This is a genomic window from Micromonospora sp. WMMA1976, assembly GCF_027497335.1.
In the GTDB taxonomy this organism is placed as follows: Bacteria; Actinomycetota; Actinomycetes; order Mycobacteriales; family Micromonosporaceae; genus Micromonospora; species Micromonospora aurantiaca.
Map to the genome: position 1 here is coordinate 2,617,243 of NZ_CP114912.1, position 52,855 is coordinate 2,670,097.

68 protein-coding genes and 1 pseudogene (2 of these 69 running past the window's edge) are annotated in these 52,855 nt (G+C 73.3%); 26 read left to right on the forward strand and 43 right to left on the reverse strand.

Going from position 1 to position 52,855, the window contains the following annotated elements; genetic code table 11:
* Nucleotides 1-545 carry the 3' portion of an AEC family transporter gene (locus O7546_RS12005; RefSeq protein WP_194801782.1) on the forward strand. The gene continues 379 nt to the left of window position 1, outside the view, so only the last 545 of its 924 coding nucleotides appear in the window; the start codon falls outside the window, past its left edge; the stop codon is at nt 543-545.
* 69 nt (nt 546-614) lie between these two features.
* Here the strand turns inward: O7546_RS12005 and O7546_RS12010 are convergent, their stop codons facing one another.
* Nucleotides 615-977: a nuclear transport factor 2 family protein gene (locus tag O7546_RS12010; RefSeq protein WP_194801781.1), complete on the reverse strand. Its 363-nt coding sequence runs from the start codon at nt 975-977 to the stop codon at nt 615-617.
* Between the two features lie 48 nt (nt 978-1,025).
* Nucleotides 1,026-1,217 carry a hypothetical protein gene (locus tag O7546_RS12015; protein ID WP_194801780.1) on the reverse strand — a complete coding sequence of 64 codons (192 nt, stop codon included), beginning with the start codon at nt 1,215-1,217 and terminating at the stop codon, nt 1,026-1,028.
* Nucleotides 1,218-1,347: 130 nt separating this feature from the next.
* On the opposite strand from O7546_RS12015, the gene O7546_RS12020 reads away from it, so the two are divergent.
* The 3 genes from O7546_RS12020 (at nt 1,348) to O7546_RS12030 (ending at nt 3,468) form a co-directional block, all read left to right on the forward strand.
* Complete coding sequence (locus O7546_RS12020; RefSeq protein ID WP_269696804.1) at nt 1,348-2,187, forward strand: helix-turn-helix domain-containing protein; 840 nt, start codon at nt 1,348-1,350, stop codon at nt 2,185-2,187.
* Between the two features lie 66 nt (nt 2,188-2,253).
* Nucleotides 2,254-2,835 carry a dihydrofolate reductase family protein gene (locus O7546_RS12025; protein ID WP_194801778.1) on the forward strand — a complete coding sequence of 194 codons (582 nt, stop codon included), beginning with the start codon at nt 2,254-2,256 and terminating at the stop codon, nt 2,833-2,835.
* Between the two features lie 21 nt (nt 2,836-2,856).
* A complete protein-coding gene (locus O7546_RS12030) occupies nt 2,857-3,468 on the forward strand; it encodes a DUF6000 family protein (protein ID WP_194801777.1) in 612 nt (203 codons plus the stop codon).
* A 28-nt stretch (nt 3,469-3,496) separates the two neighbouring features.
* Here the strand turns inward: O7546_RS12030 and O7546_RS12035 are convergent, their stop codons facing one another.
* Both O7546_RS12035 and O7546_RS12040 read right to left on the reverse strand, forming a co-directional pair.
* On the reverse strand, nt 3,497-4,501 hold the full coding sequence (locus O7546_RS12035; protein WP_228532402.1) for a hypothetical protein: 1,005 nt from the start codon (nt 4,499-4,501) through the stop codon (nt 3,497-3,499).
* Nucleotides 4,502-4,623: 122 nt separating this feature from the next.
* Nucleotides 4,624-5,115: a DinB family protein gene (locus O7546_RS12040; protein WP_269696806.1), complete on the reverse strand. Its 492-nt coding sequence runs from the start codon at nt 5,113-5,115 to the stop codon at nt 4,624-4,626.
* A 405-nt stretch (nt 5,116-5,520) separates the two neighbouring features.
* Here O7546_RS12040 and O7546_RS12045 point away from each other — a divergent pair, with 405 nt between their 5' ends.
* Both O7546_RS12045 and O7546_RS12050 read left to right on the forward strand, forming a co-directional pair.
* The gene (locus O7546_RS12045) at nt 5,521-6,273 is read left to right on the forward strand and encodes a GNAT family N-acetyltransferase (protein ID WP_194801776.1); all 753 of its coding nucleotides are present in this window, start codon (nt 5,521-5,523) and stop codon (nt 6,271-6,273) included.
* Nucleotides 6,274-6,346: 73 nt separating this feature from the next.
* Nucleotides 6,347-6,721, forward strand: a complete 375-nt coding sequence (locus O7546_RS12050; protein WP_194801775.1) for a hypothetical protein — start codon at nt 6,347-6,349, stop codon at nt 6,719-6,721.
* Here the strand turns inward: O7546_RS12050 and O7546_RS12055 are convergent.
* Nucleotides 6,635-7,225 (reverse strand): hypothetical protein, encoded by a 591-nt coding sequence (locus O7546_RS12055; protein WP_269696808.1) that lies wholly within the window; start codon nt 7,223-7,225, stop codon nt 6,635-6,637. The two genes, O7546_RS12050 and O7546_RS12055, sit on opposite strands and share 87 nt — an antisense overlap.
* 125 nt (nt 7,226-7,350) lie before the next feature.
* On the opposite strand from O7546_RS12055, the gene O7546_RS12060 reads away from it, so the two are divergent.
* Together O7546_RS12060 and O7546_RS12065 are read left to right on the forward strand one after the other, a co-directional pair.
* Complete coding sequence (locus O7546_RS12060) at nt 7,351-8,094, forward strand: 3-oxoacyl-ACP reductase family protein (protein WP_194801773.1); 744 nt, start codon at nt 7,351-7,353, stop codon at nt 8,092-8,094.
* Nucleotides 8,095-8,195: 101 nt separating this feature from the next.
* Nucleotides 8,196-8,573: an MmcQ/YjbR family DNA-binding protein gene (locus tag O7546_RS12065; protein ID WP_194801772.1), complete on the forward strand. Its 378-nt coding sequence runs from the start codon at nt 8,196-8,198 to the stop codon at nt 8,571-8,573.
* Nucleotides 8,574-8,582: 9 nt separating this feature from the next.
* On the opposite strand, the gene O7546_RS12070 is transcribed toward O7546_RS12065, so the two are convergent.
* Nucleotides 8,583-9,110 carry a DinB family protein gene (locus O7546_RS12070; RefSeq protein ID WP_281600924.1) on the reverse strand — a complete coding sequence of 176 codons (528 nt, stop codon included), beginning with the start codon at nt 9,108-9,110 and terminating at the stop codon, nt 8,583-8,585.
* Between the two features lie 58 nt (nt 9,111-9,168).
* The gene (locus O7546_RS12075; protein WP_194801771.1) at nt 9,169-9,594 is read right to left on the reverse strand and encodes a helix-turn-helix domain-containing protein; all 426 of its coding nucleotides are present in this window, start codon (nt 9,592-9,594) and stop codon (nt 9,169-9,171) included.
* A gap of 78 nt (nt 9,595-9,672) precedes the next feature.
* Between O7546_RS12075 and O7546_RS12080 the strand changes: the two genes are divergently transcribed.
* The gene (locus tag O7546_RS12080) at nt 9,673-10,470 is read left to right on the forward strand and encodes an SDR family NAD(P)-dependent oxidoreductase (protein ID WP_281600925.1); all 798 of its coding nucleotides are present in this window, start codon (nt 9,673-9,675) and stop codon (nt 10,468-10,470) included.
* A 15-nt stretch (nt 10,471-10,485) separates the two neighbouring features.
* On the opposite strand, the gene O7546_RS12085 is transcribed toward O7546_RS12080, so the two are convergent.
* The gene (locus tag O7546_RS12085; RefSeq protein WP_194801770.1) at nt 10,486-10,953 is read right to left on the reverse strand and encodes an SAM-dependent methyltransferase; all 468 of its coding nucleotides are present in this window, start codon (nt 10,951-10,953) and stop codon (nt 10,486-10,488) included.
* Between the two features lie 71 nt (nt 10,954-11,024).
* Here O7546_RS12085 and O7546_RS12090 point away from each other — a divergent pair, with 71 nt between their 5' ends.
* The 3 genes from O7546_RS12090 (at nt 11,025) to O7546_RS12100 (ending at nt 12,861) form a co-directional block, all read left to right on the forward strand.
* Nucleotides 11,025-11,900 (forward strand): PhzF family phenazine biosynthesis isomerase, encoded by an 876-nt coding sequence (locus O7546_RS12090; protein WP_194801769.1) that lies wholly within the window; start codon nt 11,025-11,027, stop codon nt 11,898-11,900.
* 50 nt (nt 11,901-11,950) lie between these two features.
* Nucleotides 11,951-12,319 carry a YciI family protein gene (locus O7546_RS12095; protein WP_194801768.1) on the forward strand — a complete coding sequence of 123 codons (369 nt, stop codon included), beginning with the start codon at nt 11,951-11,953 and terminating at the stop codon, nt 12,317-12,319.
* Between the two features lie 80 nt (nt 12,320-12,399).
* Entirely contained in the window at nt 12,400-12,861 is a 462-nt protein-coding gene (locus O7546_RS12100; protein ID WP_194801767.1) for a hypothetical protein, read from the forward strand.
* Nucleotides 12,862-12,888: 27 nt separating this feature from the next.
* Here O7546_RS12100 and O7546_RS12105 read toward each other — a convergent pair whose 3' ends face one another.
* Nucleotides 12,889-13,293 carry a nuclear transport factor 2 family protein gene (locus tag O7546_RS12105; RefSeq protein ID WP_194801766.1) on the reverse strand — a complete coding sequence of 135 codons (405 nt, stop codon included), beginning with the start codon at nt 13,291-13,293 and terminating at the stop codon, nt 12,889-12,891.
* A gap of 67 nt (nt 13,294-13,360) precedes the next feature.
* Between O7546_RS12105 and O7546_RS12110 the strand changes: the two genes are divergently transcribed.
* Nucleotides 13,361-13,897: a TetR/AcrR family transcriptional regulator gene (locus tag O7546_RS12110; RefSeq protein ID WP_228532401.1), complete on the forward strand. Its 537-nt coding sequence runs from the start codon at nt 13,361-13,363 to the stop codon at nt 13,895-13,897.
* 196 nt (nt 13,898-14,093) lie between these two features.
* On the forward strand, nt 14,094-14,825 hold the full coding sequence (locus tag O7546_RS12115) for an alpha/beta hydrolase (RefSeq protein WP_194801764.1): 732 nt from the start codon (nt 14,094-14,096) through the stop codon (nt 14,823-14,825).
* 22 nt (nt 14,826-14,847) lie between these two features.
* On the opposite strand, the gene O7546_RS12120 is transcribed toward O7546_RS12115, so the two are convergent.
* Genes O7546_RS12120 through O7546_RS12130 form a run of 3 tightly spaced genes read right to left on the reverse strand, consistent with a single transcriptional unit; the run spans nt 14,848 to nt 16,035 of the window.
* Nucleotides 14,848-15,450, reverse strand: a complete 603-nt coding sequence (locus tag O7546_RS12120; protein ID WP_194801763.1) for a hypothetical protein — start codon at nt 15,448-15,450, stop codon at nt 14,848-14,850.
* Entirely contained in the window at nt 15,447-15,836 is a 390-nt protein-coding gene (locus tag O7546_RS12125) for a VOC family protein (RefSeq protein ID WP_194801762.1), read from the reverse strand. The genes O7546_RS12120 and O7546_RS12125 overlap by 4 nt, the downstream gene beginning before the upstream one ends.
* Before the next feature lie 4 nt (nt 15,837-15,840).
* Nucleotides 15,841-16,035: a helix-hairpin-helix domain-containing protein gene (locus O7546_RS12130; protein ID WP_194801761.1), complete on the reverse strand. Its 195-nt coding sequence runs from the start codon at nt 16,033-16,035 to the stop codon at nt 15,841-15,843.
* A gap of 161 nt (nt 16,036-16,196) precedes the next feature.
* On the opposite strand from O7546_RS12130, the gene O7546_RS12135 reads away from it, so the two are divergent.
* Nucleotides 16,197-17,603 carry an alpha/beta hydrolase gene (locus O7546_RS12135; RefSeq protein WP_194801760.1) on the forward strand — a complete coding sequence of 469 codons (1,407 nt, stop codon included), beginning with the start codon at nt 16,197-16,199 and terminating at the stop codon, nt 17,601-17,603.
* A gap of 10 nt (nt 17,604-17,613) precedes the next feature.
* Here O7546_RS12135 and O7546_RS12140 read toward each other — a convergent pair whose 3' ends face one another.
* Genes O7546_RS12140 through O7546_RS12160 form a run of 5 tightly spaced genes read right to left on the reverse strand, consistent with a single transcriptional unit; the run spans nt 17,614 to nt 21,173 of the window.
* The gene (locus O7546_RS12140; RefSeq protein WP_281600926.1) at nt 17,614-18,675 is read right to left on the reverse strand and encodes a hypothetical protein; all 1,062 of its coding nucleotides are present in this window, start codon (nt 18,673-18,675) and stop codon (nt 17,614-17,616) included.
* Between the two features lie 33 nt (nt 18,676-18,708).
* Nucleotides 18,709-19,029, reverse strand: coding sequence for a helix-turn-helix transcriptional regulator (locus O7546_RS12145; RefSeq protein WP_194801797.1), 321 nt, complete (start codon nt 19,027-19,029; stop codon nt 18,709-18,711).
* A gap of 41 nt (nt 19,030-19,070) precedes the next feature.
* Nucleotides 19,071-19,559 carry a YcxB family protein gene (locus tag O7546_RS12150; RefSeq protein ID WP_269696817.1) on the reverse strand — a complete coding sequence of 163 codons (489 nt, stop codon included), beginning with the start codon at nt 19,557-19,559 and terminating at the stop codon, nt 19,071-19,073.
* Between the two features lie 53 nt (nt 19,560-19,612).
* Complete coding sequence (locus tag O7546_RS12155) at nt 19,613-20,377, reverse strand: class I SAM-dependent methyltransferase (RefSeq protein ID WP_269696818.1); 765 nt, start codon at nt 20,375-20,377, stop codon at nt 19,613-19,615.
* Between the two features lie 19 nt (nt 20,378-20,396).
* The gene (locus O7546_RS12160) at nt 20,397-21,173 is read right to left on the reverse strand and encodes a hypothetical protein (RefSeq protein ID WP_281600927.1); all 777 of its coding nucleotides are present in this window, start codon (nt 21,171-21,173) and stop codon (nt 20,397-20,399) included.
* Nucleotides 21,174-21,285: 112 nt separating this feature from the next.
* Between O7546_RS12160 and O7546_RS12165 the strand changes: the two genes are divergently transcribed.
* Nucleotides 21,286-21,750, forward strand: a complete 465-nt coding sequence (locus O7546_RS12165; RefSeq protein ID WP_269696819.1) for a MarR family winged helix-turn-helix transcriptional regulator — start codon at nt 21,286-21,288, stop codon at nt 21,748-21,750.
* 14 nt (nt 21,751-21,764) lie between these two features.
* On the opposite strand, the gene O7546_RS12170 is transcribed toward O7546_RS12165, so the two are convergent.
* The 4 genes from O7546_RS12170 to O7546_RS12185 form a co-directional block, all read right to left on the reverse strand.
* A complete protein-coding gene (locus O7546_RS12170; RefSeq protein WP_194801756.1) occupies nt 21,765-21,989 on the reverse strand; it encodes a hypothetical protein in 225 nt (74 codons plus the stop codon).
* A 112-nt stretch (nt 21,990-22,101) separates the two neighbouring features.
* Entirely contained in the window at nt 22,102-22,707 is a 606-nt protein-coding gene (locus O7546_RS12175) for a YdeI/OmpD-associated family protein (protein ID WP_269696820.1), read from the reverse strand.
* Nucleotides 22,708-22,736: 29 nt separating this feature from the next.
* Entirely contained in the window at nt 22,737-23,147 is a 411-nt protein-coding gene (locus tag O7546_RS12180) for a diguanylate cyclase (RefSeq protein WP_194801754.1), read from the reverse strand.
* 142 nt (nt 23,148-23,289) lie between these two features.
* Nucleotides 23,290-23,658, reverse strand: coding sequence for a helix-turn-helix domain-containing protein (locus O7546_RS12185; RefSeq protein WP_269696821.1), 369 nt, complete (start codon nt 23,656-23,658; stop codon nt 23,290-23,292).
* 61 nt (nt 23,659-23,719) lie between these two features.
* On the opposite strand from O7546_RS12185, the gene O7546_RS12190 reads away from it, so the two are divergent.
* A complete protein-coding gene (locus O7546_RS12190; RefSeq protein ID WP_269696822.1) occupies nt 23,720-24,385 on the forward strand; it encodes an NAD(P)H-binding protein in 666 nt (221 codons plus the stop codon).
* On the opposite strand, the gene O7546_RS12195 is transcribed toward O7546_RS12190, so the two are convergent.
* On the reverse strand, nt 24,382-25,038 hold the full coding sequence (locus tag O7546_RS12195; protein ID WP_194801752.1) for an HAD family hydrolase: 657 nt from the start codon (nt 25,036-25,038) through the stop codon (nt 24,382-24,384). The two genes, O7546_RS12190 and O7546_RS12195, sit on opposite strands and share 4 nt — an antisense overlap.
* A gap of 62 nt (nt 25,039-25,100) precedes the next feature.
* Here O7546_RS12195 and O7546_RS12200 point away from each other — a divergent pair, with 62 nt between their 5' ends.
* The 3 genes from O7546_RS12200 (at nt 25,101) to O7546_RS12210 (ending at nt 27,405) form a co-directional block, all read left to right on the forward strand.
* Nucleotides 25,101-25,682 (forward strand): carboxymuconolactone decarboxylase family protein, encoded by a 582-nt coding sequence (locus O7546_RS12200; RefSeq protein WP_228532399.1) that lies wholly within the window; start codon nt 25,101-25,103, stop codon nt 25,680-25,682.
* Nucleotides 25,683-25,746: 64 nt separating this feature from the next.
* Entirely contained in the window at nt 25,747-26,721 is a 975-nt protein-coding gene (locus tag O7546_RS12205) for a DUF1152 domain-containing protein (RefSeq protein ID WP_194801750.1), read from the forward strand.
* 39 nt (nt 26,722-26,760) lie between these two features.
* Nucleotides 26,761-27,405: an alpha/beta hydrolase gene (locus tag O7546_RS12210; RefSeq protein WP_194801749.1), complete on the forward strand. Its 645-nt coding sequence runs from the start codon at nt 26,761-26,763 to the stop codon at nt 27,403-27,405.
* 17 nt (nt 27,406-27,422) lie between these two features.
* Here O7546_RS12210 and O7546_RS12215 read toward each other — a convergent pair whose 3' ends face one another.
* On the reverse strand, nt 27,423-28,661 hold the full coding sequence (locus tag O7546_RS12215; protein WP_194801748.1) for an MFS transporter: 1,239 nt from the start codon (nt 28,659-28,661) through the stop codon (nt 27,423-27,425).
* 112 nt (nt 28,662-28,773) lie between these two features.
* Here O7546_RS12215 and O7546_RS12220 point away from each other — a divergent pair, with 112 nt between their 5' ends.
* Nucleotides 28,774-29,700: a LysR family transcriptional regulator gene (locus tag O7546_RS12220; protein ID WP_269696823.1), complete on the forward strand. Its 927-nt coding sequence runs from the start codon at nt 28,774-28,776 to the stop codon at nt 29,698-29,700.
* Here the strand turns inward: O7546_RS12220 and O7546_RS12225 are convergent, their stop codons facing one another.
* The gene (locus tag O7546_RS12225) at nt 29,701-30,468 is read right to left on the reverse strand and encodes a class I SAM-dependent methyltransferase (RefSeq protein WP_269696824.1); all 768 of its coding nucleotides are present in this window, start codon (nt 30,466-30,468) and stop codon (nt 29,701-29,703) included.
* A 42-nt stretch (nt 30,469-30,510) separates the two neighbouring features.
* Between O7546_RS12225 and O7546_RS12230 the strand changes: the two are divergent.
* Nucleotides 30,511-31,028 (forward strand): annotated as a pseudogene (locus tag O7546_RS12230) (class I SAM-dependent methyltransferase).
* A 15-nt stretch (nt 31,029-31,043) separates the two neighbouring features.
* On the opposite strand, the gene O7546_RS12235 reads toward O7546_RS12230, so the two are convergent.
* From O7546_RS12235 to trxA, 12 genes are all read right to left on the reverse strand, one after another.
* On the reverse strand, nt 31,044-31,565 hold the full coding sequence (locus O7546_RS12235) for an AAA family ATPase (protein ID WP_194801745.1): 522 nt from the start codon (nt 31,563-31,565) through the stop codon (nt 31,044-31,046).
* 15 nt (nt 31,566-31,580) lie between these two features.
* A complete protein-coding gene (locus tag O7546_RS12240) occupies nt 31,581-32,672 on the reverse strand; it encodes a crosslink repair DNA glycosylase YcaQ family protein (RefSeq protein ID WP_269696825.1) in 1,092 nt (363 codons plus the stop codon).
* Nucleotides 32,673-32,739: 67 nt separating this feature from the next.
* Nucleotides 32,740-32,958, reverse strand: a complete 219-nt coding sequence (locus O7546_RS12245) for a hypothetical protein (protein ID WP_194801743.1) — start codon at nt 32,956-32,958, stop codon at nt 32,740-32,742.
* A 48-nt stretch (nt 32,959-33,006) separates the two neighbouring features.
* Nucleotides 33,007-34,686, reverse strand: coding sequence for a long-chain-fatty-acid--CoA ligase (locus O7546_RS12250; RefSeq protein ID WP_269696826.1), 1,680 nt, complete (start codon nt 34,684-34,686; stop codon nt 33,007-33,009).
* Between the two features lie 101 nt (nt 34,687-34,787).
* A complete protein-coding gene (locus O7546_RS12255) occupies nt 34,788-34,967 on the reverse strand; it encodes a hypothetical protein (RefSeq protein ID WP_018787202.1) in 180 nt (59 codons plus the stop codon).
* A gap of 73 nt (nt 34,968-35,040) precedes the next feature.
* Complete coding sequence (locus tag O7546_RS12260; protein WP_269696827.1) at nt 35,041-35,751, reverse strand: spermidine synthase; 711 nt, start codon at nt 35,749-35,751, stop codon at nt 35,041-35,043.
* A gap of 82 nt (nt 35,752-35,833) precedes the next feature.
* Complete coding sequence (locus O7546_RS12265) at nt 35,834-36,442, reverse strand: class I SAM-dependent methyltransferase (protein WP_269696828.1); 609 nt, start codon at nt 36,440-36,442, stop codon at nt 35,834-35,836.
* Nucleotides 36,381-37,277, reverse strand: coding sequence for a sulfite exporter TauE/SafE family protein (locus O7546_RS12270; RefSeq protein ID WP_194801739.1), 897 nt, complete (start codon nt 37,275-37,277; stop codon nt 36,381-36,383). The genes O7546_RS12265 and O7546_RS12270 overlap by 62 nt, the downstream gene beginning before the upstream one ends.
* Nucleotides 37,274-37,858 carry a rhodanese-like domain-containing protein gene (locus tag O7546_RS12275; RefSeq protein ID WP_194801738.1) on the reverse strand — a complete coding sequence of 195 codons (585 nt, stop codon included), beginning with the start codon at nt 37,856-37,858 and terminating at the stop codon, nt 37,274-37,276. Before O7546_RS12275 ends, O7546_RS12270 begins: the two co-directional genes overlap by 4 nt.
* A gap of 86 nt (nt 37,859-37,944) precedes the next feature.
* Complete coding sequence (locus O7546_RS12280; protein WP_194801737.1) at nt 37,945-39,345, reverse strand: MBL fold metallo-hydrolase; 1,401 nt, start codon at nt 39,343-39,345, stop codon at nt 37,945-37,947.
* Nucleotides 39,346-39,484: 139 nt separating this feature from the next.
* Nucleotides 39,485-39,754 (reverse strand): metal-sensitive transcriptional regulator, encoded by a 270-nt coding sequence (locus tag O7546_RS12285; RefSeq protein ID WP_013285930.1) that lies wholly within the window; start codon nt 39,752-39,754, stop codon nt 39,485-39,487.
* Nucleotides 39,755-39,807: 53 nt separating this feature from the next.
* The gene (gene trxA, locus O7546_RS12290; protein WP_128137484.1) at nt 39,808-40,158 is read right to left on the reverse strand and encodes a thioredoxin; all 351 of its coding nucleotides are present in this window, start codon (nt 40,156-40,158) and stop codon (nt 39,808-39,810) included.
* A gap of 486 nt (nt 40,159-40,644) precedes the next feature.
* Between trxA and eccB the strand changes: the two genes are divergently transcribed.
* Nucleotides 40,645-42,042 carry a type VII secretion protein EccB gene (gene eccB / locus O7546_RS12295; protein ID WP_269696830.1) on the forward strand — a complete coding sequence of 466 codons (1,398 nt, stop codon included), beginning with the start codon at nt 40,645-40,647 and terminating at the stop codon, nt 42,040-42,042.
* A gap of 133 nt (nt 42,043-42,175) precedes the next feature.
* Here the strand turns inward: eccB and O7546_RS12300 are convergent, their stop codons facing one another.
* Genes O7546_RS12300 through O7546_RS12320 form a run of 5 tightly spaced genes read right to left on the reverse strand, consistent with a single transcriptional unit; the run spans nt 42,176 to nt 46,652 of the window.
* On the reverse strand, nt 42,176-42,781 hold the full coding sequence (locus O7546_RS12300) for a class I SAM-dependent methyltransferase (RefSeq protein WP_194801735.1): 606 nt from the start codon (nt 42,779-42,781) through the stop codon (nt 42,176-42,178).
* 32 nt (nt 42,782-42,813) lie between these two features.
* Nucleotides 42,814-43,416: a phosphatase PAP2 family protein gene (locus O7546_RS12305; protein WP_194801734.1), complete on the reverse strand. Its 603-nt coding sequence runs from the start codon at nt 43,414-43,416 to the stop codon at nt 42,814-42,816.
* Nucleotides 43,417-43,438: 22 nt separating this feature from the next.
* A complete protein-coding gene (locus O7546_RS12310) occupies nt 43,439-44,305 on the reverse strand; it encodes a carbohydrate ABC transporter permease (protein ID WP_194801733.1) in 867 nt (288 codons plus the stop codon).
* On the reverse strand, nt 44,305-45,264 hold the full coding sequence (locus O7546_RS12315; RefSeq protein WP_194801732.1) for a sugar ABC transporter permease: 960 nt from the start codon (nt 45,262-45,264) through the stop codon (nt 44,305-44,307). Before O7546_RS12315 ends, O7546_RS12310 begins: the two co-directional genes overlap by 1 nt.
* The gene (locus O7546_RS12320; RefSeq protein ID WP_281600928.1) at nt 45,261-46,652 is read right to left on the reverse strand and encodes an extracellular solute-binding protein; all 1,392 of its coding nucleotides are present in this window, start codon (nt 46,650-46,652) and stop codon (nt 45,261-45,263) included. Before O7546_RS12320 ends, O7546_RS12315 begins: the two co-directional genes overlap by 4 nt.
* Before the next feature lie 121 nt (nt 46,653-46,773).
* Here O7546_RS12320 and O7546_RS12325 point away from each other — a divergent pair, with 121 nt between their 5' ends.
* The 3 genes from O7546_RS12325 to O7546_RS12335 are packed head-to-tail and all read left to right on the forward strand — an operon-like array spanning nt 46,774 to nt 49,963.
* On the forward strand, nt 46,774-47,811 hold the full coding sequence (locus O7546_RS12325; RefSeq protein WP_281600929.1) for a zinc-binding dehydrogenase: 1,038 nt from the start codon (nt 46,774-46,776) through the stop codon (nt 47,809-47,811).
* The gene (locus tag O7546_RS12330) at nt 47,811-48,629 is read left to right on the forward strand and encodes a sugar phosphate isomerase/epimerase family protein (protein ID WP_194801729.1); all 819 of its coding nucleotides are present in this window, start codon (nt 47,811-47,813) and stop codon (nt 48,627-48,629) included. Before O7546_RS12325 ends, O7546_RS12330 begins: the two co-directional genes overlap by 1 nt.
* Entirely contained in the window at nt 48,626-49,963 is a 1,338-nt protein-coding gene (locus tag O7546_RS12335) for a hypothetical protein (RefSeq protein ID WP_194801728.1), read from the forward strand. Before O7546_RS12330 ends, O7546_RS12335 begins: the two co-directional genes overlap by 4 nt.
* A 46-nt stretch (nt 49,964-50,009) precedes the next feature.
* On the opposite strand, the gene O7546_RS12340 is transcribed toward O7546_RS12335, so the two are convergent.
* Complete coding sequence (locus O7546_RS12340; RefSeq protein WP_194801727.1) at nt 50,010-50,714, reverse strand: CBS domain-containing protein; 705 nt, start codon at nt 50,712-50,714, stop codon at nt 50,010-50,012.
* 95 nt (nt 50,715-50,809) lie between these two features.
* Nucleotides 50,810-52,855, reverse strand: the 3' portion of a protein-coding gene (locus O7546_RS12345; protein ID WP_281600930.1) for a molybdopterin-dependent oxidoreductase. Its footprint extends 69 nt past the window's final position; the window shows 2,046 of its 2,115 coding nt (coding positions 70-2,115); the start codon falls outside the window, past its right edge; its stop codon occupies nt 50,810-50,812.

Genomic DNA, 52,855 nt, shown 5'->3' on the forward strand with positions numbered 1-52,855 from the left:
TGCTGCTGCAGGTGCTGGTGGTGGCGCCCGTGATCGTGGTCGCCCTGGACCGGCGCAGCGACCCGGCCGGGCGGGTGCGGATCCGCCGGATCGCCTCACTGCCCGTACGCAATCCGGTGATCCTGGCGTCGCTGCTCGGTGTCGCGTGCTCCGCGGCCGGCCTGCGTCTGCCGTCGGCGGCCGCCGCGTCGCTGACGCTGCTTGCGGGCGCCGCGGCGCCCGCCGCCCTGGTCGCGCTCGGCGCGTCGCTGCACCCCACGGCGCCGTCGCGGGCAGAGCGGGCCGAGCCCGCCGAACTGGCCGTGATCACCGCGCTGAAGCTTGTCGCACAGCCGGTCATCGCGTACGCGGCCGGACTGGCCCTGAATCTGTCCGCGCCGCAGTTGCTCGCCGTGGTGGTGTGCGCGGGCCTGCCGACGGCGCAGAACACGTTCATCTTCGCGCAGGAGTACGGCGTCGGCGAGGCGGTGGCCAACCGGGCGGTGGTGGTGACCACGACGCTGTCGCTGGCCACCCTGGCCGCAGCGGCGGCGCTCCTCGGGTAGCCCGGCCATACAGTTCTGCCATGTCCGACGGCCCGTGCTACCGCCCCGACCGACACCCGTCGGCACCTGTCACTCCCGGATCTCCATCTCCGTCACCAGGCCGTCGCCGAGGCGGTATACGTGCGTGACGGTGTGATCGGCGAGCGTCGCTCCCGCTTGGTCGTGGACCACTTGATGAACGGTGACGGCGATGCGGCCGTCGGCTTCCGTGCGGAACGCCGTCGGCGTTACTGTCGGATCGAGCTGCTCCCACTGCCGGCGCCAGTAGGCACTCACCTGGTCCCGGCCGTGAATGACGCCTCCCTCCCAGCCGTTGGGCCACGAGACGTCCGGCGTCATGGCGGCCAGCAGCGTGGGGATGTCACGCCTGTTGAAGGCCGCGTAGAGGTTCGTGAGCAGGGCCTGGGCAGTGAGGCGTCTCGGCGAATCCATCGAGTCAGCATGGCCCGTGGGCACGACCGGACGCAGTCCTCTTTGCGCTCAGCAGAACGCGCGATCCTCGCCGGGGGCGGGCGTCAGGGAGCCGGATCGTCTGAGCGCGCCCGTGTAGATCGGCATGCCGGTTTCCCCCGGCACTGTCGACACGTCGTACTGGCAGTAGCTGACGGCGATCCGCGTCCAGTCGGACACCGGGCCCTCACGTCGCTGCCCTCCACCGCCCGCATCGGCCATCGCCGGATCGTAGCGCCGTCCTGACCGCACGGTAGGGCACCCGGACGGCGGTCCCCAGCCCGTCGCGGACGATGACCGGGCCCGGCGGGGCGTCGGCCGTGACGGCGCGGCGTCCGCGATGCTGTGGGGCGTGGAGTACGTGTCCAGAGTGCCGCGACCGCCGCTGGACGGGCTGATCGACGACCTCTACTACCTGGCGGGTACGCCCCCGTACCCCCGGCTGACGCTGCCGCCGATGCCCGCGGCGCTGCTCATCGTCAACCTCGGGGCGCCGTTCCGTGTCCGCGCCGGCACCGACATCGAGAGCACGGAGTACGCCGACGGCTGCGTGATCACCACACCCACCCGGGCGTTCGAGTTCGGCTATCCGTGCCCGACCCGGTCCGTCGGCGTACACGTCAAGCCGTGGGGTCTGGCGCCGTTCCTGCCGATGCCCGCGGCCGAGCTGCGCGACCGGCCGGTGACGCTGGAGCAGGTCTGGGGCCGGCCCGCCGTCGCTGAGCTGCGCGACCGGCTGGCCACGGCGGACGGGCCGCACGAGATGCTGGCGCTGCTCGAACAGGAGCTGATAGGACGGCTGTCCGAGACCACCGGACTTGGGCTGGTCCGGCATGCGAGCGGCGTCATCGCGGCGACGAGCGGCGCGGTGCCGATCGGCGACCTGAGGACAGCGGCCGGTGTCAGCAGCACCCATCTGACGCAGCGGTTCAAGGAACTCGTCGGCGTCACGCCGAAGCGGCTGGCCCGCACCTACCGCTTCGCCGCCGCCGTGTTCGCGATCGACCCCGCCCGGCCCGTCGACTGGGGCGAGCTCGCCAGTGGCGCGGGCTACTTCGACCAGGCCCACTTCGGCCACGAGTTCCGGGCGTTCACCGGGCTCACACCGACCCGGTACGTCGAGGTCCGGCGGCGGTTCCTGCGCGAACACCCCGGCCACGCGATGGACGGCTGGCCGCTGCCGGTCGATTGATTTCGTACAAGAACCGCGGCTCACGGCCCGCTAGCGTGAGGAAATCCAAGGCAGAGGGGAACCGGCGTGGGCACTGTGGTCCTGTACAGCTCGGTGTCGGTGGACGGCTTCGTCGCGGACGACAACGACCAGCCCGGACCGCTGTTCGACTGGTTGACAAGCGGTGACGTCCCACTGGACGACAGCGGCGCGCTGAAGGTGTCGCAGACGTCCCACGACTACGTCGGGCCCTACTGGGACCGGATCGGGGTGACTGTCGTCGGCCGGCACGTCTTCGACCTGACCGACGGCTGGGACGGGACGCCGCCGAGCGGGATCGACCACGTGGTCGTCGTGACCCACCGGCCCGCGCCCGACGGCTGGGACCCTGCGGCGCCGTTCCACTTCGTCGACGGCGTCGAGGCAGCCGTGGCAAGGGCGCAGGAACTCGCGGGGGACCGCATCGTCGAGGTCGCCGCCGGTGACGTCGGAGGCCAGGCGCTCGCCGCGGGCCTGGTCGACGAGGTACGCATGGACGTCGTACCAGTGGTGTTCGGCTCCGGCAAGCGCTACTTCGGGTCAGTGGACGCGCAGCACCTCCTGGAGGATCCGGACGTGGTGCTCCAGGGCGATCGGGTGCTGCACCTGCGCTACCGGGTGCGCCGCTGACCGATCCGGGATGATGTCGCCGTGGACTTCCCGCCGCCGATACCGGATCCAGCTGACGGCACCATCCGCCGCTATGTCATCGCCCCGTCGGACCGGGGAAGCGCTCGCTATCTGGACCTCCTGCACGGTGGCATCGTCCGTCCGGACGCGCACGAGAACGCTCCAGTGGTGTACGCCCTGCGCCAGGATGCTCGACGCGTCAGCGACGAGGAACTCGTCTTCCTGCTCCAACCCGGCGGCCTGCCGAACTGGCGCTCACGGTTGGTCGCCGGCTACCTCATCGGGCTCGACCGGCGTACCCGGTTCCGGCAGACCGTCGGCGAGCTGCTCCTGGGCAGCGAGGTCTGCTTCAGCGGCCAGGGCTACTGCTTCGCCCTCGCGGCCTTCGGTGACCACCCGGACGCGGAGATCCTGACCGCATACCTCGACCGCTACCTGCCCGCACTCGACCTCCGCTACGACCAGCACTGGGCGCTGGGTGCCCTGCGTTACGTCGATTCGCGACTCGGCACGAGCCACGCCGACCGCTACCTTGGACCCGGCGGCCGGTGGGAACGCTGGGCCGGCGCCGTACCCCAGCCTCCGGACGCCGACACCTATCGAGCACTGATCGCTGATCTGTGCGCGCTGTGAGCGTGCGGCGGCGCCGTGACCGACGCGGTCAGAGCAGCGCGAGTTGGCCCGGCAGCGGCTCGTCGTCGAGGCGAGCGTCGAGCTGCCACAGCCGGAGCTGATCGTCCTCGTGCTGGCGGGTGAGCCATCGGCCCGGCTGGTGAGCGGGGTGGACGGAGCCGGACCCGTGGTGGCGCGGGTAACGCACCTCGGAGCGGCACCCGAGGCCGAGCGCCGACAGCAGGAGATGGCACCCGGCGTCGTTCGGCAGGTCTGCGGTGTTCACGGCGACGAGGATCAGGTCCTCGGTGAGGAACAACGCGTGGTCCACGTATCTGTTGCCCGCGAGCCAGTGTGGCGCGCCCCGCAGATCTTCCAGGTGTCGTTCTGCGATCGCTGCGTCGGACGCGACGTCGCGGACGGACAGGAAGCCGTCGGTGGTCAGGGTCAGACAGCGGCCGCCTGCCGGGCTGAAACCGGCGAGATCTCCACCGGCCAGTGGCCGCGACACGATGTGCTCGGCGTCGAGCCTGATGAGCATGGCGTCTGACCGGTCGGGGTCGAGCAGCGTCAAGCCGGTCCAGGCATTGCGGGGCGAGTGCACGAACCAGGCGGCCTCGGGCCCGGGCAGCGGGATGCGATGGATCTCCGTGCCTCTCGCGCCGTGGAGGGCGACGAGTTCCCCGGTGCCGGCCAAACGGATCCAGAGGGTGTCGTCGCCGTCGAGGTGGAAGTCGGCGCCGGCGCTGTCGCCGAGTCGCTGCCAGGTGCTGCGCCAGCGAATCGCGCCGTCGCGGTCGAGCACGACGATCTGTTGCTCGTCGCCTGCCGCCACGAGCCGGCGGGTGGCACTGACCTTCATCTGCGGGCCGTCGAGCGGCACCGCAAGCCGCGCCACGCGACGCAGTTCCTGGTCGAACAGGTTTACCGTGACACTGTCTCGCTCAGTGACCACCCAGCCAGGGCCCGTTGCCTGCGTGACGTGCCGAATGCCGGGCAGCCGCACCTCGTTGACCAAGCGGGGTTGCATCGCAGCAGCATAGAACCGCTGCATGCGCCCGTCAGGGTGCGTGCGCGGACCCGCGTCCACTCGCCCGTGCCCTTACCGCGGCCGTCGGAATCGACCTGAGCCGAGGGCCGTCGACATCAGAGTCGTGCGACTCCGCCCCGCTCGTCTCACCGCGGCCCGAGCCCGGTGCGACCGTCGATCAGCTCGCGGACGACGTCCAGGTGGCCGGCGTGCCGGGCGGTCTCCTCGATGACGTGCAGAACGATCCGTCGCAGGTCGGTGGTCTGCGACGCCAGCGTCTCGTCCGGATGCCGGCCGGCGGGTGCCGCCGTCAACGGTGCCGCGGCGATGATCGCGTCGGAGACGTCGCACTGGTCGCGGTAGAAGCCGAAGACCTGGGACGGCGATCGAGTCGTGCGAAGTGGTGTGTTCTCGTCCGGCCAGGGCAGCGGCTCCACCGAACCACGAAAGACCTCCTGGAACCAGTGGCGTTCCGCATGCCCGAGATGCTCCACCAGCCCGAGCGGCGACCATCCGGAGGGCAGGACCGGCTTGCGCAGCGAGGCCAGGTCCAGATCGGCCAGGATGGCTCGGACACTGGCACGCTGATACTCGAGGAACTCACACAGCGCGGCCTTCTCCATATCGACCTTTGTCACGCCGGCAGGCTAGCGGCCGGCACCGACAGTTTCGCGGCCTCTTGCAGATGGCGGACAAGGCGCGTACCGATGTTCCCCGAGTGAGGCGCACCGTCAGGTCGTCCGTCCATTGCACCCGACGAGTACCCCCGCCCCGATCTTGATCCACAAGCGAGATGCTTCTCGACGTCCGGCCGTACGCGATTGACACGTCCGGGTCGGGAGGGGCAAGGTTGCGATTGGCCACGCGCACCGCGTGGGCACTCCGCATGAGGGAATGACGCCTGTGATCCGGGTAGGCCGAGCGGCCGCCTGAGTGTCGGCCACGCGACGGATGACCGTCGCGTGCCTGCGACACGGCGGGGCGGCCCGACGCTTCTTCCGCCCGTCGCAGCTTCTCTCATGCATCGAGGTCCCCCGTTGAGCATGGATGCCCGCATCCAACAATCAGTCGTCGTCAACCTGTCCCGCCGGCCCGCGCCGGTCGAGGTGGGGCCGTTCGTGATCGGGCTGGACCCGACAACGGCCAGCCCGTACGTCAACTACGCGACGCCGCGTCCCGGCGCCGCCGTCACCGCGGCCGACGTCACCGCCCTGGTCGCGGCGTTCCACGCCGCCGACCGCAAACCCCGCCTGGAGTACGTCACCAGTTGCGCCCCCGATCTGGAGGCGCTGCTGACCGCCGCCGGCTTCACCGTGGAAGCCCGGCACACCTACCTGGTCTGCGCGCCGGACACGCTGGCGTCCCCACCCGTGCCGGACCACCTGAGGCTGTGCGAACCGGGTACCGACTCCCAGCGCGCCGCGCTGATCAGCGTGCAGAACGAGGCGTTCGGCGACGATCCGGTCGCCTCCGAGGCCGACGTGGCTCGCCTCCGGCGCCAGCAGGACACCGGTGGCGTGGTCGTCACGGCCGTCACCGAGGACGGTGACTGCGCGGGCGGCGGCGGTGCGGCGGCGCCCGTCGGCGCGGTCAGCGAGGTGGCCGGCATCGCCGTCCGCGCGTCCTACCGCCGTCGGGGACTGGCGTCCGCCATCACCGCCGACGTCACCCGGCGGCTGTTCAACGCCGGTGCGGAGGTCGCCTGGCTGGAGGCCGGTGGCGAGGATTCGTGGCGGGTCTACGAGCGCGTCGGCTACCGGCCCGGCGGGCAACGGCTCTACACAGCGGTGAACTGAGCCCCGGCGAGGCGGCCCGGGCTGAGGTTCGACAACCGAGGCCTGGGCCGCGCGCCCCGGGTACACCTGGGCGGTGATCCTCATTCAGCGGGTCCGCGTCCGGTGGACCGCCGCCGCCCGCGGTTCGCCGGCGGCGAACGCCCGCCGCGGCCTCGTCCGGGCGATGCCGCCGCCCCGGCCGCTTCCGGACGCCGAGCTGGTCGTCCACGACGTGCTCGCCGACCAGGAGGCCGGCTACGAACACCGGGAAGGGGTACGCGCCGGAGGCGTCGAGCTGGCCCGCGAGGTCGGACTGTGGCTCGGGCACTACCGGGCGTCGGTCGTCGTGGACCGGCTACCCGGATCGCCGCGCGGGGCGCCGCTAGCTGTCGAACCAGACGACGAGCCGTACGTTGTCGTCGCCGTACCGCTCGGCAAGCTCGCGCATGCGGTCGAGCAGCGCGCGTAGCTGCGGGTCGGCGCGCAGCACATCACCGTGGGTCAGGCGCTCCACCCGCCACATCCGGTCGCCCGCCCGCCATTCGGTTCCCTCCGGGTAGCTGCTGCCCCGGTGGTCCGCGTGCTCGCCGGCCACCTCGTGCCAGGCTCGTCCGTGGTGTCCGGCCTTGCCCACGAAGCGTGGCCCCTGCCTCGTCAGCTCGTACTCATGGATACGGTCGTCCACACGGGGCGCCTGCGCGCTCCAGTCGACGGATGCCAACTGCGCCCACGTCGCCCAGGTGTGGTCGTGTTCGCCGTCCGCGAGGAGAGCGCGCAGGTCGGCGCCGGCGTCGTCCGGCACGCCACGGCCGGGCGCGACCGGCTCGAACCCGGCATAGTTGCGCACACCGAACAGCAGCCCGAAGGCGTCGTAATGGCGAGGTAGCGCATCCAGGCCGACGTGGGCCAGCCTCCAGGGCGAACCCGGACCGTGCGGCCGGAGCTCCACCCCACCGGCGATGTCGGTACCCACGTCACCCCACCTTGCAGCCGAGATGGTGCCCGCCACCGGACCATTCGGAACGCCGGCGCGGTGTCACGAACGCGGCGTCCGATCCCCGCCGGACATGCGACCCATTGTCGACCAGGCTCTCCACCATGAACAACGCACTTGACGGCAAGGTAGCTCTCGTCACCGGTGGTGGCCGTGGCATCGGCGCGGCGGTGGCCCTGCGCCTGGCCGAGGACGGCGCCGATGTGGCGCTGACGTTCCAGCAGAATCAGCGTCGCGCCGACGACGTGGTGGAGCAGATCAAGGCTGTGGGACGGCGCGCGATCGCCGTGCGGGCCGACAGCGCCGATCCGGCTGCGGTGATCGCGGCGGTGGACCGGGCCGCCGGTGAGCTGGGCCGGTTGGACATCCTGGTCAACAACGCGGGCGCGTTCCTGCTGGGGCCGCTGGAGCAGTTGAGTCTCGACGAGTTCGAGCAGACAGTCGCGGTGAACGTCCGGGCGCCGTTCGTCGCCTCGCAGGCCGCGGTACGCCACATGCCGGCGGGCGGACGGATCGTCAACATCGGCAGCAACACGGCCGAGCGGGCGGTCTTCCCGGGCTTCTCGCTCTACGCGATGAGCAAGACCGCCCTGATCGGCCTGACCAAGGCGCTCGGGCGCGAACTCGGCGGTCGAGCGATCACGGTGAACCTGGTGAACCCCGGCGCCACGGACACCGAGCTGAACCCGGCCGACGGCCCGAACGCGGACACGATCAACGGGTTCACCGCCCTCGGCCACTTCGCGCAGCCGGTCGACGTGGCCGCCGCCGTGGCGTTCCTGGCCGGCCCGGACGGGCGTTACGTCACCGGCGCGACGGTGAACGTCGACGGCGGATTCACCATCTGACCATCGGTACGGCCCCGAAGGACATCGACGGCCTGCCACCGGACGGCGGCGCGGCGGCTAGGCTGTGCCGGTGTGGAAGGCGGTGTGCCGGGGTGACCGTCGTGGCTGATGCGGACGATGTCCGTCGGGTGGCGCTGTCGCTGCCGCACGTGGTCGAGATCGACAGTGACGGCTTCGACTTCCGGGTCGCCGGCAAGGGGTTCGTCTGGTCGTATCCCGAGCGCACGTCCGGTAGGCCGCGGCGCATCCGCACCGACATCGCCGTGCTGTACGTGGGCGACGAGGCGGAGAAGCAGGCCCTGCTCCTCGGCGAGCCCGACCTGTTCTTCACCACCCCCGCGTATGACGGGTCACCCCTGGTCATGCTGCGGCTGGCGCACGTCGGCGTCGAGCGCCTGACCGAACTGGTCACCGACGCGTGGCGGATGCGTGCCCCCGACTTGTCGACCGGTGACCCCGACGAGGGCGCCGGCGCGTGACGCCGGCCGTTACGACGACGAACCACCGCCGGCCGCCCGCTGTCCGTCGAGGATCTGCTCCCGGAGGATGTCCGCGTGCCCGCAGTGCTGGGCGAGTTCGCGCAGGACGTGGAGGTACACCCAGCGCAGCGGAAGCGGGCCCCGTCGGTGCCCGGTGAGGATGTCGTCCAGACGCCGCGTGGAGGTCGCCCGGCGTGACGCGTCGCGGGCGTCGCGGTATGCCCGCCGGACGCCGGTGATCGTGTCGCCGTCGTCGAGGAGGAACGAGTCCTCCGACCGCTCCGGGATGCCGATCTCGGCTCGCGACCGGCCCGTGACGGCCTCGTCGAACCAGACCTTCTCGACGAAGGTCGCGTGCTTCACCAGACCCAGCAGCGTGGTCCGGGAGGCCACCAGTGACCGGCGCGCCTGATCCTCGGTCAGTCCGTCCAGGCAGCGGTCGAGCGCGTCGCGCTGCTCGTCGAGAAACGCCTCGAACTGGGCCTGGATCGGCTGCGCGACGATCCCGGCGGAGAAGGTGGGCGGGAAGGACGGCATGGACGAAGCATTCCAGATCGACGCCCACCGCCCGGCGGACAAACGCCGGACCGGTGCCTCACCGCTCGGGCACGCTCACCGGGTCCACGGGCTGACGTGCCGCGACGATCTCGGCATGGTGAGCGACCGCCCAGTCGGCCAGCGCGGAAAGCGGCCCCAGCAGGCTGACACCGAGCGGCGTCAGCCGGTACTCGACGCTCGGCGGCACCGTCGGAAACACCTCACGTTCGACCAGGCCGTCGCCTTCCAGCGCGCGCAGTGTCCGGGTGAGCATGCGCGGGCTGATGCCCTCGACGGCCCGGTGCAACTCGTTGAACCGGTGCGGATGCCGGCCGAGCAGGGTGATCAGCAACAGCGTCCACTTGTCGCTCACCCGCCGCAGCACGTCGGTGACCGGGCAGCGATCGTACTCGCCGGCCGGAACCGGCACCGGCAGCCGATGATCGCGCAGCGAGGCACTCACATCGATGTTACCTGTGGACATGAAAGTGCCTTCTTTCGCCTCCGCCGGCCTGCTGCCCAGGATGAGGCAGGCCGATGAGCAAGACGATAAGGGGGCGACGTGGGCGTCGTGGTGGTCAGTGGCGGCACGAACGGGATGGGACGTGCGTTCGCCCTGGGACGGGCCGAACGTGGCGACCGCGTCCTGGTGCTCGGCCGCAGCCGTGCACGGGGCGAGGCGATGGCCGGCGGCCTGATCACCTTCGTACCCGTCGATCTGTCCAGCATGGCCGAGACGCGGCAGGTCATCGCGCACATCCTCGGCGAGCATCAGGTCGTCGACGCGTTGACGCTGTTCGCCAATGCCGTGACGCCGCGCCGCGTCGAGACGGTGGAGGGACTGGAGCGTACGTTCGCGCTCTACTACGTCAGTCGCTACCTGCTCAGTTTCGGTCTGCGTCCGGCCCTGGACCGGGCGACCGCTCCGGTGATCGTGAACGTCGCCGGTGTCGGGGTCACGAGAGGCGAGGTGCGCTGGACCGATCCACAGATGACTGCGGGCTACTCGGCCGTCGCCGCGCAGTTGCAGGCCGGGCGGGCCAACGACCTGCTCGGCGTGGGCTTCGCCCAGCGGTCCGGCAGCCGGGCCCGATACGTGCTCTACCATCCCGGTTTCACCAGGAGCGGTGACCGTAGCGCACTCCCGTTCGTGGTACGAGGGCTGCTCGCGGTGGCGGCGGCCGTCGCCGCCCGGCCCGTCGCGGACGCGGTGGCGCCGATTCACCAGTTCCTGGACGCGCCGCCGACCGCGCCGGTGACCGCCGTCGACCGGGGGAAGCTACTTCCGCCCGGTTTCCCGACCCTCGACCCCCATGACGCCGAGCGGTTGATGGACCTCACGGAGAGGCTGCTGCGGTGAGGTGGCGCGCCGACGCTACGGCCGGAAGTAGTCGGACATCATGCCGCTGACCCAGTCCGGCTGGCGGACGTCGGCGGGGACGAACTCCACCATCACCGGCTTCAGGTCGATCACGGGCGTGCCGGCCACGGCGTCGAGGCCCACCACCGTCAGCTCGCGGCCGTCGACCGACTCGATCCGGCAGCACGTGACGCCGATGCGGTTCGGCCGGCGCGGGCCGCGACCGGCGAACACGCCCATCGGCGGCAGGTCGGCCCGGCCACGGTAGGGGCGGGGCTCCCGGAAGTCGCCGCCGTCCGGGAACCGGTCGAAGACGAACAGGACCTCCACGTGGGAGAACCCCTCCAGGCCCTGCAGGCACGCCTCGCCGAAGCGCTCGTCGACGACGACGGTGCTGCGGACCGCACCCCAGTTGTCGCTGTGCTGGATGTCCGTCCGGTCGTTGCGGACCGTACCGATGGGGGTGATCTCGAAGCCGCTCATGCCCGGAGAGTAGTTCGGCGTGGCTCGTCTCGGGGCAGACGAGCCGGAGCATCGTCGCTAGGCTCGTGATCATGGACATTCTCCGATACGCCGCGTTCACCGCCGACCCCGCCGGTGGCAACCCGGCCGGTGTCGTCCTGGACGCCACCGGGGCGGGCGACGCGGAGATGCAGCGGGTGGCGGCCGAGGTCGGCTACTCCGAGACGGCGTTCCTCGTGCCCGCCGGCGGGGGCGGGCGGTTCACCGTCCGCTACTTCAGCCCCAAGGCGGAGGTGCCGTTCTGCGGGCACGCGACGATCGCGTCGGCGGTCGCGTACGCGCAGCGGCACGGCCCAGGTGTGCTGCACCTGGACACTCGCGCCGGGCTGGTCGAGGTCGCCACGAGCGTGCAGGCCGACGGCGCCACCACCGCCACGCTGACAAGCGTCGCGCCGCGCACCGTACCCCTTGCCGCGGACGACCTGGCGGCGCTGCTCGCCGCGTTGCGCTGGTCGCCGGACGATCTGGACGCGACGCTGCCGCCGCGTGTCGCGTACGCCGGGGCCTGGCATCCGATCGTGGCCGCCGAGACCCGGCAGCGCCTGGCGGACCTGGACTACGACACGGCGGCGTTGAGCGCGCTGATGGCCGAACGGGACTGGACGACGATCGACCTCGTGCACCGCGAGTCCCCGCTGGTGTTCCACGCGCGCAACCCGTTCCCGCCCGGCGGCGTGGTCGAGGACGCCGCGACCGGCGCGGCGGCTGCCGCGTTCGGCGGTTACCTGCGCGAGCTGGGCCTGGTGCGGCCGCCCGCCACGGTGACCGTGCGGCAGGGTGACGACATGGGCCGTCCGAGCCTGCTCACCGTCAGCATCCCCGCCGGGGACGGCGCCGGGATCGCGGTGACCGGCACCGCCGTGCCCATCCCTGCGGATGATGTCAGATCGGGTGCGGCTCGTTCGTAGTACGGGTGAGAGGCGGCCGGACCGGGCCGCCCGGACAAGGGAGTCATGGCATGCCGCGGTACCTGATCTCGTTCAACGACGGCGCGATGGACCACATCCCCGCCGAGGAGATCCCCCAGGTGGGCAGGGAGGCGCACGCCGTCATCCAGGAGGCCGTGAACGCCGGTGTGTTCGTGTACGGCACCGGGCTCGAACGCCAGCAGGCGACCATCGTGGGTGCGGACGGGGTGGTCACCGACGGGCCGTTCCCGGAGACCAAGGAGGTCATCGGCGGGTTCGTGGTCCTCGACGTGGCGTCCCACGACGAGGCGCTGAAGTGGGCCGCCAAGATCGCCGCGTCGTGCCGATGTGCCCAGGAGGTCCGGGAGGTCATGCCCGACCCCGAGACGGAGGCGATGCTCCGCGCGGCGGGCCGGTGACAGGTTCGATGTCGACGCGATGAGGGTGGGTGTGGCACCCGGACGGCAGCCACGCCCACCATGATCGCTAGCCTCGTGCGGTGAAACGTGAACTCGCCGCACTCTCCCTGCTGTTCGTCGTCTCCGCGTGCGCGCCCGCGGAGCCCGCACCGTCGACGTCGGCCACCCCGTCGTCGTCCGCTGCGGCGTCCTCCGCCGCTCCGCAGGCCGGCTCGACCGCGCCCGCGGACAAGGTCGCGGCCGGTGCGTGCAACATGGGGGCCCGGGTGGTCGAGCAGCAGGACGTCCGTTTCACCTCGAACTCGCCGATCGCCATGCGTGCCCGCAAGGCGGCCGACCCGGGCGTCCGGGAGGCCGGCGAGCGACTGGCGGTGGCGGCGAAGGAATCCGGGGACATGTTCATCCGCAACGACCCGAACGCGGACACCGGCCCGGTCGACGCGCGCATGGCCGAGGCGCAGCGTGGGCTCCTCACCGCGTGCACGGAGCTGTTCGGCCCGCAGCCGTGGCCGTTCGCCCCGTCGCCGACCCCGTCCTCCTGAGCGCGGCGCCCCTGTCGTGATCCAGCCTCATGCCTGGCCGGCGGCCTGAGCGATGGCGAGCGTGTGCTGGTACTCGCGCCAGTGGGCCAGCTTGCCGTCCCGGGTCCGCAACACCCCGATGAAAGGCGCGGAGGCGGTCACCCCGGTCACCGTGTGTGTGCCGACGAGTTCGTACTCGACCACGATCACCTCGGGATCCGCCGTCTCGTGCACGACCACGCCGCGGCAGTCGTCGAACCGCACCGGGAACACCGCCCGGCCCGCCCGCGTGTAGTCGAGAACGGGTTGCTTCCCCTCGGTGCGCGTCGGCTGGCCGGGCGCGGCGAAGGGTGTCTCGACCACCACGTCGTCGGCCAGCGAATCCGCGTCGAAGGCGGGCAGACCGGCCAGCCATCTGGCGCGCATGCTCTCGAAGATCTCCTGTGGTGTCATGCCGGCCTCCGAGATAATGAGTCGTGACTCGACTTGTGTCCGTGAGAATAATGAGTGGAGGCTCATTTTGGTAGAGGGTCCGCCGCTGCGCGCCGACGCGCAACGCAACAGGGCACGCATCCTGGACGCCGCCGAGGCGGTCTTCGCCGAGTTCGGCACCCGTACCTCGACCGAGCAGGTGGCTCGCCGGGCGGGCGTGGCCATCGGCACGGTCTTCCGTCATTTCCCCACCAAGGAGGACCTGCTCGTCGCGCTCATGAAGCGACTGCTCGCGCAGCTCGCCGACGAGGCGGGACGACACGACCTCTTCGGGTTCTTCAGATACACCGTGGCGCAGGCCGCCGCGAAGAAGACCGCAGTCGAGCTGCTCGCCGGATCCGGGGTGGACATCCGGCTTCCGGACGCGGTAGGTCACCTGGAGGAGGCGGTGGGCCGGCTGCTGGAACAGGCCCAGGCCGCCGGAGCCGTCGCCGGCTCGGTACGGCTACCCGAGGTGATGGCGCTGCTCACCGGCATGTGCCAGGGCGCCCTGCACGGGGGCTGGGACGAGCATCTGCAAGCCCGGACGCTGGCTGTCGTCTTCGCCGGCTTCGAGCGCGGCTGACGGTCCGGCGCGGATCACGCCGCGACAAAACCGGTTGGCCGGCCCCGGCGGACGCTGTTAGCTTGCCGGTGGCCGTGCCGGAGAACGAGGGAGGTGGTACCCGTGACCGCAGTATCGACATGGGTGCTCCCCTCGGGGGTCACGGCCGGGCGATAGGTCGTCCGGGAGCGCCGACGCACTCCCGAGAGGCACGACCATGCGCTTCACCTCCGAACAACGCCTCGCCGACGACGTCCGCGAACGCGAGTTCACCCTCGGCGGGATCCCCGGCCTCCTGTGGACGCCCGCGTCCGCGTCCGCCCCGGTCCCGCTGATCCTGCTCGGCCACCCCGGCGGACTGCGCCGGATGTATCCCCGCCTGCTGGCCCGGGCGGAGGGCTGCGTCGCGCAGGGCTTCGCCGCCGCCACAGTCGAACTTCCCGGCAGCGGCGACCGGCCCGCGTCCGCCGCCGCCGAGCAGGCCCGCGCCGACCTGCGCCGGGCACTTGGAGCCGGTGAGCCGGTCGCCGACGAGGTGGTCGACCGGCTCGTCCTGCCGCTGGTGGAGAAGGCGGTCCCGGAGTGCCGGGCCACCCTCGACGCCCTGCTCGCGCTGCCCGGGATCGGTGGCCCGGTCGGCTACGCCGGCGGCGTGATCTCGATCGGCGTACGGCTGGCGCTCGTCGAACCCCGCATCGTGGCCGCGCTCCTGTTCGCCGGGAGCTTCGTGCCGCGCGCCATCATCGAGGAGGCCCGGCAGGTCACCATCCCGCTGCATGTCCTGCTTCAGTGGGACGACGAGGGCAACGACCGGCAGATGGCACTGGACCTGTTCGACGCCTTCGGCTCGGCGGAGAAGACGCTGCACGCCAACATGGGCGGGCACACCGGCGTGCCGTGGTTCGAGGGGGAACCCGCGAACCGGTTCTTCGCCCGGCACCTGAGGTAGGGCAGGGACGCCGGATGTTCGCCTACCAGCTCGCGGTCCAGCTGTACCAGGGACCACCGAGATGCGTGAAGCTCGGCGCTTCGAAGTCCTCGTTAGCGAGGTCCTCGGTGGGGCCCTGCGGCAGGTAGGCGAACCCGGCGTCGTCCAGCATGTACCCGTTGCTCTCGTAGAGCACCACTCCGCCGGGCACCGTGTAGGCCGAGGTGATGATGTAGGCGCCGATCCGGTGCGGCACCCGCACCTTCGACCACTCGGCGTCCTGCGCGCTCGCCGCGGGCAGCGCGGCGACCACCCGGTCGAACGCACCACGGCTCACCGCCCAGCGGGCCTGGAACGGCGCTCCTGCGACGACCAGCGCCGCCGTGAGCACGACGATCACCGGGGCGACCAGGAACCGCCAGGACCAGCGGCGGCGCTCGACCACGAAGAAGCCCACCAGGATGGCCCAGCCCAGGCCGGCCACGGCGAACAGGAAGACCACGCCGAGCATCACGACGAAGACGAAGCCGGGGACGCTGACGGACCAGAGCAGACACACCGCGGTGATCGCCACCCCGATGTGCAGGGTCCGCCAGGCGTTCCTCGTCCAGCGGTCGGCCGGCCGGCCGCCGCGCGCGCCGGTCACGCGGACCCGCCCACCGGCGACGCCCAGGTGGGGCGCCTGATCAGGCAGAACGGGTGACCGGCCGGGTCGGCGTACACGTGGTCGCCCGGCAACCGCCGTGCGCCCAGCGCGAGCACCGCCTCGCCCGCCGCGTCCTGGTCGTCGACCATCACGTCGAGGTGCATCTGCTGCGGCACCGCCGGATCCGGCCATGTCGGCGGCGTCAGGCCGGGGGCGCGCTGGAACGCCAGCCCGGACGTCGCCGTACTCGCCGACACCACGGTGAAGTCGTCGTCCGCGTACGTGATCGGGTCGCCGAGGACCGCGCTCCAGAACCGTGCCTCGGCCATCGGATCCGGGCAGTCGACGATCAGGTGGTGGAGTCGCCCGAATGGCACAGCGGTCACCCCGTCAGCTCAGCCGCAGGTCGTGCTCGGCGAGGGCGGCCTCGATGACGGCCAGCGCCTTCGGCCCCATGCCGTGCAGCCGCGCCAGCTCCGCGCGTGGCACCCCGGCGAGCCGGCGCAGCGTGGTGTAGCCGGCGGCGGTCAGCGCCCGCGTGGCCGGTGCGCCGATCTTCGGCAGGCGATCCAGGGGCGAGGCCATCGCCAGATGCTAGACCGCCACGGGTACGGCTCGCCTGCCGTACCTCGGCGTCAGGGACGGAATGGGGGAAATACCCGACGGGCATATCGGGGCGTTTCCGTATATGACTCGGGTGGGACGCCGCTGAAGAATCGATGAGCATCCAGACACCGGGAGGCACCGTGTTCCGACGTACCGTGGCCCTCGCTCTGACCGCGCTCACCGTCCTGGCGGGACTGCCCGGCGCGGCGCGCGCCGGTCTTCCGCCGCCGCGACTCGCCTGGGGCGAGTGCGCCGACGACCTGCCGGACGTCCCGCCGGATCCGCGCGTGCGGTGCGCCCGGCTCCGACTGCCGGTGGACTGGGCCCGGCCGAACGGCCCGACGTTCGACCTCGCCGTGGCACGCCGGTCCGCGCGCCTGCCGGAGCAGCGGGTGGGCACGCTGGTGTTCGGACCGGGCGGCCCCGGCGACTCGGGGGTGGAACGCATCCGCAGGGGCGACCGGTTCAGCGACGAGCTGCTGGACCGGTTCGACCTGGTCAGCTTCGACCCGCGTGCCGTGGCCCGCACCGCCGCGCCCGTCTGCACGCCGGACCCGGCGCTGCGCAAGCCGCCCGTCCCACTGACCGGCCAGGCCGACTTCGACGCCGCGGTGGCCTACAACCGGGCGCTGTGGAGCAGGTGCCGCCCGACCAGCCCGGTGTTCGACCACGCCGACACGCTCAGCACCGTCCGTGACCTCGAGGCGTTGCGGCGTGCGCTGGGGGAGCGGCGGCTGTCCTTCCACGGCAGCTCGTACGGCACCCTGCTGGGTCAGCAGTACGCCGAGCGGTACCCCGGCCGCGTGCGGGCGGTGGTGCTGGAGGGCGTGTTCGACCACAGCCTCGACGTGCGGTCCTTCGTACGGACGCAGGCCGCCGCGTTGCAGGACGCGTTCGACGAGTTCGTCTCCTGGTGCGACAGCTCGGCGGACTGTGTGCTCCACGAACGGGACGTGCGATCGGTGTGGGCGCGGGTGCTGGCCCGCGCGGACCGAGGTGAGTACGCCCCCCGTACCGCCTTCGACGTCACCGCCGTGGCACTCGGCATGCTCGCCGGCCCGCGCTGGCCGCAACTCGCCGCGATCGTGCGGGACATGGACGCCGGTACGCCGCCACCGGCTGTGAACCTCTCGATCTCGGTCGCGGCGTTCTGCGCGGACTGGCCCGCCGAGGTACGCGACTACGCCGAGTACGCCGGACTGGTCCGGGACGCCGCTGCTGCCGCCCCGGACGTCCGGTACGGCGCCGGTCTGCTCGCAGTGCAGACCTGCCTGGGCTGGCCGTCCCCGGTCCGCAATCCGCCGCACGAGCTGAACGTGCACACCCGCACGCCGCTGTTGCTGCTCAACTCCCGGCACGATCCCCGTACCGGCCACGCCTGGGCGGCGAACGTCGCCCGGCAACTCGGCCGGCACGGGCGTCTGGTCACCTACGAGGGCTGGGGCCACGGCACCTACCAGCGCAACGACTGCACGACTGCCGTGGTGGACAGGTACCTCGTCGATCTGACGGTGCCCGCCACCGGCACGCGATGCCCGGCGAGCTGACCCGGCGGCGCTAGACCGCCGGGTCCGACGCCCCGGCGAGCGTGCGGCCCGCCGGGCGCCGGTGCGGCAGCGCCGCCAGCCCCAGCGCGACGATCAGCAGGACCGCGCCGAGCAGGAACGGCAACGACAGGGTGGGCTGGCCGAGCCACTCCCACGGCACGTGCCAGCGGGGATGCGGCTCGCTCAGGTGATGCGTGAGCATCATCGGCGCGCCGAGCAGGGTCGGCGCGGCCCAGAACACCATCGCGACGCCGTACAGAACCTTCGCCGGGCCCTGCACCAGCGGGCTTCGTCCCTCGGTGCGGCGGCTCGCCCAGCCGAACAGCACCCAGCCGCCCAGCGTGCCCAGCACGAAGCCGAGCAGACCGGCGGGATACGCGGCGCCGGGGGTGGCGCGGCTGAGGGTGAGGTTCATCGAACCCTCGGCGTTGAGCTCCGCGGCGAGGATGTGGTCGCCGCGTCCGGCGTACACGGTGATGTCGGAGGGGATGGACGCCGGGTCGCACTGCGGACTGCCGGGGACGCAGCCGTACGCGTCGGTTCTGACGGGCTCGCTCCGCTCCCACCCGGCGGCGTGCAGGCGCTGCCGCAGGTCGGTGAGGCCGCCGGCCGGCGTCTGGTCGAACGACGCGGTCAGCTCGGCCAGCGCGTACTCGCCGCCGTCACCGAGGAGCAGCTCGGACAGGAGGTCCTCGTTCAGCGGGTGGCCGTAGATGAGGAACACGGCGGGCGGGTCGTCCCGGTCGATGTGGCTGACCTGCCGGTCCGGGTAGAGCTGCCCGACCACGGCGGCGAGGTCCCGGTGGTCGAGCGGGCGGGAGCCGAGCCACGCGAGCCAGGTGCCGAACGACGCGGCGAACAGACCGCAGACCACCGCGAAGACCGCCGCCCAGGCCACCACGGTACGGCTCGCCGGCCGCCCCAGCCGGGCACGCAGACCATGACGTACGAGATTCGCCGCGATCCGGGTACGCCGATGGGCCGGGCCGACGTCCCGTACCGTCTCCAGGATCTCGGCCCCGCGCGCCCGGCGGTAGTCGCGGGGGTAGGCCAGCAGCAGCCAGCGATGCATGGGTTTCTCCCTCGGGAGCCGCGACGGTGGGGGTCAGGCGGTGCGGGGCCGTAGGGCGCGCAGCCGGGACTCGGCGGCGGACGCGAGCTGTCGCAGCCGCTCGGTCTGGCGTGCCAGCTCGGCCCGGCCGTCGGCGCGCAGCCGGTAGTAGCGGCGCAGCCGGCCGTCGACGACCTCTTCGTGACTGAGTTCGGCGAGGCCCTGCGCGACGAGGCGGTCCAGGGCGGCGTAGAGGGTGCCCGGCAGCAGGTTGACGCGACCGCCGGACAGGCCGGTGACCTCCTGGATGATCCCGTAGCCGTGGCGCGGCTCGTCGGCCAGCGCGGTCAGGATCAGGAAGGTCGCCTCGCGCATCTCATTCACCGAGGCAACATATACAGCCGATCAATACATGGTCAACGGTGGCCGAGCAGTCGCCGCTCGGCCATGAAGGCGCGCAACGTCCCGGCGTCCTCGGCGGACATCAGCCACCGGGGGATCACCGTGGCCGGCATGCGTCCCACGTACACGATCCAGAAGTCGGGGGTCTCGGTGACCCGCGTGACGCCGTCCCAGGCGATGCCGCCGGACTCCGAACCGCTGCGCATCATGATGTTGCGGTCGTCGATGTCGTAGCCGCCCTCGACGGCGTACCCGCCGGAGCGGCGCCGGGCCCGCCACCGCACCCACGGCGCGTACAGCATCGACAGCACGCCGGCCACGATCAACGCGGTCCACAGCGACGCGAACCGCGCCGACGCCTGGGAGGCGATCCAGCCGATCACCCCGATCGCGGCGAGGGCCGCGCCGATGTAGCCGAACCGGCGCAGCCGGGCGGCGGCGAGCGCGGCGGCCACGCGGGCCGGATAGGCGGGATCGGCCGGTACGGCGAAACGGATCTGCACGCCCGAACGATAGTGCCCCGCCCGCCTGTGCCGAGCCGGACCCGCGCGGCCGGTCAGGTCCGGCGCAGCACCAGCGTCGCGAACCCGAGCACGCCGCGGTATCCGCGCAGCCACTGGTCCCGGTGCTCCCGGGCGGCGGCGAGCGCGTCGGCGGCATCCGGGTGACCCGGGTTGTCAAGCGCCCACTCGGTCAGCGAACCGGTCCACGACCACTCGTAGTCGTCCCACTCGGCGGTGTCGCTGACGTGCGCGTACACCGGGGTCCAGCCGGCCTGCTCGGCGGCCGCGACCAGACCGGCGAGGTCGGTGTGGTCGTCGGGTTTCGCGCCCAGCGCGGCCAGTGCCTCCGGCGTCGGCGGCACCTGCCAGAAGCCTTCGCCCACCATGAGGATGCCGTCGGCGTTCACGTGCCGGCCGGCCAGTTCCAGCGTCTCACCGAACCCGCCGAACGCGTGCGTCGACCCGACGCAGAGCACAAGGTCGTGGTCGCCGTCCGGGACGTACGACCGGGCGTCGCGCTCGTGCAGCGTGAGCCGTTCGGCGAGGCCGCGCACGGCGGCGGCCTCGGCGGCGCGTTCCAGCGCGTACGGGTTGAGGTCCACGCCGTCGGCGTGCCCGTCCGGGTAGTGCGCGAGGGCCTGCAACGCCCACGCCGCCTCACCGCAGCCCAGGTCGAGGATCCGGGCCGCAGGCCGGCGACCGGCCCGGCGCAGCAGCCGGTTGACGTTGACACCGGAGAGCGGGGCCGCGATCGGGTGGTGCGAGTGCGCGATGCTGCTGAGCCGTCGACGGTCCATCGTCGCAGTCAACACGAGCACGACCGGATTGTCGTGCCGGTCAGGTGCGGCAGACGATCGTCGCGTCGTCGGTGGCGACGCCCCCGCGTGCCTCCGCCTCGCGGACCCGGCGGATGACGTCCGCGGGGCCGTCGGTCTCCAGCAGGCGCAGCAGCCCGGCCCAGTCGGAGAGCCCGAACGTGTCCACGAGCCGGCTCGCACCGTTGCTGAGCAGCGCCGCCGTGCCCGCCTCGCCGGCCGGGCACTCGCCGGTGACCGCCTCGGCCACCACCGTCGGGTCGTCCTTGGCGACCCAGAAGCCGCCGGGACTGTTACGGCGGGATCGCAGATCCAGCAGCAGCCGCCGGTACTCGTCGCCGCCCTCCGGCACGTCCTTCAGCCGCTCCTCGAAGGACCGGGCGATCACCACCTCCCGCGGATCGTGGGCGACGACGGGATCCCCCGCCGCCCGGCCGACGACCGCGACCGCGTCGCCGAGGACCAGGTGCTCGACGATGTCGCCGGAGAACCGCAGCATCGCGACCGCCGCGAACGGGCTGATCGGATGGGCGACGTCGCACGTGTCGCGGTGCGCGTCGGTGACCCGCTCGATGCCCTCGGCCAGCACGTCGCGCAGGCTCCGCCCCTGCGCCAGCGCGCCGAGCAACGCGCCGCCGAGCCGGGTCGCGTACCAGGCGATGCCGTGGTGGCAGACCTCGCCCGCCCCGGCGATGCCGCCGGCACCGTCGACCAGCACCATGCCGCACCGTACGGCGCCGGCGAAGTCCTCATTGGCCCGGCCGGGATGCCCCGCGTCGGTCGCCATCGTTACCCGCATCGGCTCATCATGCCGGGGCCGGCCGGAACGCGATGTCCCGCGCGGCTTGATCTGAAGCCCGGTTGAGGTCCTAGCGTCGTGCTCACCCGATCACCGCCGGAGGTAGCGCACCATGACGACACCGCACCTGTCCGACGCCGAACTCGCGGGCCAGCCGGCCGCCTACTGGACGGGCGTCGCGTACGAGTCGCTCATCGCCTTCACCCGGGCCCAGCAGGCCGCGCACGGCTTCACCCAGCCCCAGTTCTGGCTCCTGCGCAACCTGTCCCCGAACGACCTCCTGCCCGGTGGCGGCGGACTGACCGTGCCCGAGCTGCGGCACGCGATGCGCTCGTACCTGCGGGCCGAGGACGACCTGGACGCCGAGGCGGAGGTGCTGCGCGAACGCGGCTGGCTGACCCGCGACGCGGACGGCCGGCTGCGGATCACCGAGGCGGGGGAGGCCGCCCGGCTCCGCCTCAAGCAGCACGCGCCGGGGATCCGGGCCCGCATCCACGACGGCGTCGACGACGCCGACTACGTCACCACCCTCAAGGTGCTCCGGCGGATGATCCGGAACACCGGCGGCACCGGGTAGCGCACGGGCCCGACTCAGGACGCCCGAAGGCTCCGGATCGCCAGGCGGGCTCCGTGGTGGAGCAGCACGCCGGCACCGGTGTTCGCGACGGCCAGCCCGGCCGCGCCGAGCAGCCCGGCGCCGACGTCCATCACGCCGGTCGCGACCAGGAGGACCGGCCAGCCCAGCGCGGCGGTGACGAGCGACGACCGCCACCAGCGCCCGAGGAGAAGCCCGAACAGGATCAGCACCGGGATCATCGCGGGCGACCTCCTGCCGTCGGCTCGTTCGAGCGTACGCCCGGCTCACCCCGCCGGTCGCCGGGCGCGGGGTCGTCGCGGCTGCCGGAATCGGCCGTACGGGCGCGGCACGTCACGGAGCGGTCGGTGGCTTCGCCTTCTGCGGGTGGAACGTGTCGTGGCGGGCCAGCATGGCGACGAACTCGCCGACCTTGCGCGTCCGGGTCTCCGCGCGTTTGACCGCGTTGAGCCGGTGGATGAGCGCGAACCGGTTGGCGCTGGTCAGGACATCGAACATGGCCTGGGCGGCGGGCTCGGCCGCGATGGCGGCGAGCAGGTCGGCCGGCACCTCGGCCTCCGACGGCGGCGCGTAGGCCGCCGCCCACCGGCCGTCCGCCTTCGCGGCCTCCACCGCGGCCCGGCCCGCCGGCGTCATCCGCCCCTGTTCCTCCAGCCGGGCCACGTGCCCGACGTTGCGCTGCGACCACGAACTACGGGCCCGGCGCGGGGTGAACCGGATCCAGGAGCTCTCGTGGTCGCGCTTGCGGGCCTGCCCGTCGATCCAGCCGAAGCACAACGCCTCGTCGACCGCCTGCTGCCAGGTCAGCGTGGTGACGGTGCCGCCCTTGCGGGTCAGGGCGAGCCAGACGCCGGGAGACGTGTCGTGATGGGCGGACAACCACGCGCGCAGCGCGTCCGCGTCGGGCACGATCAGCTCGTCCAGCTCAGCGGTTCCCATGACAAGCAGGCTATGCCGGGGGTACGACGCTACTGCCGGACGCCCGGCTCAGCCGCCCGCTGATCCCCGTCGGGCGACGCGTCGGCCGCCCGCCGTATCCGCCGTCCGGCCACCAGCATCGCCACGCCTGCGCCGGCGAGCCCCGCGCCCATCAGACCGCCTCCGATCCCCGTCGCCGGACGGCCCTCACGGAACGCGTACCCCACGGCCGAGGTGAGGATCGGCGTGCCGAGGGCGATCGCCGTCCACCCGGCGAGGACGTCCCCCTTGTCGGCGAAGGCGTTCGTGGTGATGAGGAACGTCAGCACGACGGCCGCGGCGAGGCTGACGAGGATCAGCGCCGCGACGATCAGCGCGGGGTCGCGCGGGAGCAGCCCGGCGGCCGCGGCGAGCACGTAGATGATCGCCGCCGCGATGAGGTTCGCGAGGACGTTCGTCATCACGTTCGCGGCGAACCTGCGCAGGCCGCCGCGCCCGGTGTCGTTGCCGCTGATGGCGTCCCCCGATCGCCGTCGATGCCTACCAGAGCGAGGTTAGGGCGACCGGTCGGCCCGGCACAACGCCCGGTGCCGACAGGTGTGGTCACGGCATCCGTGAGTCGTGCGACCTCCGGGCCGCCAGCACCTCGTCCAGGTGCCGCTCGCTCCACGATCGGGCCGCCGCGACCAGCGTCAGCAGGCTGCGGCCCAGCGGCGTCAGCGCGTACTCCACGCGCGGTGGGTTCTCGTCGTAGGCGCTCCGCGTGACCAGCCCGTCGCGTTCCATCGCCCGCAACGTCTCGGCCAGCACCTTCGGCGTGATCGTGCGCAGCGGCACCCGCAGCTCGGTGAACCGGCGCGGCCCGTGCTCCAGGCACAGCACCACCATCGCGGTCCACTTGTCGCCGATCTGCAACGGCATCATCCGCGACGGACAGGCGGGATCGAACATGTCCGGATCGAGCGGCGTCACCGCCCGAGCGTAACCCCGGTACCGTTGCGGTAACCGGCACCCGGCGCTCTAGCGTCGCGCCATGACCAGCATCGCCGTCCTCGGGGCGGGTGGCCGCGCCGGCCGCGCCGTCACCGCCGAGGCCCACCGCCGCGGCCACCGCGTCACAGCCGTCGTCCGCGACCCCGCCCGCCATCCCGACCTCACCGCCGCGGTACGCGGCGACGTCACCGACCCGGAGGCCGTCACCTCGATCGGGTACGGGCACGACGCCGTCGTCCACGCGGTCAGCCCGGCGTCCGGGCCGGAGGCGCTCGCCGCCGCCGGCCTCGATCCGGAGTTCTTCGTCCGGGCCGCAGACGCGCTGCTGCACGGCCTGGCCCGCGCCGGCGTGCCGCGGCTCGTGGCGATCGGCCTGTTCGCCACGCTCACCGACGCGCACGGCCGGCCCCTCCACGACGACCCGGCCGTCCTGCCCGCCGAGTTGCGGCCGTTCGCGCTCAGCCACGCCGCCGGCCTGGACCGGCTCCGCGGCGCGGACACCACAGTCGACTGGCTGGTGCTCACCCCGCCGGCCGCGCTCGACGTGGACGGTCCCCGCACCGGCCGGTACCGTCTCGGCGGCGAGCAGGCCCCGGCGCTCGCGTACCTGTCGTACGCCGATCTGGCGGTCGCGGTGGTCGACGAGATCGAGTCACCGCGCCACCACCGCACCCGGGTCTCGGTCTTCGGGGACCTGCCGAGCTAGCCGCCCGCCGCGTTGTGCCGCGCGACCAGGGCCGGCAGCTCGTCCAGCGAGTCGATGCGGAACAGGCACCGGTCGGCGACGTCCGGCATGTCGAGGATGTGGCCCCACGGTCCGCGCCGGATCAGGCACGCCGTCATGCCGGCGGCCATCGCCGGGGCGGCGTCGTTGTCCGGCCGGTCACCGACGTAAAGGAGCGCCGACGCGTCGCCGCCGCCCTCGCGAACCACCCGGGCGAAGAACTCCGGCGCCGGCTTCGCCACGCCCCAGGCCGCCGACGTGCCGATCACGTCCACCGACAGGTCGAGCGCCCGCAGCGTCGCCTCGGCGTGCTCCGGCTGGTTGCCGGCCAGGCCGACGCGCAATCCCTGCTCCCGCAGGGCGGCCAGGCAGGCCCGTGCGTCCGGGTACAGATCCTCCTCACCGAACGACTCCGGGTCACCGGCGGCGACCCGGCGCGCGAGTTCGGCGGTGAGGTCGAAGTCCGGCCGGAACGCCCGGAACACCTCCTGGTAGTCCAGGCCTCTGGCGATCACCGCGCCGAAGACCGCGGAGAACGTGTGCCTCGGTACGCCGAGCCAGTCCGCCCAGGTCGCGAACTCGCGCGTCTCGTCGAGGATCGTCCCGCCCACGTCGAAGAAGACCGCCCGGATCATCAGCGGATCGTACTGTCGTTGATCGGCCAGTGGGGGCCGCCCGGGTGGCGCAGACTGCCCGCATGAATCCCGCCTTCCTCCCCGAACCGCCGCAGAGCCCGGCGGCGAAAGCCGCGTACGAGGACGACCTCGCGTCCGACGGCTACGTCAACAACCTCACCCGCGTCTGGTGCTGGCGGCCCGACGTGCTGATGTCGTTCCAGAACACCCGCACCGAGCTGCTGTCCGAGTCCACGCTGTCCTCCCGTGAGGTGGCGGTGCTGGTCGCCGCCACGGCCGCCGCCCGGGGCGACTCGTACTGCTCGCTGGCCTGGGGCGCCCGGCTGGCCGGGATGAGCGACGAGGAGACGGCCGCCGCGGTGCTGCGCGGCGACGAGGCGGATCTTTCGGAGCGGGAGACCGCGCTCGCGGACTGGTCCCGCCGGGTCGTGACGGATCCGAACGCCACCACCGAGGCCGACACGCGACGCCTGCGCGACGCCGGCCTGAGCGACCGGGAGATCTTCGAGGCGACCACGCTGATCGCGTTCCGGCTGGCCTTCTCCACGGTGAACGACGCGCTCGGCGCTCGGCCGGACGCGCAACTGGCGGAGAAGGCGCCACGGCTCGTCCGGGAGGCGGTGACGTTCGGCCGGCCGGTCTGAGCGAGCGGGCCTGCCCCGCGGCCACGGGACAGCGGGCCGCCACGCGAGCGGAGATCATCATCCGGTGACAGACACCGCCGCGTACACCTTGGCCGTTCCGCCGTTGTTCGCCGCCCTGGCCCCGGCACGCGACGTCCTGATCGCCGGCGCCGGTGGCGGCTTCGACGTCTACGCCGGCCTGCCGCTGGCGCTCGCGCTGTGGCAGGCCGGCAAGCGGGTGCACCTGGCCAGCCTCTCCTTCTCGGAGCTGGAACTGCTCGACCGGCAGGTGTGGGTGGACGAGCACGTCGCGGCGATCCGGCCGGACACCCTCAGCCCGGACTGGTACTTCCCGGAGGCGCACCTGGCCCGCTGGCTCGCGGGCCGGGACCTGCCGTCGACCGTGTACGCCTTCCCGCCGCTGGGCGTGCAGCCGCTGCGGGAGGCGTACCGGTACCTGGTCGACCGGCTCGACCTCGACGCGATCGTGCTCGTCGACGGCGGCACCGACATCCTGCTGCGCGGCGACGAGAGCGGCCTGGGCACCCCGGTGGAGGACATCACCAGCCTGGCCGCCGTGGCCGGGCTGGACGTGCCGGTCCGGTTGGTGAGCAGCCTGGGTTTCGGCATCGACGCGCACGACGGCGTCAACCACGTCGAGGTGCTGGAGAACCTGGCCGCGCTGGACCGGGAGGGCGGCTACCTCGGCGCGCTGTCCATTCCCGGCTCCAGCCGTGAGGCGGTGCTCTACCGCGAGGCGGTCGCGCAGGCCCAGGCCGCCACCCCGCACCGGCCGAGCATCGTCCAGGGGCAGATCGCCGCCGCCATCGGCGGCGCGTTCGGAGACGTACGCTTCAGCCGGCGCACCGGCCACGGCGACCTGTTCGTCAACCCCCTCATGGCGATCTACTTCTCCGTCGACCTGCCCCGGCTCGCCGCCCGCTGCCTCTACCTCGACCGGATCGAGAACACGATCGGGCGGCGTCAGGTCATCACCCGCATCGAGGCGTTCCGCGACGAGCTGCGGGCCGCCCGGGTGCCCCGGGCGTACCCGCACTGACGGCCACGGCATGTCGCACCGGTGTGGGAGGGTCCGGGCATGACGACGTTCGTGCTCATCCACGGTGGCGGGGGCAGCGCGTGGGACTGGCATCTGCTGGTTCCCGAGCTGGCCGCCCGGGGTCACGACGCGGTGGTGCCGGAGCTGCCGATCGGTGACCGGTCGGCGGGGTTCGCCGAGTTCGGCCAGGCGGTGATCGACGCGGTCGGCGACCGCGACGACCTCGTGGTGGTCGGGCACTCGTACGGCGCGTTCACCGCACCGCTGGTCGTCGACCGGCTGCCGGTGCGCCTGCTGGTCCTGCTCACGCCGATGATCCCGCGACCGGGCGAGAAGCCGGGGGACTGGTGGGGCGACACCGGCTACCGCGAGCCGGAAGGGCTCAGCGAGGAGCAGCAGTTCTACAACGGCGTGCCGGCCGGGATCGTCGCCGAGGCGCCCGCGCACGGCCGGGAGCAGGTCAGCGCGGAGTGGGACGAGCCGTGGCCACTGCCCACCTGGCCGGCCGTGCCGACGAGGGTGCTCATCGGCCGCGACGACCGGTTCTTCCCCGCCGACTTCCAGCGCCGGGTGGCCGCCGACCGGCTGGGCGTGGTGCCGGACGAGATCGACGGCGGCCACGCGGTGGCGCTCAGCCGTCCGGGCCCGCTCGCCGAGCGGCTGACCGCCTACCTGGCGTCCTGACCGTCCGGGCGCCGGCTTCAGGAGACGGCGGCGGCCGGGCGCGCGGGCTCCGGCTCGCGCGTGTGCCGGCGCGTCGGCAGCAGCAGCGGCGTGGCGAGCAGCAGCACCCCGGACACGGTGATCGCGGCGAGCGGGCCGACGACGGTGGCGAGGACGCCCCACCCGGCCGTCAGCGCGGCCCGGGTGAGCCGGCCGGTGACGCTCCACGCGGTCAGGACCTGCGCGGTGTGCGCCTGCGGGGTGCGGCGCAGGCGCTCGGTCGCGTAGATCGGGTTGAACACGCCCATGCACGTGATGAGCACCGACTCGACGGCGATCACGGTCAGCAGCCCGATGATCCCCGGATGGGTGAACGCGAGACCGAGCGGGACGATCGACCGCAGCCAGCCGGACGCCGTCATGACGCGCTGCCGCCCGTACCGCCGCACCAGACGAGGGCTCAGCCGTGCACCGAGCACGCCGCCGAGCGCGGAGACACCGAAGACCAGCCCGTACTGCCACGCCGCCACCCGGTACTCACCCAGCAGGAGCACGGCGAGCAGCGGCGCGGTCGCCATGATCAGGCCGCCGACCAGCACCGAGTTGAGGAACAGCCGCCACAGCACCGGGTCGCGGCGCACGAACCGCCAGCCGGCGCCCAGGTCGGCGACGCGTGAGGCACCCGACGGGTCGCGGGGCGCGGCCGTGTCGGCGGCCCGGATCCGCCGGACCGCGAGCGCCGACAGCAGGTGGCTCACCGCGTCGGCGGTGATGGTGACGACCGGGCCGAGCAGCCCGACGAGCGCACCGCCGAGCGGCGGCCCGGCCGCCGTCGCGGCCCAGCTCGTCGCTTCGAACCGTCCGTTCGCCGCCAGCAGCCGATCACCCCGGGCCAGGCTCTTCAGGTACGCCCCGGAAGCGGCGGTGAACGTGATGCCGGCCGTCCCGCAGACCACCGCGACGACGAGCAACTGGCCGTACGACAACACCCCGAGCGCGTACGCGGCCGGCACGCTCGCCAGCGCCGCGAACCGGACCAGATCCGTCGCGATCATCACCGGCAGCTTGGGCCGGTAGGCCACCCACGGCCCGAGCGGGATCGCCAGCCCTGCCGCCACCGCCAGTCCCGCCGCCTCCAGGAGCGACACGGCGAACGCCGACGAGTCCAGCACCCGCACCGCGATCAGCGGGAACGCGCCGAACGCCAGCCAGGTGCCGTACGTGCTCACCGCGTACGCCGACCACAGCCACCCGAAATCCGAACCCAGCTTCCGCACACCGCCCCCGTCACCGATGCCCCGCGCATCAGATCGGCCACGTGGACGCCGGGGCAAACAACCGCCGCCCGGCGCGCCACAACCATCGGCTGGACCCGCCTACTGTGGGCCGATGGACAGCGAGGCGGTGCGGTCGTTCGTGCGGGCGGCCGAGCTCGGGCAGTTCCGGCACACCGCCGACGATCTGGGCGTCACCCAGCAGGCCGTGTCGAAGCGGATCGCCGCGCTGGAGCGGGAGCTGGGGGTGCGCCTGTTCACCCGTACACCGCGAGGGGTCGAGCTGACACACGACGGCCGGGCGTTCCTTCCGCACGCCCGGGGCGTCGTCGCCGGCGCGGACCGCGCGGTCGCCGCGGTCCGGCCCGGCGCGCGGGCGCCGCGCATCGACGTGCTCGGCCTGCGCAGCGCGCAGGCCGTCCTGCTGCACGACTACTGGCGCGCCCACCCGGGCGTCGACCTCGACGTGGTGACGCTGCGGGTCGACGACCCCCGGCAGGTCGCCGCCGCGGTCCGGGCCGGCGACGTCGACGCCGCGTTCCGCACCGTCACCGACCCGGCTGCGCTGCCGCCCGAGGTACGGATGGTCCGCGCCTTCGACTCGCCGCTGCAACTGCTCGCCGGTCCCCGGCACCCGCTCGCGTCCGCGCCCACGCTCACGCCGCCCGAGCTGCGCGGACACCGGCTGCGGGTGCCGGGCATCGTGCCCGGAAGCGAGTGGGGCGAGTTCTACGAGCAACTCGCCGACGCCTTCGACCTGTGGGTGGACGCGACCGGGCCGAACTTCGGCACCGAGGTGCTCCTCGACGAGCTCGCGGACTCCGCGGACGTGGCGACGCTCGTCGGCGCCCGGGACCGCTACGTCTGGTCCACCGGCCACGACCTGCGCCGCATCCCGATCACGGATCCGGTGCTCGCGTACCCGATCAACCTCATGCTGCCCCGGACCGGCCCGCACCCGGGGCTGCGGCCGGTGATCCGCCACTTCGCGGGCCTGCCGCCGCTGCCCGGGCCGGTCTGGCTGCCCGCCTGGCCCGGGTGATCAGGGCTGCGACGTCCGCCGAGCCAGGTGGACCGTGACGTCCGAGGTGACCTCGACCGTGCCGGGCAGCACGTCCCGGACGCGGGGGAACACCTGCTCGCGTACGTGCGGCGGCAGTTCGAGATAGGCCGAGACGGTCGACAGGAGACCGAGGTAGTCGTCGGCGGTCATCGTGATCCGCCGCTCGATCTCCGACTGGCGTACGTCGGTGAACCACTCGGACGCGCGCAGCTCCGTGCCGGGCCACTGCATGCCGGCCTCCGGCGGCGTCCCGTCCGGCGACGGGATCTCGTCGTCGGCGAGGAACTCGGACCGGGCCGCAGCCACCGCGTCGCGCAGCGCCGGGTCGGCCAGCCGCAGCGGCCCGCCGAACGACGCGAACACACCACCGGGCGCGAGCAGCCCGGCGATCCGATCCCACCGCCGGTCCGGGTCGGTCCAGTGCAGCGCCGCCGCCGCGTACACCAGGTCGTGGTGCTCGCCGGCGCGCAACTGCTCGAACGCGGCCTGCCGGACCCGCACGTCCGCGGGCACGTGCCGGCGCAGTTCGGCGAGCATCGCGGAATCCGGGTCGGTGGCGGTGACCGCGATGCCGCGCCGGGCGAACAGGCGGGTCGCCTTGCCGGTCCCGGCGCCGATCTCCAGTGCGGTCCGGACCGGCCGGTCCGCGTACGACAGCACCAGGTCGGCCAGCTCCTCGGGGTAGCCGGGCCGGAACCGTTCGTACGCCTGCGCTGCCGCCCCGAAGCTCAACGCGCGATCCGGCATGCCGGCCATCCTCCCACGATCGGTCCTTCGTTCGCGGCTATCGTGCGCGGCGTGAGCGAACCCGGCTGGCTGGACGACACCCGCACCTCCTACGACACGGTGGCGTCCAGCTATGCCGACCTGCTGCGCGACGCCCTGGCGAACGAGCCGTTCCAGCGCGGCATCCTTGCGCTCTTCGCCGAGCTGGTCCGGGCGCGGGGGAGCGGGCCGGTCGCGGACGTCGGCTGCGGACCGGGCCGGATCACCCGGCATCTCCACGATCTGGGCTTGAGCGCGTTCGGCATCGACCTGTCACCGGCGATGATCGACCTGGCGCGGCGCGACCACCCGGACCTCCGTTTCGAGGTGGGTTCGATGACCCGTCTCGACCTCACCGACGAGTGCCTGACCGGGTTGCTCGCCTGGTTCTCCCTCATCCACGTCCCGGACGGTGAGATGCCCGCCGTCCACCGAAGCGGGTCGCGGCCTGGCTGACCGACGCCGGCTTCACCGTCGAGGCCGAGATGACGCATCACCCCGCCCCGGACGTCGAAGGCGGCTTCGTCTTCGCCCACCGGTGAGATCAGGCCCTCGCCCTACGCTTCCGGATCCCCGGTCACGTGCGCGGCGACGGCGTCGGCCACCTGCTCGGGCGGCACGGTGGCGTCGATCAGGTGGGTGTCGGTCACCGACGCGAAAGTGGCCAGCGCCCGGGCGACATGGTCGTGCCGCCAGCCGCGCGCGCCTGCCTCGATCTGGTCGGCGTCGATGCGGGCCCGCAGCCGGTCCTCGGGGAGCGTGAGCACGACCTCGCGGACGTCGATGCCGCAGGCGCGGATGCCGCCGAGGATCTCCGCCCGGTACGCCGGGTCGAGCAGGCTCATCGGCACGATCCAGACGCCCGGGTGGTGCCGGTCCAGCCCGGTGACCGTCTGCACGACGAGGTGACGCCACAGGGGCAGGTCCTGGAAGTCGCCGGTCGGCGGGGTGACGAACGCGGTGAGCATCGAGCCGAGGAACTCGGGGTCGAACAGCCGCGCGTCCGGAAGCGACTCCGTGAGCAGCCGCGCGGTGGTCGTCTTGCCGACACCGAACGCGCCGTTGATCCAGACGATCACGCGATCATGATGCCATCACGCGGCGAAGTCGACGCCGGCGAGCGGCACGCCCCGGTACGCGGCGAGGCGCTCGGCCTGCGCGACGACCGCGTCGCGGGTGCTGCCGGTGAGCTCTCGCCACGGCTGGACCGCGACGGTGAACGACCGGCCGGACTTGCGGGGCCGCCAGGTCCCGGCCAGCTCACCGTCGGCCAGCACGGCGCCGGGGCGGCCCAGTACCGGCCACAGCTCCTTGACGCGGGCCGCGTCCGGCACGAGCGTCGCCCGGTCCTTCGCCTGGAGGAACAGATCGAACGGGCCGAGCAGGCGGGTCGTCGTGGCGTCCGCCGACGCCAGCGCCGCCTCGTCGGCGGCGAGCAGCCAGCGCGTCTCACCGTCGACGCTCACCTCGACCGCGTCGTGCGGCCAGCGGGCCTTGACCTCCTTGACCGGGGCGTCGAGGTAGTCGGCGACGTGCTTGGGCGTGGCCGGGCCGAGCAGCCGCAGGTAGGCGCGGATGAGCTCGAACCGGTCGTCGGGCGCGGCGGCCGCACGGAAGCCGCGGATGCGTTCCAGGATCGGCGGTGACGTGTCGAGCCGCAGCTCCAGGCCGGCGCGCACGGCGGCCAGCCGGAACGGCATCTCGTAGAGGTGGATCGCGTTGCACGGCCGGCAGAACCGCAGGTAGGGCTCCGGCATCACCTCGGCGAGCCGCCCGGAGACCGCGCCCTTGACCGTCGGCGTGCGGACGATCTCCCGCATCCGCGCGGCCACCTCGTCGAGCGCGGCGACGATGCCGATGCCGGCCGCCTTCAACGGCTTCGCCGCGTCGTAGATGCGCTTGCCCGCGTCGGCGTCGGAGAACGGCTCGACCGCGGCGGCCACCACGCCCACGTCGGCACGGCGGTAGAGGTGCGGGGCGCCGCGTACGGTCCAGAGCAGGACCAGGTCGTCACCGGTCAGCGGGGCCACGTCGACGCCGCGCGTGGCGAGCGCCCACCGGCCGCCGTCGGGACCGGTGTCCTGCACGCCGATGTCGAGCACAGCGGTGTCGGCGAGCGAGCCCCGCGCCCGGTCGAGCTGCTGAGCGCGGATGCGGAAGGCCAGCACCTGACGCCTGTCGATCATCGCCACAGCGTAGGCGGCAGCACCGACATGTCCGGCGCGGAGCGCCGACCGGCGTGGCCGCGTGCGGTCAGCGGGCGGCGCGCGGCGCGGGGTCCGTCCGCCGGTCCGGGCCGGAGCGCTTGAGCAGGAACACGCCGCCGCCGATGAACAGGACGCTGAGCACGATCCCGACCAGGTTGCCGTCGGCGAGCGTGGCGAAGATGCCGAGCAGGCCGAAGATGACGGCCACGCCGCCGACCAGGCGCATGAGGTAACGACCGACTGACTTGCCCCGTGAATCCACCATGTACGCCCGTCTGCCCCCGCCGCCGCGCCGGCAAACGGGCGGATCGGGTCAGCGAGCCGCGAGCAGCCGTTCGCGGACCTCGCGGCGCAGGATCTTGCCGATCTGGGAGTACGGCAGTTCGTCGACCACAACGACCCGGCGGGGCACCTTGTAGCCGGCCAGGTGGGTGCGGCACGACGTCCGGATCGACTCCGGGGTGGCGGCCACCGCCGGGTCGACAACCACGGCGGCGACGACCTCCTCGCCGTCGTCGGTGGGCATGCCCACGGCGGCGGCCTCGCGTACGCCGGGGACGCGGCGCAGCGCCTCCTCCACCTCGGACGGGTAGACGTTGAAGCCGCCGGTGATGATCAGCTCCTTGATCCGGTCCACCACCGTCACGAAGCCGTCGGCGTCCATGATGACGATGTCTCCGGTACGCATCCAGCCGCCCGGCAGCAGCACCTTGGCCGTCTCCTCGGGCCGGTGCCAGTAGCCGGTGAACACCTGCGGCCCGCGGACCAGCAGCTCACCGGCCTCGCCCGGGGCTCGGTCCCGGGACGGGTCCTCCGGGTCGACGATGCGGACGTCGGTGGAGGGGAACGGCACGCCCACGGTGCCCGGCCGGCGGGTGGGGGCGACCGGGTTGCCCACGGTGATCGGGGACGTCTCGGTCATCCCGTACCCCTCGACCAGCAGGCCGCCGGTCACCTGCTCCCACAGCTCCACGGTGGCCGGTGGCAGCGACATCGCGCCGGAGATCGCGTACCGGATGGAGGTGAGGTCGACGCCGCGTTCGCGCGCGGCGGCGGCCAGCTTCGCGTAGACCGGCGGTACCGCGGGCAGGAACGTCGGCGGGCGGCGACGGACCGCGTCGAGCACCTGGTCGGCGTCGAAGCGGGGGAACAGCACCAGCGTCGCGCCGATGCTCACCGCGAAGGTGAGGCAGAGCGTCAGGCCGTAGGCGTGGAACAGCGGCAGCACCGCGTAGATGGTCTCCGCGCCGTCGCGCAGGCCCGGCACCCAGGCCCGGCCCTGCGCGGCGTTGGCGCGCAGGTTGCGGTGGGTCAGCACCGCGCCCTTCGGCTCGCCGGTGGTGCCACCCGTGTACTGGAGCAGCGCCACGTCCCCGGCCTCGGGCGCGGGATGCCCGGCGGGCAGCGGCCCGGCGGCGGCGACCAGCTCCGACCAGGGCAGCGCGCCGGGCGCGGGGGCGGTCATCGCGGCCCGCGCGGCGCGGACCTTCGGCAGCGGCACCCGCAGCGCCCACCGCTTGAGCCGCGGCAGCGCCGCGGTCAGGTCGACCGCCACCACGGTACGCACGGCGCCGCGTCCCGCCACCAGCGGCGCGACCTTGTCCCACACGATCGCGACCGTGGCGCCGTGGTCGGTGAGCTGGCGGTCCAGTTCGTCGGCCGTGTAGAGCGGGTTGTGCTCGACGACCACCGCGCCGAGGCGCAGCACGGCGTAGAACGCGACCACGTGCTGCGGGCAGTTCGGCAGCACCAGCGCCACCCGGTCGCCCGGGCCGACGCCGAGCCGGCGCAGCGCCTCGGCGGCGCGGGCCACCTGGTCGGCCAGCTCGGTGAACGTGGTGGTGGCGCCGTAGAAGTCGAGCGCGACCTGGGGCCCGAACCGTCCGGCCGCCTCGGTCAGCAGGTCGACGAGCGAGCCGTCCGGCTCGGCGATCTCGGCCGGTACGCCGGGTGCGTAGCTGCGGGTCCAGGGTCGCTGGGCGGTCGCGTCCATCGCCGTTACTCCTCGTCGCGCGGTTGACGCCCCCAGCCTAACTTGACCGCCCGGTAACCTACGCTCACGTAGGTTGCCGGGTCGGTCACATCCGCCGCAGGTCAGCGGCGGCGGGTCGAATGCTGGTGCACCACCCGCCGGCCCTTCACGATCCCGAAGATGATGACCGCGGCGAGCGCGATCACGCCGATGATGACGAGCCAGCGGACCGCCTCCAGCAGCAGCCCGAGCAGGATGAGCACCCCGGCGACCACGCCGACCACCCAGAGCAACGCGCGCATGTCCCAGCCTCCCGTCGTACGGTCGGCCGCCCGCTTTCCCGCTGGACCGGCGGGCATGCCGCCGCCTGGTGGATCAGTGCCGGGCCACGTACACGGTGTTCGCCGCCTCCCGGCCCTGCAACGGGTTCGGGAACCGGACGACGTGCGCCACCGAGGTCGGGAACACCTCGGTGAGCGTGCGCTGGAACGCCGGATCCGGTGGGTCGTTCGACCACAGCGCGAAGACGCCCTCCGGGTGCAGCAGCGCGGCCAGCCGCCGCAGCCCGTCGACCGTGTAGAACGGGGCGTGGCTGGGGTGCAGCACCTGGCGGGGGGAGTGGTCCACGTCCAGCAGCACCGCGTGGAAGCGGCGGCCGGGCTCGTCCGGGTCGAGACCGTCGCCGGCCATCGCGGCGAAGAAGTCCGCCCGGACGAACCGGGTACGCGGATCGGTGGCCAGCCCGGCGGCGAACGGCAGCAGATCCCGCCGGTGCCAGTCGATCACGTCCTCGATCGCCTCGACCACCACCAGCGAGCGCACCCGGGGATCCTCCAGCGCGGTACGCGCGGTGTAGCCGAGGCCGAGCCCGCCGACCACCACGTCCAGCGCGTCACCGGTGAGCGGGGCCAGCCCGAGCCGGGCCAGTTCGATCTCCGCGACCGGGAAAGCGCTGGACATGAGGTACTCGTCGTCGAGCTTCACCTCGTAGACCTCGGAGTCCAGTGCCGGGTCGCGGCGCCGCCGCAGGCTGATCTCGCCGATCGGCGTCTCCCGCCAGGCCAGTTCCTCGAAACGCGCGCCCACCCGGTGTCCTCTCCGCTGATCCGTCCCCGGATGCTACCGGCCGGTCCCGGCCCCGGCCCGGCGAAACGGCGGCGGACGGCGGTCAGTCGGCGGGGCGGGTGGCGACCACCACCGTGTCCAGCGCGTCGACGCTCCCGCCGTCGGTGCCCGGGACCGGCCGGCGGGTCGTCTCGGCCCGCTGCACGCGCAGCCCGGCCAGCCCGTCGACCACCGACTCCGGCGTGAGCAGCACGTCCGGGTCCTGCGGGCCGCCGATGCCGCCGGAGAGGTTGGCCAGGTCGTGGCCCACCACCACGAGCGTGCCGCCGGGGCGCAGCGCGGACTTCGCCGCGGCGAGCACCCCGGCGAACTCCGGCGCGGGCAGGTGCAGGTAGCTGATCAGCACCAGGTCGTAGCTGTTCGGCACCGGCCGGTACGCGGTCACGTCCGCGATCCGCCAGTCGACTGTGACGCCCCGCGCGGCGGCCAGCTCCCGCCCCCGGTCGACGGCCACCGCGGAGAAGTCCACCGCGTTGACCCGCCAGCCCAGACCGGCCAGCCAGACCGCGTTGCGGCCCTCGCCGGCGGCGATGTCCAGCGCTGACCCGGGAGTCAGCCCGGTGACCGACTCGACCACAAAGCGGTTGGGCTCAGCGCTCCACACCAGTCCGGGCGTGTCGGCGTACCGGCTGTCCCAGGCGCTGCTGTCCACTGTGTCCCCTCCTCCGGCGGCCCCACACCGCCACGGTGACCGTACCGGCCACGGCAAGCGCTCCCACGGCGAGTCCCCACACCGGCGGCAACTGCTGCGCGAGCACGAACACGCCCATCACCACGACGAACCAGCCGAACACCCGGCGCAGCAGGTCGGCCGGGATCCGGCCGGCGAGCCGGCCACCGAGCAGGCTGCCGACGACGGCGGCGGCGGTGACCCCGGCGGCCAGACCCCAGTGGATCTGCACGCTGGACAGGTAGCCGGCCAAGCCGGCGAACGACTTCATCGCGATGACGACCAGCGAGGTGCCTACCGCTACCGGCATCGGCAACCCGCCCAGCAGGGCCAGGGCCGGTACGACCAGGAAGCCGCCGCCGGCGCCGACCAGGCCGGTGACCAGGCCGACGACCACGCCGTCCCCGACCACCCGCAGCATCGGCAGCTCGTGCGGCACCGGGCGGCCCTCGGTGGACCGGCGGCCCCGCAGCATCGCGACCGCGGTGGCGAGCATCATCAGCGCGAACCCGGTCAGCAGGACGCCGGCCGGGACGAACTCGGCCAGCCGGCCGCCCGCGTACGCGCCGGTCATCCCGGCCACACCGAAGATGAGCCCGGTACGCCAGCGGACCCGGTTCGCCCGGGCGTGCGGCAGTACGGCGACGGCACTGGTCACGCCGACGACGAGCAGCGAGGTGGCGATCGCCTCCTTGGCGGGCAGATCGGCGACGTAGACCAGCAGCGGCACGGCGAGGATCGACCCGCCGCCGCCGAGCAGGCCCAGCGTCACGCCGATCAGCACCGCGCCGGCCAGCGTCAGGACGAGAGTCGTCACTTGCGGCTCCCGTCCCGCAACTGCCCGACGATCGTGTCCAGGTCGCAGCTCGCGCCGCGGTTGTACGGCAGCTTGCTCAGCAGCATGCCCATGGCGCAGGTGTTGGTGAGCGCGGCGAACGTGAGGCCCGCGCCGATGAACGCGGCGACCCACTTCAGGCCGGGGACGAACACCGAACCGACGATCGCGGCGAGCACGATCGAGCCGGCGACGAGGCGTACCTGGCGCTCCAGGTCCCAGCGCGGCCGGCCCTGGTTGACCGGGGCGTTCGTGGCCTGCCAGGCCAGCATGCCGCCGTCGAGCACCTTCACGTTGGGCAGGCCGACGGTGCCGAGCGCCTGACCGGCCTGGCTCGCCCGGACACCGGAGCGGCAGATCAGCACCACGTCCTCGTCCAGGTGGCTGCGCAGCTCCGCGCGGTGCTCCCGGAGCAGGTCCAGCGGCACGTTGTACGCGCCGGGGATGTGCGCCGCCTCGAACTCACCGGGCGTGCGCACGTCGAGCATCCGGGGCGTACGGCCGGCGGCGATCAGCTCGCGCAGGGTCGCTGCGTCGATGGTGGTGGGGGTGGTCGTGGTCATGCTTCGGTCTCCTTCAGCGGGTGTTTTCGGGCAGGGTCGGGCGCCGGCCGGCGCAGGGGCACGCCGGCCGGGCGCTCGGGGAGAGGTCAGGCGGTGGGCGTCATGCGTACGCCGGCCGCCTCGGCCCGGCCGTACGAGTCGTCGATCAGCACCACGTCACGGCCGGCGTTGGCGAGCAGGGACGCGGCGGCGGTGGCCCGGTAGCCGGAGCCGCAGTGCACCCAGACGGTCCCGGCGGGGATGTCGGCGAGGCGCTTCGGCACGTCCGGCAACGGCACGTGCACCGCACCGTCGATGTGTCCGGCCTTCCACTCGTTCGTCATCCGCACGTCGAGGACGACCTGCGGCGCGGGCAGTCCGGCCGGGGTCTTCCCGGCCTGCGCGGCGGCGAGCGCGGCGAAGTCGGCCACCGCCATCTCCCGCAGCTGCGACGGGTCCGTGGTCCACTGCTCGGGCTCGCCGGTGGCCTGGGCGGCCGGGCGGTCGATGCCGATGCGGACCAGTTCCCGCTGGGCATCGGCGACCTGCTCCGGGGTCTGCGCCAGGAACGTGATCGGCACGCCCCAGTCGATCAGCCAGCCGAGCCACGTCGACATCGGCCCGTCCAGGCCGAGGCTGACGGTGCCGGCCAGGTGCGAGGCCGCGTACGCCTTGCGGTGGCGCAGGTCGACCACCCACTCGCCGGCGGCGATACGACGGCGCAGCTCGCCGGCGTCGGCGCGGGCCACCGGCGTGAGGTCGACCGGGGCAGGACCGGCGGCGTTGGCGACGCCCATGTGGGCGTAGTACGCCGGGTAGGCGTCCAGCCCGGCCAGCGTCTCGGTGACGAACTGGTCGGCGGCCAGCCGCAGCACCGGGTTGGCCTCCTTCTCCCGGCCGATCGTCGACTCGGGGGCGTCGGCCTGGCTGGCCGAGCAGAAGCTGCCGAAGCCGTGCGTGGGCCAGACCTGCGCGCCGTCGGGCAGCAGGTCGGCCAGCTTGCGCGCGGAGGCGTACTGGTGGTGCGCCAGCTCGTGGGCGTACTGCTGGCCGAGCAGGTCGGTACGGCCGGTGGTGCCGAACAGCAGCGAGCCGCCGGTGAACACGCCGGCCGCCGTCCAGCCGCCGTCGGTGGCCTCGTCGAGTGCGTACGACAGGTGGTGGAACGTGTGACCCGGGGTGCCGATCACCCGCAGCCGCATGGTGTCCGACACCGGCACGGTGTCGCCGTCGGCGGCCGGGGTCCGGTCGAACTCGACCGTGTCGGCGGCGGCCACCAGGTACTGCGCGCCGGTGATCCGGGCCAGCTCCAGGCCGCCGGAGACGTAGTCGTTGTGGATGTGCGTCTCCACCACGTGGGTGATCCGTACGCCCTTGTGGCCGGCCAGGTACAGGACGCGGTCGATGTCGCGCTGCGGGTCGACCACGATCGCCACCCGGCCGTCTGAGGCGAGGTAGCTGCGGTCGCCGAGCGAGGAGGTCGCGATGACGGACACGTCGAGAGTCATGCCGTTTCCTCTCATTGCCTATATACCCCCGGGGGTATGCGTCGGACAGTCTGCGGCCTGGGTTCTCCAGGCAGGTGTTTACCCGCCCGCGTCGCGGTCACACGGCGCGGACGGGGCTCAGTCGGTCAGGCGGGTGCCGTCAGGCCAGCGACAGGAAGAGCTTCTCCAGCTCCTCCTCGGTCATCTCCGGCTCCTCGCCCGCCTGGCGGGCGGCGTCGCAGTAGCGCATGCCGGAGGCGATGATCTTGAAGCCGGCCCGGTCGATGGCCTTGGAGACCGCGGCGAGCTGGGTCAGCGCGGCGCGGCAGTCCTCACCGTTCTCCATCATCTCGATGACGGCGTTGAGCTGCCCCCGGGCCCGCTTGAGCCGGGTCAGCGCCTCGCCTGTCATCTCCGGTCGAAGATTCACGTCGTACCTCCTGCGCTCGAAGATACCCCAGGGGGTACCTGTGCCGCCACCCGTCAGGCGGTCTTGGTCCGGACCTCGTCCATGTCGAGGTCACGCACGGCCCGGATCAGCTCCTCCAGCCCGGCCGTCGGCAGGGCGCCCGGCTGGGCGAACACCAGCACGCCGTCCCGGAACGCCATCAGTGTCGGGATCGACCGGATCTGGGCGGCCGCCGCGAGGGCCGGCTCGGCCTCGGTGTCGACCTTGCCGAAGACGATGTCCGGGTGCTGCTCGCTGGACTTCTCGTAGACCGGCGCGAACGCCCGGCAGGGGCCGCACCAGCCGGCCCAGAAGTCGACCAGGACGATGCCGTCCCGGTTGACCGTCTCTGCGAAGTCGGTGGTGGTCAACGCCACGCTGGCCATCGGTACCTCCGTCGGTTCGGGTTCCGCCATGTGTAACACACCCCCGGGGGTATCCATTCCGGGCGGGGTGGTCCTGGCCGCCTTGATCGACGCCTGGCTTGACGGGTCCTGGCCGCCTTGATCGACTCCAGCTCGGGGAGGTGGTGGGGTCCGGGGCGGTGTGATGCAGCCACCTCGGCGTACTGGCGCCGGGTTGAGGCGAGGGATTGAGGCGAGGGCGCGACTGTGGCGGTGTTCGTGCGAAGTGGGCGGGCGGCACATCGCGTGGTGCGCGTCGGTGAGCGTGCCCAGCGGACCGGCCGACCCGGTGCGCTTGATCGACTCCAGTTCGGGGAAGTGGTGGGGTCCGGGGCGGTGGGATGCAGCCACCTCGGCGTACTGGCGGAGCGGGGGACGACGAAGGGGCGGTGAGGGACACGCAGGGTCGCCGGGGCATCGACGGAGCGCTTATCCTGTGCGCCGACCATCCCGGCGGGAAGGGACACGATGGCGTCGCGGCAGGACCAGCTGCACTCGTACCAGTTCACCGTCCAGCGGGCGGTCGCCGCGCTCGTCATGCGGGAGACGGACCCGCCGCAGTCCCCGTTCCGCCGGCTGGCCGGCGCCGGTCTGGCCAGCGTCCTGGTCGCCGCGATCGCGCTCGGCGGCGTCGCCCTCTACGGCCTGTTCACCGGCGGCGGTGACTCGTGGCGCGAGACCGGCGCGGTGATCGTGGAGAAGGAGTCGGGCGCGCGGTTCGTCTACCGGGACGAGAAGCTGCACCCGGTGTTGAACTACGCCTCCGCGCTGCTGATCATCGGGGCGGAGCAGCCGAAGACGGTGCTTGTCGGCCGCCGCGCCATCGAGGGAGTGCCGCGCGGCCTGCCGCTGGGCATCGCCGACGCGCCGGACTCGCTGCCCGTGTCGAACCGGCTCGTCCGCGACGCCTGGACGCTCTGCTCGGTGCCGGGCGACGACACGGGGCGCGGGGAGGCCGTGCGCGGCGCGCCCCGGTCGGTGCTGCTGATCGGGCGGCAGGCCACCGGCGGCCGGGCGCTCGGCGACCAGGGGCTGCTGGCACGGCACCCGGACGGCGGCCTGCACCTGCTCTGGCACGACCGGCGCTACCTGCTGCGCGACACCGACCGGGTGCTCGCCGCGCTGGCCGCCACCCGGGAACGGGCGGTGCCGGTCGCGGCGGCGCTGCTCAACACGCTGCCGGCCGGCGCCGACCTGGCCCCGCCGCCGGTGGACGACCTCGGTGAGCCGTCCGAGCGGGTCACCGGCGCGAGCGTGGGTGACGTGTACCTGGTGCGCAACTCCGGTGGCGGGCGGCAGTACGCGGTGGCGCAGCGCGGCGGGCTGGCCGGTATCACCGAGTTGCAGGCGGCGCTGCTGCTGGCCCGCACCGGCCAGGGGGAGCCCGAACCGATCACGCTCGGCCGGTTCGCCGCACTGCCGAAGCTGCCCGGTCTGGTGCCCGGCGGACCGACCGCGCCGCCCGCCGTGCCGCCCCGGCTGGCCGCCGCCGAGAACGGTGCGGTCTGCGCGCTGGCCGGGGACGACGCCGGCGTACGCGAGATCCGCGTCGGCGTCACCGCGCCGGACCTCGCCGCCGCCACGCGGACGCCCGGCGGCCGGGCCGGGCTCGCCGACGAGGTGGTGGTGGAGCCGGGACGTGGCGCGCTGGTGGAGGCGGTGTCCGCGCCGGGCGCCACTGGCGGCACGGTCTGCGTGGTCACCGACCTGGGCCGGCGGTATGCGCTGACCGGCGCTGACGTGCCGGGCATGCTCGGCTACGCCGGGGTGCGTCCGGCGCGGCTGCCGGCGGGCCTGGTGGACCTCCTGCCGGCGGGCAGCCCGCTCGACCCGGAGGCCGCCCGAACTGTCGCCGCACCCGCCTGACCGGCCCGGCGGCGGGCGTCCGCCTCGGCCGCACAGTGGCCGCCCTCGCCGACCGCCGTGGCCAGCCCGTCCGGCAGCGCGCGCAGCCAGCCGGCGGGCGAGCCCGCCACGGCCCGTCAGGTGGGGGAGCGGGTCAGTCGGCGGGGCGGCGCAGCACGGTGACCGCGAAGTCGGCGTCGTCGCGCCACGGCCGCAGGTCCCAGGTGGCGAAGCGGTGCTCGGGGCGCAGCCCGGCGGCGACCGCGTCGGCGTCCAGCTCGGCCACCGGGTAGCCGCGGTCGGTGGCGAAGCCGACTACGACCAGGCCGTCCGGCCGGACGTGCGCGGCGACGCGGGCCAGCACGTCGCGTTCCGTGCCGGGGGCGACGAAGACCATCACGTTGCCGGCCAGCACCGCGGCGTCGAACGGCTCGGCCTCACCCTGGGCGGCCAGATCCAGCTCGGCCAGGTCGGCGACCAGGAAGCGGGGACCCTGATGGTCGGCGCGGGCCGCCTCGACCAGCGTCGGGTCGGCGTCCACGCCCACGGCGGTGTGCCCGCGCGCGGCGAGCGCGGCGGCGACCCGGCCGGTGCCGCAGCCGGCGTCCAGGACGCGTGCGCCCGGCGGTACGAGCGCGTCCAGCAGCCGCGCCTCACCGGCCAGGTCGGCGCCCTCGGCGGCGAGCTGACGGAACCGGTCCACGTACCACTGCGAGTGGCCGGGATTCGTGTCGGTCACCCAGCGGGTCGGCTTGCCCATGAGGCCACCGTAGCTGATCTTGTGGCGGCGGGTCAGGCGAGCGCCAGGAACGTGCCGGCGGCGAGCGGCCCGCCGAGCGCGACGCCGGCCAGCACCTGCGGCCAGGTGTGGTCGTCGAGCCGTACCCGGGACCAGCCGACGGCCGCGACGAGCACCCAGCCGAGGTTCGCGGCCGGGCCGGCCAGCGGCACAAGCACGGCGACCGTGGCGGCGGCGACCGCCGCGTGGATGCTCAGCTTCCACCAGTGGTTCACCAGCGCGCAGGCCGCGCCGACCACGAAGATCACCACGATCACGGCGAACAGTTCGGCCGGCGCGCGGACCGCCGCCAGCAGCAGCACCCCGGCCGCGACCGAGGCCAGCCCGATCGACAGCGGCCGGGCGCGCTGGGTGCGGTCGCCGACGTGCCGGTCGGTGAGGCGACCCCGGCGGACGCCGTGCGCGAGCACGCCGATCGGGATGACGGCGCAGAACGTCAGCGCGATGCCGCCCCAGAGCAGGAACTGGCCCGCCGAGCGGCTGACCCGGGCGGCGGCGATCAGCGGCAGCGCCGTGACCAGGACGGTCGGGGCGAGCGCCTCGGTGAGCAGCCGGGCCGCCCGCGCGCCGGCCCGGCGCTCCCGTGATGCTCGCACCCGATCATCCTGGCACGGACGCTCAGCCCTTCTCTGCCCCGCTGGTGAGTCCCTCGGTGAGCAGGCGTTCCCCGGCGAAGAACAGCACCACGATCGGCAGCGTGAGGATGACCGAGCCGGCCATCAGCACCGTCTTGGGCACCTCGACGCCGTCGGCGAGCAGCGACAGGCCCAGCGACACGGTCCACCGGTCCGGCCGGTCGACCATGAACAGCAGCGCGAACAGGTACTCGTTCCAGGCGATCATGAAGTCGTACAGCGCGACGGCCATCACCGAGGGCGCCGCGAGGGGCAGGCTGACCCGGCGGATGATGCCGAGCCGGCCCGCGCCGTCGATCGCCGCCGACTCCTCGAGGCTGACCGGAATCGTCTCGAAGTAGTTCTTCAGCATGTAGACCGACACCGGCAGCGTCTGCGAGATGTAGACGAGCACCAGGCCGGTCAGCGACCCGCGCAGCCCGGCCCGGGTGAAGACCACGAACAGCGGGATCGCGATGACGATCGACGGGAACAGGTAGACCGCCAGGAACAGCGCGCTGACCTGCCGGCGGCCGAAGAACCGCAGGCGGGACACCGCGTACGCGCCGGGAATGGCGATCACCAGGGTGAGCGCGGTGGCGGCGAGCGCCACCAGGCCGCTGTTGCGGATGAACGTGAGGAAGCCCTGGCCGCCGTCGGAGACGGACTTCAGCACCTCGGCGTACGTGGCGACGGTCAGCTCGCCGAACGGCACCCAGAGCGAGCCGGGTTCGAGCAGCAGGCGTTCGATCGGGCGTACCGACAGCACCAGCATGTACCAGAACGGCAGCAGCGTGACCACCAGGAACCCGGCGATCACCAGCCGGCGCAGCCAGCGCAGGCTGACCGTCTCGATCCGGTCCCGATCCATCACGCCTCCCGTCGCGCGCCGAAGAAGCGCAGGTAGATCGCCACGAACACGAGCAGCACCACGGCGAGCACGACGGCCTGGGCGGCGGCCGCGCCGATGTCGGTGCGGGCGGTGAGGAACTGGTAGACCCGGACGCTCACCACCTCGGTGCCGGCGGCGCCGCCGGTGAGCAGGTAGACGTCGTCGAACTTGTTGAACGTCATGATGAAGCGGAGCACGCCGATGAGCGCGATCACCGGCATGAGCTGCGGCAGCAGGATGTGCCGGAACCGCTGGGTGGGTGTCGCCCCGTCGACCCGAGCGGCCTCCTCCAGCTCGCCGGGCACCGCCTGGAGCCGCGCGAGCAGGAACAGGAACGCGAACGGGAAGTAGCGCCACGCCTCGAACGTGATCACCGTCCACAGCGCGGTGGACTCCTGGGACAGGAACGGCACCGGCTGGTCCCAGCCGAGGAAGCGCCGCCCCCAGTCGTTGACGATGCCGAGCTGCGGGTCCAGCATCACCTGCCAGACGAACGTCATGGCGACGACCGGCGCCACGTACGGCAGCAGCATCGACGCGCGGACCAGGGTGCGGCCCCGGAACGGCCCGCGTACCGCGAGCGCCGCCGCCAGGCCGACCACTATCGAACCCGCGGTGCCGCCGACGCTGTAGAGCACAGTGGTCCAGAGCGTGTCGGCGAACCCGGGGGTGTGCAGCACCCGGTCGATGTTGTCCAGCGTCAGCTCGCCGAACAGGCCGGTCTTGCGCAGTGTCGCCAGGCGTACCCGCTGGAAGGCCAGCACCACGGTCCAGACGATGGGTATGCCGATCACCGCGACCACGACGAGCAGGGTCGGGCTGACCAGCGCGAGCCCGGCGCGGGACTCGCGGCGGCGCAGCGTCAGCGGACGTCGGCCGGGTCGGCGGGGTCGCTCCGGTGCGGGGGAGCGGCCGGCCTCCGGCGCGGTGGTGGTCAATTGACGCCCTTGGCTATCGCCTCGACGTCCTTGCGGGCGCGTTCGGCGGCGGCGCGGGCGTCGGACCTGCCGCCGACGACGTCGGCGAGCGCCTTGGGCACTGGTAGCTCACCGAGGATGGCGCCGACGAGCTTGCCCTGGTTCTCGGTCAGGCCCCAGCGCTGGAACGTGTCCGGGCTCTTCCGCAGGGTGGCGAGCACGTCCTCGCCGTAGACCTCGGACAGCGGCTTCTTGGTGTCCACGCCGGCCGGGCTGGTGTTCCAGGCTGTGCGGAACTTCTGCTTGTCCTCCGGCGTGCCGGTGCGCACCGGGAAGCGCCCCTCGGGGGACATGCCGAACCAGCGCGGGTAGCCGTCGGAGAGCATGTACTCCACGAACGACTTCGCCGGGTCGACCGCGCCGTCGAGCACGGCCCAGGAGCTGACCTCGCCGTACTGGGCCGGTTCGGTGCCGTTCGGGCCCTTGATCGCGGTGACGAAGCCGCTGTTCTTGGCCAGCCACGCCGGGTCGGACTGGCACTGCGGGCAGGTGGGCCGGGCGTCGGCACGCAGCCCGGCCAGCTCGTCGAGGATGAACGGCGACCAGATCAGCATGGCCGCCTTGCCGGCGAAGTAGGTGGCCCGGGTGGTGTCGACGTCCTGGGCGCCCTTCACCGAATTGTTCCGCATCAGGTCGCCGTAGAAGCGGAACGCCTCGACGCACTCGGGGGAGTCGAGCGTGACCTTCCCGGAGTCGTCGGTGAGCCAGCAGTTGTTCGCCAGCGCCAGGTGCTCGAACGTCTGCTGGGTGAACACGTCGCCGGGAGAGGTGGCCGCGGTGATACCGGCGACGCCGCCGGTGTTCAGCTTCGCCGCCGCGGCGGCGATCTTCTCGTACGTGTCGGGCGCCGGCAGGCCGGCGGCGGCGAACAGGTCCTTGCGGTAGACGAGCAGCTGACCCCACCCGTCGCTGGGTACGGCGAGCTGCTTGCCGCCGTCGCTGGTGAGTTCCAGCGCGCGGGGCGTGAACGTGTCCTTGCCGAGCCGGTCGACGACAGTGCCGTTGGCGTCGACGTCGAGGAGTTCGTTGGCGGACAGCGTCCGCACCCCGGCCAGGGAGACCGAGCCGACCACGTCGGGCAGGTCGCCGGCGGCGGCGCTGGAGGCGATGAGGGACGGGAACTGGTCCTCGTTGACGGTGACCAGGTTGACCTTGACGCCGGTCCTGGCGGTGTAGTCGGCGATGATCGCCTTGGTGGCGGCGACGCGGTCCGCCACGTCTTCCAGGCTCCAGACAGTGATCTGCGAACTGTCGGATTTCTGCCCGTCGTCGCTGCATGCGGCCACGCCGGTCCCGGCCAGTGCCAGGATCAGGCCTAGTGCGAGCCGCCGTGTGGAGGGTGATGACATCGGTGGCACTCCTCTCGAAAGAGTACGGCTTTCCGCCAATACCCATCGATTCATCAATGTAATCACATATGCCCATTTTTTGGGTTAGAATCGAGGTCGGCACTTTCTTCGGAGCGACGCCATGAGTAACTGGGTTGTCTCTCTGGCCGGGCCCCGGCACGTACGCCTGGAGCCCTGCCCCACGGACCGGCTCGGTCCGGGCCAGGTCCGCGTCCGCACCCGCTACTCGGGCATCTCCGCCGGCACCGAGCTGACGCTCTACCGGGGCAGCAACCCGCGCCTGCGCAAGGACTGGGACGCCGGCAGCCGCATGTTCGTCCCCCGCCAGGCCACACCCGCGTACCCGGTGGTGGGCTTCGGATACGAGGAGGTCGGCGAGATCGTCGAGGTCGCCCCCGACGTGGCCGGGCGGTGGCCCGGCCAGCTCGTCTGGGGCATCTGGGGGCACCGCGCCGAGGCGGTGCTCCCCGCGACGGCGGCGCACCCGCTGCCGTCCGGCCTCGACCCGCTCGCCGCCGTGTTCGCCCGGCCCGGCGCCATCGCGCTGACCGCCGTACTCGCCGGTGACCTGCACCTGGGCGACTGGGTGGGCGTGTTCGGGCAGGGCGTGATCGGGCTGCTCGGCACGCGTCTGGCCGCGCTCTCCGGCGCCCGCGTGGTCGCCGTCGACCGGATGCCGGGCCGGCTCGCGCACGCCGTGCGGCTCGGCGCGCGCCGGGTGGTCGACGCCGCCGCCGACTCGCCCGCCGCCGCGCTGCGGGCCGCCACCGACGGCCGGGGTGCCGACGTCTGCCTGGAGCTGTCCGGGTCGTACCCGGCGCTGCACGAGGCGATCCGCGCCATCGCGCACGCCGGGCGCGTCGTCGCGGCCGGCTTCTACCAGGGGTACGCCCACGGGCTGGAACTCGGCGAGGAGTTCCACCACAACCGGATCCAGCTCGTGGCCGCCCAGGTCTCCGGGCCCGATCCGGCACCCGGCACGGCCGGCCGGTGGTCCGGGACGCGGATCGCACACACCTTCATGGACCTGGTGGCCGAGGGCAGCGTCGACCCGCTGCCGCTGGTGAGCCACGTCGTCGACGCGGGCGCGGTGGCCGACGCCCTGGCGTTGCTCGACCGCGGTGACGGTGACGTCCTCCAAGTGGTGCTGAGGTTCTGATGGACATTCCGCTTGCCTGCCAGGAGCAGCTGCTTCCCGGCACCGACCTGACCCGGAAGTACGCCCTCGCCGTCTCCCTCGGCTACCAGGGCATCGAGCTGCGCGGGCGGGGCGACCTCGCGCTGGCCCGGCGGCTGCCGGAGCTGCGCCGCGCCCGCGCCGCCGGCGTGGTCGTGCCGACCGTCTGTGTCGAGATGGACCACTTCATCGGCGACTTCGACCCGGGCCGCTCCCGCGACGCGGTGGACAACCTGCGCTCCCAGCTCTCGGTGATCGCCGAACTGGGCGGCGTCGGTGCGATGACCCCTGCCGCCTGGGGCATGTTCTCCCGCCGGCTGCCCCCGTTCGACCCGCCACGCTCGGCCGACGACGACCGGCGGGTGCTCGTCGACGCCCTGGGCGAGCTGGCCGGGCACGCCCGCGCCGAGGGGGTCACCCTGTTCCTGGAACCGCTCAACCGGTACGAGGACCACATGGTCAACCGGCTCGACCAGGCGGTCGAGCTGTGCCGCGCGGTCGGGTCACCGGCGCTGCGGGTCGCCGCCGACACCTACCACATGAACATCGAGGAGGACGACCCGCACGCCGCGCTGCGCGCCGCCGCGCCGTACCTCGGGCACGTCCAGGTCAGCGACTCCAACCGGCACCAGCCCGGCGCCGGGCACCTGGACTGGGGCGCGCTGCTGGCCACGCTCGACGCGATCGGCTACACCGGCTGGCTGGCGCTGGAGTGCCGGCTGCGCGGCGAGCCGGTCGCCGCGCTGCGCCAGGCCGCCACAGCGCTGGCCCAGGCCCGTCCCCGGCGGGCCGCCGCATGACGCTGACCACCGGGGTACGCGCCGACGCCGACCGCCACGCCCGGCTGCGCCGCCTCGCGCTGGCCACCCTGGACGCCAACTGGGAACACGACCACACCGTCCCGTCGCGCACGCTCTACCCGCACCAGTGGAGCTGGGACTCGGCGTTCATCGCGATCGGCCTGGCCCACGTCCGCCCGGACCGGGCCTGGCGGGAACTGCGCACGTTGTTCGCCGCGCAGTGGGTCGACGGGCGGGTGCCGCACATCGTGTTCAACCCGGCCTCGCGCGCCGGGCCGTACTTTCCCGGGCCGCAGTTCTGGGACTCGGCCCGCGCCGACGGCTCGCCGGCCCGAGCCACCTCCGGGATCGTCCAGCCGCCGGTGCACGCTCCGGCCGCCTGGCTGGTGCACCGCCGCGCGCCCGGCGAGGCGTCGGTGGCCGCGCTGCGGCGGCTCTATCCGAGGCTGGTCGCGCAGCAGCGCTACCTGACCGGTCGGCGCGACGCCGGGGGCGGCGGGCTGGCGTCGATCGTGCACCCGTGGGAGTCCGGGCTGGACAACAGCCCCGCCTGGGACGCGCCACTGGCCGGCGTGCCCGCCGACGAGGCGGTGATGCGCGCGTACCGCCGGCACGACACCGCGCACGCCGACGCGGCGCAGCGCCCCACCGACCTGGACTACGCGCGCTACGTCGCGCTGGTGGAGAGCTACCGGGCCGGCCGCTACCGGGACGAGGGACTGCTCGGCCGGCACCCGTTCCTGGTGGAGTGCCCGCTGGTCAACGCCGCGCTCGGCGTCTCCGAGTACGCCCTCGCGCGCATCGCCGCGGTGATCGGCGCCGACCCGGGACCGCACCGCGACCGGGGCGCCCGGATCACCGAGGCGCTCGTCAGCCGCCTCTGGGATCCGGTGGCCGGCACGTTCCGTCCCCGCGACGTGCGCGCGGACCGGCTCGTGCCGGCCCGGACCGTGCTCGGGCTGATGCCGCTGGCGCTGCCCGAACTGCCCGCCGCGCAGGTGTCGGCGCTGCTGGCCGAGGCGTGCTCGCCGCGCTTCGGGCTGGCCGCCCGGATGGACCGGCCGCTGCCCACGTACGACCGCACCGCGCCGGACTTCGAGCCGCTGCGCTACTGGCGCGGCCCGAGCTGGATCAACACCGGGTGGTTGCTCTGGCAGGGGCTGCGTACCCACCGCCGGGCCGACCTGGCCGCCGGGCTGCGCGAGTCGCTGCTCGACCTGGTCGACCGGGCCGGCTGCCACGAGTATTTCCACCCGGACACCGGCGCCGGTCTCGGCTCACCGGCGTTCAGCTGGACCGCCGCGCTGGTGCTGGACGCGCTCGCCCAGGAGTGACGGCGGTGGGCGCCGGTTATGCCGGCGCCCACCGGGCCGTCAGGGCTCAGGCGATGCCGGCCGGGGTGCCGCCGCCGGTGCGCAGCGCCGACATCGGCGAATCGTCGATCGCGTAGCCGAGCGCGTCGACCACCTCGACCACGCCGCTGACCTGCCGGGCCAGCCGCACCGCGAGCTGCGCGGTGGACCGGCGCTCCACCTGGCCGGTGAGCGTCACCACGCCCCGGTCCACTGTCACGTCCACCACGCCGTCGCGGACGCCGAGGCTGCGCCACAGCACCTCCTCGACCACGTCCCGCCGGACGCCGGCGTCCGGGCGCAGGTGCACCTTGAGCAGGTCGCCGCGGGTGACGATCCCGACCAGCCGGCCGAGGTCGTTCACCACCGGCAGGCGTTTCACGCCACGCGCGTCCATCAGCCGGGCCGCCTCGACGATCGTGGCGTCCGGGGTGATGGTGACCGGGGGAGCGGTCATCAGGTCGGCGGCGAGCGTCGCGCCGGCCTTCGCCCGCGCCTCGCGGCGGTGCCGGTCCGGCAGGATCCGCCGCTCCCGGGGCTGTCCCAGGAACTCCACCTTGTACATCAGGTCCGCCTCGGACACCACGCCCAGCACCCGGCGGGTCTCGTCCACCACCGGTGCCGCCGTGACGTGCCGGTCGGTCAGCACGTCGACGATCTCCCGGTACTCCGTGCCCTCCCGTACCGACGCCACGTCCCTGGTCATCACGTCCTGCACCTGCCACGTACGCATGGCGAACCTCCCTGTTGTCCGCCTCCGACGCTAGGCGGCGGCGACGGGCCGGAGCAGGGGCGCAAAGACCAGGTCAGGGGGCCGGAGGTCCCGAATCACCCAGCCGCGACGGGCTCCGCGACCTCGTCGAGGGGCGGCTCGGCGGTCAGCAGGGCGGCCGGCACCGGCTCGACCTCCACCCGGCAGTCGTGGAACGTGGGCGCCTCGCCCAGGTCGGTGTCCCGGACGCCGGTGACCGCGTTGACAGTGGACCGCCCCGGGCTGCGCCGCGCCCAGTACGCCTTGTACGTGAACGCCAGCCCGGGCCGGGCCGCCTCGTCCACCGCCACCGCGGCGAGGAACGCGCCCCTGTCGTTGTGCACGCGTACCGCGTCGCCGTCGGCGAGCCCGCGCTCCGCCGCGTCGGCCGGGTGCAGGTGCACCCGGGGCGGCCCGGCGCGGCGGGTGTGCCACGGCAGCGACGCGAACGTGGAGTTCATCAGGTAGCGGTTGGCCGGGGTGAGCAGCGTCAGCGGGAACCGGCGGGCCAGCTCCGGGTCGGCCGCCTCGGCCGGTGGCGTGTACCCGGGCAGCGGGTCCACCCCGAGCGCGGCCAGCGCCGGATCGTGCAGCCGGGCCCGCCCATCCGCTGTGGGGAAACCACCCTGGGCGTACGGCGCGGAACCCACCGGCACGCCGGTGAGCCGGGCGTACGTGCGCTCGCGCAGTTCCTCGTACGTGATCGGGGCGCCGGCCAGCAACTGCCGGGCCAGGTCCTCGTCGCTGTCGGAGAACGCCGGGTGGTCGATCCCGAGCGCGGCGGCGATCCGCCGGAAGATCTCGGTGTTCGGCAGCGCCTCGCCCGGCGCGCGGGTGACCGGCAGGTTCAGCGTCGTGTAGTGGTGCCCGTAGGACGTCTGGAGGTCCAGGTGCTCGGGCTGCATGGTGGCCGGGAGCACCACGTCGGCGTAGTCGCAGGTGTCGGTCCAGCGCTGCTCCAGCACCACGGTGAACAGGTCGGCGCGGCCGAGCCCGGTCAGCAGCCGGGCCTGGTCCGGGGCGGTCGCCGCCGGGTTGGCGTCGAACACCACGAGTGAGGTGACGGGCGGGTCGGCCTCCCCGGTGAGCACGGCGGCCAGCCGGCTCATGTTCAGCGACCGGGCCGGCGGGGCGGGCATGCCGGCCGGCCGGATCACCGGGCCGTTGTCGACCGGGTGGTGGCCGCTGGTGGTGACCAGGGCACCGCCGCCGGGGTACTGGAAGTCGCCGGTGACCAGCGGCAACGCGCAGATCGCCCGGATCGCCTGCCCGGCGCCGTGGTGGCGTTGCAGGCCCAGCCCGACCCGTACCGCTGTCGGCCGGGTGGTGGCGATCCGGTCGCCGAGGCGGCGGATCGTCCCGGCGGGCAGGCCGCACTCGGCGGCGGCGCGTTCCACCGGCCAGTCGTCGAGCCGGGCGCGCAGTTCCGGCCAGCCGGTGGTGTGCGCGGCCAGCCACTCCTCGTCGGCCGCCCCGGCGTCGCGGACGTGCCGCATCAGCCCGAGCGCGAGCGCCGCGTCGGTGCCGGGTAGCGGCGCGACGTGCTCGTCGCTGCGGGCCGCCGTCTCGGTGCGCAGCGGGTCGATCGTCACCACGTACGCGCCGCGCTCGCGGGCCTGCTGCACGAACGGCCACAGATGCAGGTTGGTGACGAGCGGGTTGGCGCCCCAGAGGACGATCAGGTTCGCCTCGACGATCGACTCCGGTTCGAAGCCGACCGAGGCACCGTAGAGCGAGCGCAGCGCCGCCCGTGCCGCCGCCGTGCAGATGGTGGTGTCCAGCCGGGACGCGCCCAGGTGGGCGAAGAGCCGGGGCCCCATGGTCCAGCCCTGGACCAGGCCCATCGTGCCGGCGAAGTAGTAGGGCAGCACCGACTCCGGGCCGTGGAGTTCGATGCTCGCACGCAGTCCGGCGGCCACCCGCTCGACTGCCTCGTCCCAGCTCGCCGGCCGGTACGCGACCCGGCCGGCGCCCTTCGGGCCGGTGCGGACCCAGGGCGTGGTGAGCCGGTCCGGCCCGTTCACCGCGTCCAGGTAGCGGTTCACCTTGCCGCAGAGCGCGCCCCTGGTGAACGGGTGGTCGCGGTCGCCGCGCAGCGCGACGGCCCGGCCGTCCTCCACCGT

Bases quoted from the DNA above. Each gene is read 5' to 3' on its own strand.
- O7546_RS12010 (WP_194801781.1), bottom strand. From the start codon at position 977: ATGGATTCGCCGAGACGCCTCACTGCCCAGGCCCTGCTCACGAACCTC.
- O7546_RS12015 (WP_194801780.1), bottom strand. From the start codon at position 1,217: ATGGCCGATGCGGGCGGTGGAGGGCAGCGACGTGAGGGCCCGGTGTCC.
- O7546_RS12035 (WP_228532402.1), bottom strand. From the start codon at position 4,501: ATGCAGCGGTTCTATGCTGCTGCGATGCAACCCCGCTTGGTCAACGAG.
- O7546_RS12045 (WP_194801776.1), top strand. From the start codon at position 5,521: ATGGATGCCCGCATCCAACAATCAGTCGTCGTCAACCTGTCCCGCCGG.
- O7546_RS12060 (WP_194801773.1), top strand. From the start codon at position 7,351: ATGAACAACGCACTTGACGGCAAGGTAGCTCTCGTCACCGGTGGTGGC.
- O7546_RS12070 (WP_281600924.1), bottom strand. From the start codon at position 9,110: ATGCCGTCCTTCCCGCCCACCTTCTCCGCCGGGATCGTCGCGCAGCCG.
- O7546_RS12075 (WP_194801771.1), bottom strand. From the start codon at position 9,594: ATGTCCACAGGTAACATCGATGTGAGTGCCTCGCTGCGCGATCATCGG.
- O7546_RS12085 (WP_194801770.1), bottom strand. From the start codon at position 10,953: ATGAGCGGCTTCGAGATCACCCCCATCGGTACGGTCCGCAACGACCGG.
- O7546_RS12090 (WP_194801769.1), top strand. From the start codon at position 11,025: ATGGACATTCTCCGATACGCCGCGTTCACCGCCGACCCCGCCGGTGGC.
- O7546_RS12095 (WP_194801768.1), top strand. From the start codon at position 11,951: ATGCCGCGGTACCTGATCTCGTTCAACGACGGCGCGATGGACCACATC.
- O7546_RS12105 (WP_194801766.1), bottom strand. From the start codon at position 13,293: ATGACACCACAGGAGATCTTCGAGAGCATGCGCGCCAGATGGCTGGCC.
- O7546_RS12115 (WP_194801764.1), top strand. From the start codon at position 14,094: ATGCGCTTCACCTCCGAACAACGCCTCGCCGACGACGTCCGCGAACGC.
- O7546_RS12130 (WP_194801761.1), bottom strand. From the start codon at position 16,035: ATGGCCTCGCCCCTGGATCGCCTGCCGAAGATCGGCGCACCGGCCACG.
- O7546_RS12140 (WP_281600926.1), bottom strand. From the start codon at position 18,675: ATGCATCGCTGGCTGCTGCTGGCCTACCCCCGCGACTACCGCCGGGCG.
- O7546_RS12145 (WP_194801797.1), bottom strand. From the start codon at position 19,029: ATGCGCGAGGCGACCTTCCTGATCCTGACCGCGCTGGCCGACGAGCCG.
- O7546_RS12160 (WP_281600927.1), bottom strand. From the start codon at position 21,173: ATGCGGGTAACGATGGCGACCGACGCGGGGCATCCCGGCCGGGCCAAT.
- O7546_RS12165 (WP_269696819.1), top strand. From the start codon at position 21,286: ATGACGACACCGCACCTGTCCGACGCCGAACTCGCGGGCCAGCCGGCC.
- O7546_RS12170 (WP_194801756.1), bottom strand. From the start codon at position 21,989: ATGATCCCGGTGCTGATCCTGTTCGGGCTTCTCCTCGGGCGCTGGTGG.
- O7546_RS12175 (WP_269696820.1), bottom strand. From the start codon at position 22,707: ATGGGAACCGCTGAGCTGGACGAGCTGATCGTGCCCGACGCGGACGCG.
- O7546_RS12180 (WP_194801754.1), bottom strand. From the start codon at position 23,147: ATGACGAACGTCCTCGCGAACCTCATCGCGGCGGCGATCATCTACGTG.
- O7546_RS12190 (WP_269696822.1), top strand. From the start codon at position 23,720: ATGACCAGCATCGCCGTCCTCGGGGCGGGTGGCCGCGCCGGCCGCGCC.
- O7546_RS12195 (WP_194801752.1), bottom strand. From the start codon at position 25,038: ATGATCCGGGCGGTCTTCTTCGACGTGGGCGGGACGATCCTCGACGAG.
- O7546_RS12200 (WP_228532399.1), top strand. From the start codon at position 25,101: ATGAATCCCGCCTTCCTCCCCGAACCGCCGCAGAGCCCGGCGGCGAAA.
- O7546_RS12210 (WP_194801749.1), top strand. From the start codon at position 26,761: ATGACGACGTTCGTGCTCATCCACGGTGGCGGGGGCAGCGCGTGGGAC.
- O7546_RS12220 (WP_269696823.1), top strand. From the start codon at position 28,774: ATGGACAGCGAGGCGGTGCGGTCGTTCGTGCGGGCGGCCGAGCTCGGG.
- O7546_RS12225 (WP_269696824.1), bottom strand. From the start codon at position 30,468: ATGCCGGATCGCGCGTTGAGCTTCGGGGCGGCAGCGCAGGCGTACGAA.
- O7546_RS12240 (WP_269696825.1), bottom strand. From the start codon at position 32,672: ATGATCGACAGGCGTCAGGTGCTGGCCTTCCGCATCCGCGCTCAGCAG.
- O7546_RS12245 (WP_194801743.1), bottom strand. From the start codon at position 32,958: ATGGTGGATTCACGGGGCAAGTCAGTCGGTCGTTACCTCATGCGCCTG.
- O7546_RS12250 (WP_269696826.1), bottom strand. From the start codon at position 34,686: ATGGACGCGACCGCCCAGCGACCCTGGACCCGCAGCTACGCACCCGGC.
- O7546_RS12255 (WP_018787202.1), bottom strand. From the start codon at position 34,967: ATGCGCGCGTTGCTCTGGGTGGTCGGCGTGGTCGCCGGGGTGCTCATC.
- O7546_RS12275 (WP_194801738.1), bottom strand. From the start codon at position 37,858: ATGACCACGACCACCCCCACCACCATCGACGCAGCGACCCTGCGCGAG.
- O7546_RS12280 (WP_194801737.1), bottom strand. From the start codon at position 39,345: ATGACTCTCGACGTGTCCGTCATCGCGACCTCCTCGCTCGGCGACCGC.
- trxA (WP_128137484.1), bottom strand. From the start codon at position 40,158: ATGGCCAGCGTGGCGTTGACCACCACCGACTTCGCAGAGACGGTCAAC.
- eccB (WP_269696830.1), top strand. From the start codon at position 40,645: ATGGCGTCGCGGCAGGACCAGCTGCACTCGTACCAGTTCACCGTCCAG.
- O7546_RS12300 (WP_194801735.1), bottom strand. From the start codon at position 42,781: ATGGGCAAGCCGACCCGCTGGGTGACCGACACGAATCCCGGCCACTCG.
- O7546_RS12310 (WP_194801733.1), bottom strand. From the start codon at position 44,305: ATGGATCGGGACCGGATCGAGACGGTCAGCCTGCGCTGGCTGCGCCGG.
- O7546_RS12320 (WP_281600928.1), bottom strand. From the start codon at position 46,652: ATGTCATCACCCTCCACACGGCGGCTCGCACTAGGCCTGATCCTGGCA.
- O7546_RS12325 (WP_281600929.1), top strand. From the start codon at position 46,774: ATGAGTAACTGGGTTGTCTCTCTGGCCGGGCCCCGGCACGTACGCCTG.
- O7546_RS12330 (WP_194801729.1), top strand. From the start codon at position 47,811: ATGGACATTCCGCTTGCCTGCCAGGAGCAGCTGCTTCCCGGCACCGAC.
- O7546_RS12335 (WP_194801728.1), top strand. From the start codon at position 48,626: ATGACGCTGACCACCGGGGTACGCGCCGACGCCGACCGCCACGCCCGG.
- O7546_RS12340 (WP_194801727.1), bottom strand. From the start codon at position 50,714: ATGCGTACGTGGCAGGTGCAGGACGTGATGACCAGGGACGTGGCGTCG.